General features: G+C 66.4%; 38 protein-coding genes. 18 read left to right on the forward strand and 20 right to left on the reverse strand.

What is annotated here, in order from left to right; translation table 11 throughout:
* Positions 1–661: serine O-acetyltransferase (cysE, locus tag Q0982_RS19970; protein ID WP_299398915.1), on the reverse strand; the 661-nt coding region annotated here is incomplete at its 3' end.
* Between the two features lie 325 nt (positions 662–986).
* On the opposite strand from cysE, the gene Q0982_RS19975 reads away from it, so the two are divergent.
* On the forward strand, positions 987–1,652 hold the full coding sequence (locus tag Q0982_RS19975) for an alpha/beta hydrolase (RefSeq protein WP_299398917.1): 666 nt from the start codon (positions 987–989) through the stop codon (positions 1,650–1,652).
* 61 nt (positions 1,653–1,713) lie between these two features.
* On the opposite strand, the gene Q0982_RS19980 is transcribed toward Q0982_RS19975, so the two are convergent.
* Positions 1,714–2,844 (reverse strand): anhydro-N-acetylmuramic acid kinase, encoded by a 1,131-nt coding sequence (locus Q0982_RS19980; protein ID WP_322097076.1) that lies wholly within the window; start codon positions 2,842–2,844, stop codon positions 1,714–1,716.
* A gap of 196 nt (positions 2,845–3,040) precedes the next feature.
* On the opposite strand from Q0982_RS19980, the gene tyrS reads away from it, so the two are divergent.
* Positions 3,041–4,294 carry a tyrosine--tRNA ligase gene (gene tyrS / locus Q0982_RS19985; protein WP_299398920.1) on the forward strand — a complete coding sequence of 418 codons (1,254 nt, stop codon included), beginning with the start codon at positions 3,041–3,043 and terminating at the stop codon, positions 4,292–4,294.
* 12 nt (positions 4,295–4,306) lie between these two features.
* Here tyrS and Q0982_RS19990 read toward each other — a convergent pair whose 3' ends face one another.
* Positions 4,307–7,723 (reverse strand): DUF3971 domain-containing protein, encoded by a 3,417-nt coding sequence (locus Q0982_RS19990; protein WP_299398922.1) that lies wholly within the window; start codon positions 7,721–7,723, stop codon positions 4,307–4,309.
* Positions 7,724–7,946: 223 nt separating this feature from the next.
* Here Q0982_RS19990 and Q0982_RS19995 point away from each other — a divergent pair, with 223 nt between their 5' ends.
* From Q0982_RS19995 to Q0982_RS20015, 5 genes are all read left to right on the forward strand, one after another.
* Positions 7,947–10,952 (forward strand): bifunctional [glutamine synthetase] adenylyltransferase/[glutamine synthetase]-adenylyl-L-tyrosine phosphorylase, encoded by a 3,006-nt coding sequence (locus Q0982_RS19995; RefSeq protein ID WP_299398925.1) that lies wholly within the window; start codon positions 7,947–7,949, stop codon positions 10,950–10,952.
* Between the two features lie 147 nt (positions 10,953–11,099).
* A complete protein-coding gene (bcp, locus tag Q0982_RS20000) occupies positions 11,100–11,561 on the forward strand; it encodes a thioredoxin-dependent thiol peroxidase (RefSeq protein WP_299398926.1) in 462 nt (153 codons plus the stop codon).
* Between the two features lie 111 nt (positions 11,562–11,672).
* Complete coding sequence (locus tag Q0982_RS20005; protein WP_299398929.1) at positions 11,673–12,470, forward strand: ferritin-like domain-containing protein; 798 nt, start codon at positions 11,673–11,675, stop codon at positions 12,468–12,470.
* A gap of 90 nt (positions 12,471–12,560) precedes the next feature.
* Positions 12,561–13,499, forward strand: a complete 939-nt coding sequence (locus Q0982_RS20010) for a DMT family transporter (RefSeq protein ID WP_299398931.1) — start codon at positions 12,561–12,563, stop codon at positions 13,497–13,499.
* A 40-nt stretch (positions 13,500–13,539) separates the two neighbouring features.
* On the forward strand, positions 13,540–14,412 hold the full coding sequence (locus tag Q0982_RS20015) for a sulfotransferase (protein ID WP_299398933.1): 873 nt from the start codon (positions 13,540–13,542) through the stop codon (positions 14,410–14,412).
* Positions 14,413–14,422: 10 nt separating this feature from the next.
* On the opposite strand, the gene Q0982_RS20020 is transcribed toward Q0982_RS20015, so the two are convergent.
* The 6 genes from Q0982_RS20020 to Q0982_RS20045 form a co-directional block, all read right to left on the reverse strand.
* Positions 14,423–15,178, reverse strand: coding sequence for a hypothetical protein (locus Q0982_RS20020; RefSeq protein WP_299398936.1), 756 nt, complete (start codon positions 15,176–15,178; stop codon positions 14,423–14,425).
* Between the two features lie 26 nt (positions 15,179–15,204).
* Positions 15,205–16,581: a phenylacetate--CoA ligase family protein gene (locus tag Q0982_RS20025; RefSeq protein ID WP_299398938.1), complete on the reverse strand. Its 1,377-nt coding sequence runs from the start codon at positions 16,579–16,581 to the stop codon at positions 15,205–15,207.
* Between the two features lie 47 nt (positions 16,582–16,628).
* Positions 16,629–17,846 (reverse strand): cytochrome P450, encoded by a 1,218-nt coding sequence (locus Q0982_RS20030; RefSeq protein ID WP_299398941.1) that lies wholly within the window; start codon positions 17,844–17,846, stop codon positions 16,629–16,631.
* A 113-nt stretch (positions 17,847–17,959) separates the two neighbouring features.
* Positions 17,960–19,079 (reverse strand): peptide chain release factor 2 gene (gene prfB, locus Q0982_RS20035; RefSeq protein WP_299398944.1). Its coding sequence is split into 2 segments (ribosomal slippage): positions 17,960–19,009 and positions 19,011–19,079, totalling 1,119 coding nucleotides; the frame shifts between segments, so codons are not numbered across the junction.
* Positions 19,080–19,166: 87 nt separating this feature from the next.
* Entirely contained in the window at positions 19,167–21,641 is a 2,475-nt protein-coding gene (locus tag Q0982_RS20040; protein ID WP_322097074.1) for a penicillin-binding protein 1A, read from the reverse strand.
* Between the two features lie 180 nt (positions 21,642–21,821).
* A complete protein-coding gene (locus Q0982_RS20045) occupies positions 21,822–23,093 on the reverse strand; it encodes an N-acetylmuramoyl-L-alanine amidase (RefSeq protein WP_299398948.1) in 1,272 nt (423 codons plus the stop codon).
* Positions 23,094–23,807: 714 nt separating this feature from the next.
* Between Q0982_RS20045 and Q0982_RS20050 the strand changes: the two genes are divergently transcribed.
* Positions 23,808–26,960 carry an Rne/Rng family ribonuclease gene (locus tag Q0982_RS20050; protein WP_299398950.1) on the forward strand — a complete coding sequence of 1,051 codons (3,153 nt, stop codon included), beginning with the start codon at positions 23,808–23,810 and terminating at the stop codon, positions 26,958–26,960.
* Between the two features lie 57 nt (positions 26,961–27,017).
* On the opposite strand, the gene Q0982_RS20055 is transcribed toward Q0982_RS20050, so the two are convergent.
* Together Q0982_RS20055 and Q0982_RS20060 are read right to left on the reverse strand one after the other, a co-directional pair.
* On the reverse strand, positions 27,018–28,178 hold the full coding sequence (locus tag Q0982_RS20055) for a pyridoxal phosphate-dependent aminotransferase (RefSeq protein ID WP_299398952.1): 1,161 nt from the start codon (positions 28,176–28,178) through the stop codon (positions 27,018–27,020).
* Between the two features lie 50 nt (positions 28,179–28,228).
* A complete protein-coding gene (locus tag Q0982_RS20060; protein ID WP_299398954.1) occupies positions 28,229–29,818 on the reverse strand; it encodes a gamma-glutamyltransferase in 1,590 nt (529 codons plus the stop codon).
* An 85-nt stretch (positions 29,819–29,903) separates the two neighbouring features.
* Here Q0982_RS20060 and Q0982_RS20065 point away from each other — a divergent pair, with 85 nt between their 5' ends.
* The 6 genes from Q0982_RS20065 to aat all read left to right on the forward strand — a co-directional run bounded on the left by Q0982_RS20065 (position 29,904) and on the right by aat (position 35,385).
* Positions 29,904–31,262 (forward strand): M48 family metalloprotease, encoded by a 1,359-nt coding sequence (locus Q0982_RS20065; protein WP_299398956.1) that lies wholly within the window; start codon positions 29,904–29,906, stop codon positions 31,260–31,262.
* A 172-nt stretch (positions 31,263–31,434) separates the two neighbouring features.
* A complete protein-coding gene (locus tag Q0982_RS20070; RefSeq protein WP_299398960.1) occupies positions 31,435–32,220 on the forward strand; it encodes a DsbA family protein in 786 nt (261 codons plus the stop codon).
* 122 nt (positions 32,221–32,342) lie between these two features.
* Positions 32,343–32,801: a type II 3-dehydroquinate dehydratase gene (gene aroQ, locus Q0982_RS20075; protein WP_322097075.1), complete on the forward strand. Its 459-nt coding sequence runs from the start codon at positions 32,343–32,345 to the stop codon at positions 32,799–32,801.
* Complete coding sequence (gene accB, locus Q0982_RS20080) at positions 32,801–33,253, forward strand: acetyl-CoA carboxylase biotin carboxyl carrier protein (protein WP_299398962.1); 453 nt, start codon at positions 32,801–32,803, stop codon at positions 33,251–33,253. The genes aroQ and accB overlap by 1 nt, the downstream gene beginning before the upstream one ends.
* A 14-nt stretch (positions 33,254–33,267) precedes the next feature.
* Positions 33,268–34,611 (forward strand): acetyl-CoA carboxylase biotin carboxylase subunit, encoded by a 1,344-nt coding sequence (gene accC, locus Q0982_RS20085; RefSeq protein WP_299398964.1) that lies wholly within the window; start codon positions 33,268–33,270, stop codon positions 34,609–34,611.
* A gap of 123 nt (positions 34,612–34,734) precedes the next feature.
* On the forward strand, positions 34,735–35,385 hold the full coding sequence (aat, locus tag Q0982_RS20090) for a leucyl/phenylalanyl-tRNA--protein transferase (RefSeq protein WP_299398966.1): 651 nt from the start codon (positions 34,735–34,737) through the stop codon (positions 35,383–35,385).
* On the opposite strand, the gene Q0982_RS20095 is transcribed toward aat, so the two are convergent.
* From Q0982_RS20095 to Q0982_RS20115, 5 genes are all read right to left on the reverse strand, one after another.
* Positions 35,319–35,723, reverse strand: a complete 405-nt coding sequence (locus Q0982_RS20095; RefSeq protein ID WP_299398968.1) for a DUF2155 domain-containing protein — start codon at positions 35,721–35,723, stop codon at positions 35,319–35,321. The genes aat and Q0982_RS20095 overlap by 67 nt on opposite strands.
* An 11-nt stretch (positions 35,724–35,734) precedes the next feature.
* On the reverse strand, positions 35,735–35,974 hold the full coding sequence (locus tag Q0982_RS20100) for a hypothetical protein (RefSeq protein ID WP_299398971.1): 240 nt from the start codon (positions 35,972–35,974) through the stop codon (positions 35,735–35,737).
* Positions 35,975–36,046: 72 nt separating this feature from the next.
* A complete protein-coding gene (locus Q0982_RS20105; protein ID WP_299398973.1) occupies positions 36,047–36,820 on the reverse strand; it encodes a trans-aconitate 2-methyltransferase in 774 nt (257 codons plus the stop codon).
* A gap of 80 nt (positions 36,821–36,900) precedes the next feature.
* Positions 36,901–37,377: an outer membrane lipid asymmetry maintenance protein MlaD gene (gene mlaD / locus Q0982_RS20110; protein ID WP_299398975.1), complete on the reverse strand. Its 477-nt coding sequence runs from the start codon at positions 37,375–37,377 to the stop codon at positions 36,901–36,903.
* Between the two features lie 138 nt (positions 37,378–37,515).
* Positions 37,516–37,893 carry an NADH:ubiquinone oxidoreductase subunit NDUFA12 gene (locus Q0982_RS20115; protein WP_299398978.1) on the reverse strand — a complete coding sequence of 126 codons (378 nt, stop codon included), beginning with the start codon at positions 37,891–37,893 and terminating at the stop codon, positions 37,516–37,518.
* Between the two features lie 294 nt (positions 37,894–38,187).
* Here Q0982_RS20115 and Q0982_RS20120 point away from each other — a divergent pair, with 294 nt between their 5' ends.
* Positions 38,188–38,775 (forward strand): GNAT family N-acetyltransferase, encoded by a 588-nt coding sequence (locus Q0982_RS20120; protein ID WP_299398980.1) that lies wholly within the window; start codon positions 38,188–38,190, stop codon positions 38,773–38,775.
* Between the two features lie 37 nt (positions 38,776–38,812).
* Here Q0982_RS20120 and Q0982_RS20125 read toward each other — a convergent pair whose 3' ends face one another.
* The 4 genes from Q0982_RS20125 to Q0982_RS20140 form a co-directional block, all read right to left on the reverse strand.
* On the reverse strand, positions 38,813–41,980 hold the full coding sequence (locus Q0982_RS20125) for an efflux RND transporter permease subunit (protein ID WP_299398983.1): 3,168 nt from the start codon (positions 41,978–41,980) through the stop codon (positions 38,813–38,815).
* 5 nt (positions 41,981–41,985) lie between these two features.
* Entirely contained in the window at positions 41,986–43,113 is a 1,128-nt protein-coding gene (locus Q0982_RS20130; RefSeq protein WP_299398986.1) for an efflux RND transporter periplasmic adaptor subunit, read from the reverse strand.
* 129 nt (positions 43,114–43,242) lie between these two features.
* Complete coding sequence (locus Q0982_RS20135) at positions 43,243–43,668, reverse strand: MarR family winged helix-turn-helix transcriptional regulator (protein WP_299398989.1); 426 nt, start codon at positions 43,666–43,668, stop codon at positions 43,243–43,245.
* A 114-nt stretch (positions 43,669–43,782) separates the two neighbouring features.
* On the reverse strand, positions 43,783–44,787 hold the full coding sequence (locus tag Q0982_RS20140) for a LacI family DNA-binding transcriptional regulator (RefSeq protein WP_299398991.1): 1,005 nt from the start codon (positions 44,785–44,787) through the stop codon (positions 43,783–43,785).
* Between the two features lie 271 nt (positions 44,788–45,058).
* On the opposite strand from Q0982_RS20140, the gene Q0982_RS20145 reads away from it, so the two are divergent.
* The 3 genes from Q0982_RS20145 to Q0982_RS20155 all read left to right on the forward strand — a co-directional run bounded on the left by Q0982_RS20145 (position 45,059) and on the right by Q0982_RS20155 (position 48,174).
* A complete protein-coding gene (locus tag Q0982_RS20145) occupies positions 45,059–46,294 on the forward strand; it encodes an ABC transporter substrate-binding protein (protein WP_299398993.1) in 1,236 nt (411 codons plus the stop codon).
* Between the two features lie 171 nt (positions 46,295–46,465).
* Positions 46,466–47,338, forward strand: coding sequence for a carbohydrate ABC transporter permease (locus Q0982_RS20150; protein WP_299398995.1), 873 nt, complete (start codon positions 46,466–46,468; stop codon positions 47,336–47,338).
* 29 nt (positions 47,339–47,367) lie between these two features.
* Positions 47,368–48,174 carry a carbohydrate ABC transporter permease gene (locus Q0982_RS20155; RefSeq protein WP_299398997.1) on the forward strand — a complete coding sequence of 269 codons (807 nt, stop codon included), beginning with the start codon at positions 47,368–47,370 and terminating at the stop codon, positions 48,172–48,174.
* Positions 48,175–48,220: the final 46 nt, after the last annotated feature.

Consider the following 48,220-nt stretch of genomic DNA (forward strand, 5'->3'; position numbering starts at 1 on the left):
TCACCCTTGCGCGCAGGCTCTGCACCTCGTCCAGCAGCCCGTCGAGGGCACGGGCGACCGGATCGGGAATGTTGCCGGTGGGCGTTCCGTAAGCCACGAAGGGGGCCTTGGCCGGCTCGGGCGCCTTCTGCGTCTGCACCGCCCGTGCGGGAATGCCGACCACGGTGGCACAGTCCGCCACATCTTTGGTGACCACGGCGTTGGCGCCCACCCGGGCGCAGCGGCCGACCGTGATGGGCCCCAGAACCTGCGCCCCCGAACCGACGATCACACCGTCGAGGAGGGTGGGGTGGCGCTTGGTATTGCGCTGGCTGTCGCTGTCCACGCTGGGCGACACGCCGCCCAGGGTTACGCCCTGATAGAGGGTCACGTCCTCGCCGATCTCGGCGGTCTCCCCGACAACGACGCCCATGCCGTGGTCGATGAAGAAGCGGTCGCCGATGGTGGCCCCCGGGTGGATCTCGATGCCGGTCAGGATGCGCCCGACCGCAGAAATCCAGCGGCCGATCAGGTGCCAGCCCCGCCGCCAGCAAGCGCTGGAAAGGCGGTAGAGCATGATGGCCTGGAATCCCGGGTAGCAGAGCACCACCTCAAGGCGCGACCGCGCCGCCGGATCGCGCTGCATCGTCGCGTCGATTTCGGACCTGAGAGACTTGAACATGGCTTTGCCCATCGTGCTATGATCGCGGCCCTTTGCCGCCTCGTGCGGACTGGTGGGCAGATGATGCGCCGATCCGACCAGATGCTGCAACAACCGGGAACATAATAAGCCTGAGTATTTTGGTCAAGTATTGACCCGGAAGGAAATCAACGAATCGCAACGGTTTCTGCATTCTGTTGGGGTTCAGGACGATAAATACCCGATGCGCTAGGAAGGTTATCCGCACGTCCCCCCGGACCCGCCACGACAGCTTTACCGCGACGAGAACGACCGAGCCGCCGTACCCTGCGGCGTGCCGAGTGAGAAGATAGGGAATCAGAGGTCTATGCCTGACGTGATCTTCAACGGGCCGGAAGGCCGTCTTGAAGGACGCTACCACCACAGCAAGCAGCCCAATGCGCCGATCGCGTTGATGCTGCACCCCCACCCCCAGCACGGGGGGACCATGAACAACAAGGTGGTCTACACCCTGTTCCACGCTTATGTGCGTCAAGGCTTCTCGGTTCTGCGCTTCAACTTCCGCGGCGTCGGGCGGTCGCAGGGCAGCTTCGACCGGGGCGAGGGCGAGCTTTCCGATGCGGCATCGGCCCTCGACTGGCTGCAGAGTTACAACCAGAGCGCTGCGGCCTGCTGGATCGCCGGCTTCTCCTTCGGCGCCTGGATCGGCATGCAGCTGCTCATGCGCCGGCCGGAGATCAGCAGCTTCGTCTCTGTCGCCCCGCCGGCCAACATGTACGACTTCAGCTTCCTGGCGCCCTGCCCCTCCTCCGGCCTGATCGTTCAGGGCGACAAGGACGACGTCGTGCCGGAGACTGCGGTTTCCAAGCTGGTGACCAAGCTGTCATCGCAGCGCGGTATCACCATCGACTACCGTGTTGTGCCGGGCGCAGGCCACTACTTCCAGGACGAGATGGAAGTCCTGGAAAGCCACGTCAACGACTACCTCGGCAAAGCCATGGCCGCCGACGAAACCAAGTCGGCCGCCCGTTAGCCGCTCCCTTTTCCTGTCCGGACCCGCCGCCGTCAGGCGGCCCTGTATGGCGCCGCCGCCGTCAGGCGGCGATATGCAGCGCACCGCCGCTGGCCGGTTCGCTGACACCGGTCGTGCCCGGCACCGTCAGCGGCAGACCTTCCAGCGAGCGCAGGGCCAGGTAGGCAAAGGCCTGGGCCTCCAGCACATCGCCCTGCCAGCCCACCGCCTCGACCGGGTCCACGGCGGCCCCAAGCCGCTCCGACAAGGCGGCCATCAGGGTCGGGTTGTGACGCCCGCCACCGGTGATCAGCCAGCGCCCGACCGGCTGCGGAAACCAGTCCCTGGAGGCGGCAATGGATGCGGCGGTAAAGGCCGTCAACGTCGCCGCACCGTCCTTCAGCGACAGCCCCTTTGCCGGCGCCGTCGAGAAATCGTCGCGGTCCAGGGACTTCGGCGGGCGGCGGCCGAAGTAAGGGTTGTCCATGAGCGCAGCCAGAACCGCTTCGTCCGTTCGCCCCGCCCCGGCCAGCGCGCCGTCGCGGTCCAGCGCTTCGCCGAGATGGGCTTCGACCCAGTCGTTGATGAGGGCGTTTCCCGGCCCGGTGTCGAAGGCCAGCACCTGGGCTGCGCTCACCTGGGCCTCGTTTGACGTCCCGTCATCCGCTGCCGGGTTGCCGGCGCCGATCCAGGTGACGTTGCCGACGCCGCCGATGTTCACCACCGCCAGCGGGCGCGGCAATTCTGCCGCCAGGGCGGCCTGATAGAGCGGCGCCAGCGGTGCCCCCTCGCCGCCCAGGGCGACGTCGCGGCTGCGCATGTCGGAGACCACGTCGATGCCGGTTTCCTCCGCCAAAAGGGCCCCGTCCCCGATCTGCCAGGTTCTGCCTTCCTCCGGGCGATGCAGGATGGTGTGGCCGTGAAAGCCGATGACCCGGACGTCCCGCGGCCCAAGCCCGGCCTCGCTCAGCAGCGCCCGCACCGCTTCCGCATGCTTCAGCGTCAGCGCCCGCTCAACCTCCGCCACCGGGCCCTGCCCGCCGAGGACGGAGCGTAGACTGCGGCGCATCCCGGCATCGTAGGGCCAGGACAGGGACGGCCCGCTGGTCACCGCCACCCGGCCATCGCTGCGGATCAGCGCGGCATCGATCCCGTCCAGGGAGGTCCCGCTCATCAGGCCCAGGGCCCAGGGAAGATCGGTGGTGGCAGCCATGTCCTTGGGATCCCCGTCCTTCTGCATCCCCGCAGCTCCGCAATTCAGCTCTGCGCTGCGGGTAAATTGTGAAACCGCCCTGATTGTGTTAAATGCCTGCGCCCGCGGCAAGGCCACGCGGCACTCTAGAGCCGAAACCGTAACGATCCCGATAACGCCAAGACCCTGGTTAGCACCCAAAACTCTGGTTAGCACAATGACGGCGCCCCGTTCCGACTTTCTCCGCGTTCTTCAGGAACGCGGCTTCATCCACCAGTGCACCGATATGGAAGCGCTCGACCAGCGCGCGCTGGAGGGGTCCGTGGCCGCCTATATCGGCTTCGATGCCACCTCCGACAGCCTGCATGTCGGCTCGCTGGTTCAGATCATGATGCTGCGCTGGCTTCAGAAGACCGGCCACCGGCCGATCGTGCTCATGGGGGGCGGCACCACCAAGGTGGGCGACCCTTCTGGCAAGGACGAGTCACGCCAGTTGCTGAGCACTGCGCAGATCGACGCCAACATCGCCGGCATCCGCCGCGCCTTCGAGAACCTGCTGAGCTTCGACGACGGCGCGACCGGGGCGGCCATGGTTAACAATGCGGACTGGCTGGACCGGCTGCAGTACATCGACTTCCTGCGCGACATCGGCCCGCACTTCACGATCAACCGCATGCTCACCTTCGACAGCGTCAAGCTGCGCCTGGATCGCGAGCAGCCGCTGACCTTCCTGGAGTTCAACTACATGATCCTCCAGGCCTACGACTTCCTGGAGCTGAGCCGGCGCCACGACTGCACGCTGCAGATGGGCGGCTCCGACCAGTGGGGCAACATCGTCAACGGCGTGGAGCTGGGACGGCGCATCGACCAGCGCGCGCTCTTCGGGCTGACCACACCGCTGATCACCACGGCCTCGGGCGCCAAGATGGGAAAGACGGCCGCCGGGGCCGTGTGGCTGAACGAAGACCGTCTGTCGCACTACGACTACTGGCAATACTGGCGCAACACCGAGGACGGCGACGTCGGCCGCTTCCTGCGCCTCTTCACCGAATTGCCGCTGAACGAGATTGCACGCCTGGAAGCGCTCGCCGGCTCGGAGATCAACGAAGCCAAGAAGATCCTCGCCGACGCGGCCACCACCCTTTGCCGCGGCGCCGCGGCAGCGGCCGAGGCGGCGGAAACCGCGCGCCAGACCTTCGAGGAAGGGCGCAGTGCGGAAGGCCTGCCCTCCATCGACGTGCCCCAGGGCGAGCTCAGCGACGGCGTGCCGGCCTACGAGCTGCTGCGCCGGGCCGGCCTCGCCAACAGCAATGGCGAAGCGCGGCGCTTGATCAAGGGCGGCGGCGGCCGGCTGAACGACATTCCCATCCGGGACGAGCTGCAGAACGTCAGCCTGGCGGACCGCAACGACGAGGGCGTGATCAAACTCTCGGCGGGCAAGAAGCGGCACGTCCTGCTGCGTGTGATCTGAACCGACGCTCCGCTAGCGGTCGATGCGCTCCGGGACGGCCTGGAAATCGTCGGAGCGCGGCCCCGCGTTGAAGATGTTGCGCAGGAACCCGGGCGTGAGCGCAGAAAGCGGATTGACGCTGACCTCAGGGTCTTCCACACGGCCCTTGACACCATAGACGACGGCAATCAGCCCCTCGCCCTCGCCGCCTGTCAGCAACGGCCCGAGAAGAGGAATATTGCCGATAAAACTGTTCACCGAATAGGCCGGCACGACCGTGCCGGTCAGATCGATGACGTCATTGTCGAAGTCGATCTTGCCTTTCGACGTCAGACCCAGGGCCGGACCGTAGATGCGCATGAGTTCCGTGGTCGCGACGCCATCGTCCAGGATGAACTCGCCGTCCATGCCGTCAAATCCGATGCCGTCGCCGCGCAGAATATCCAGAACGCCGGTGAAGGAGGCGACGGTCAGGAGCTTGGCCAGAGCCGGCGCCTTCACCATCACAAAGTCGCGCGCCACGACCTTGGCGCTGATCGGGTGTGTCGGCGTCGGCCCGGCGCTCGAACCGATGATCCGGATGCTGCCGCCGACGATGGTGTCGGTGATGTTGGTGGCCCTGAGAAGCGCGCCCAGATCGTCGCTGCGGGCCAGAAGGCGCAGACCGTTGCTGGAGGCATCCGGCGCCAGGGAAAACTGAAGATACCGCCGGTCCAGGGTGACGGGCGGCTCTGCCGGATCGGCGCCATCCTGATCCCCGGCCTGCCCCCCGGCCTGCCCCCCGGCCTGCCCCCCGGCCTGCCCCCCGGCCTGCTCACCCGGCGGCTCCTCCGGGGCATCGCGTGGCGACCAGTACTGCTCCGGGATGCTGCCGGAGAGGCGGATGGTCTCCCAGCCTCCGCGGCTGCGCACCAGTTCCAGATTGACCTGCTCCAGGCGGCGATCGTCGAAGAAGTACAAACGCTCCAGGTTCGGGGCACGCACCGAGAGGGGAACGAACTCCGGCGGGCTCTCCGCAGCAGCGTCCTCTGGCACCGGCTCAGCTTCGCCAGCCGCTTGGGGCGCATCGGTCGCGTCGTCCTCTTCGACAAAAGGCTGCACGTCCAGAACGCCGTTCTCCACCTCAACGGCAATGCTGCCGTCCACCTGTTCGAAGACAACGTTTTTCAGGTCCGTGCGGCCGAATGCGAGGCGGTCGAAACGCGCCCAACCAATGCCTTGCCGACCGGGACCGGGCCGCGCCTGACCACGCGCAACCAGATCGCCGGCCTGCAGAACGACGTTGCGAAAGGCGACGGGTCCGCGGTCGTCCAGGGGGATCTCCAGGCGCAGGCTTGCCTCCACTCCGGGATCCTTGCTCCAAGAGATTTCCGACAGCGCCATAGTCGTCTCGGAAAGGTCCGCCGCAACTTCGAGCGTCCACAGCCCCTCTACGGCGGAGACCACTGAGACATTGGCGGACATCGGGCCCACCACGACGTCGCCGATGTCCAGCCCGAAACGCTTGCGCTCTTCATCCAGGATGCGGGGAATCTCGGCTTCCAGCACCGTGCGCACCTGGGGGTCGTCCAGGAAGCTCTCTTTCCAGCGCATACTCACAGGCACGCCGCCGAGCTTCAGCGGGCCCGCGATCTCCATGCCATTGGAATCGAGCTGAAGACTGAGACGGCCATCGGTCATGTCCTCGCCGAGCAAAACGTTGCGCAGCGCGCCGTCCGTGATGCTGGCGTCAACCTGAAGCGCAACATCGTCAAAGGAGAGCGCCTTGGCCAGCGGGAACTGGAAACCCAGGTCGGCCGAGAAGGTGCCGCCGCTGCCCTCCGCCGACATGTCGAGCTTCGAAAGCAGTGCCAGGCGTGGGTGATCGACGATGGCCAGGGCGTCGGCCACAGCGCCCGCTGCCTTGGTCTCGATGGAAAGCCGCTCATAGATTCCGCGCTGCGGATCGGCCTTGCCGAGCTCCGTGATTTCCACGGTGGATTGACCCACGGCAAGCGACAACAGCGAACCGGAAGCGACGGCAAAGCGCAGGCTCTCCGCATCGAAGGTGGCCGTACCCGCGATGCTCTCGATCGGGGGCAGCGGCCGAAGATAGTGAACCGTCAGACCCCGGTATTGCAGATCGCCGTTGAGATTGACCAGATCCGCCGCAGCGAAGTCACCGTCGGGAACCTGGATCTCGACCTTTGCCGTTGCGCTGCTCACCCTGCCGGCGGTCACGTTCTCAGTCACCCAGGGCCGTGCACCCTCGGCCACCGATTCGGGCCAGTAGCGCGGAAGGTCGGCCAGCGGCACATCCTCCAGCTTGGCCTCGGCATCGATAAGCCAGTCGCCGCCGGTTTGCGGCTCGTAATCGAAAACACCCGAGAGCGAGAGGACGGGACCGGCCGCATCCTCGCTGCCCAGGCTCACCCGCGCCTCGTCCAGATCGAAGCGCTGGCTGGCGTCGTCGTAACGCCCGCGCATGGTCAGGTCCCGCACCGGCAGCGGCTCCATCTCGACACCCGGGATCTTCAAAGTGCCGGCCAGGCCCCGGATTTCGAATCCGGTCTGGCCCAGCGTGCCGTCCAGCGAGACCGAGGTCGCAACAGACCCGCTGATGCGCGACGTCACGCCGCCCACCGGCGCCAAGATCGGCATCACGGCCGCCATGGACTCCAGGCTGATGTCCGAGAAGCCCGCCGCGAAGTCGACCACCTGGTCGCGCTTGTCGAACAGGAAGGCGGCATCGAGGGTGGCCGGATCACGATTGCCGACAAACCCCAGCCGAATGTCGCCGGCAAGCCCGACGATATCCCGCCGCAGCGAGATATCCGCCGCCGGCGCTGCCCAGGAGATCCCAAGCAGGTCGTCCCGCACGAAGATCTGGCCGTCGCGAATGCGCACCTCGTTGAGGAAGGAAAGCGGATTGTCCGTGCTGCGGTCCGCCAGGAGTTCTTGGATGATCCCGCCGAGCACCACGGCCTCGTCATTGCCTGCCGACCCGGGGCCGGTGTCAGTGACCAGGTCTCCCACTTCGCCCTGCGTGCCGTCCGGCAGTTCGAGGGTGCCGGCATCGCCGCCGAAGCTGATCCCACCCTCCGCCGACCGCAGCAGGCGGATTCGCGGTGCGATGATTTCAATCTGCCGGGGTGCCACCGTCCCCTGGAGCATGGCGCTGCTGCTCAGTTCGAAGGCCACCTCCGGCAGCGAGGCGATGCGCCGCCCGTCCGGGTCCCGCACGGCAATGTCGGCCGCATGCAGGACAAGATCCCTAGAGCGGTCTTCCCAGACCAGAAAGGTCTCACCGATCTCAATCGTGTTGCCGCCCGCCTCGCTGAACGCGCGCTCGAGGTAAGGGGTGAGAAAGCCTGTCTGGACCGGCCCCTCGGACAACCGCCAGACCGCGACCGCAACGATAAGCACCGCTGCGGCGATGACGCCGCCGCATACCTCGACGCAGAGCCGCATAGTCCGCCCACGGCGCGAAGGCCGCCGCCCGGACCGCGTTCCGGGGTTCTTCCCAGGGTCACTTCCGGAGTCCTTCCCGGGGTCCTTCCCGGAGTCCTTCCCGGGGTCCTGCGCCTTGCTCGCCGCCACGGATTCGGAGCGCCCCACGGACTCGGGCGCCGCTGCCAGCCCTTGACCGGCCGGACCGCTTTCCGCAGTCTGATCGCTTAGCGAGCGTTGTGAGATGGTTAAACTCCCTTATCTGCCAGAGCCATCGGCTCTGCCTGGCGCCCTGCAGCCCTCATTGGGCGAGGCATGGCTCGAGAGATGGCGCGCGCAGATGGAAGCCTCTGCGGATCCCGCCCACCAGGACTTCCTCAGCCAACTTGATGGGGCCCCCGGCGGTGCGCGCCTGCTCGAATCCGTGTTCGCAAACTCGCCATTCCTCAGCCAATGCCTTACCGCTGATATCGGGCTGCTGCCGGATGTTTTAAACCATGGGCCGCATTGGGTCCTCAGGAAAGCGCTAGAAGACCTCAAAAGCAAGGCCGCAGGCTGTGCCGATCAAGCGGAATTGATGGGGATTCTCAGGCGGCAGAGGCGCCGGGTCGCCTTCGCCGTGGCCTATGCCGACATGGCCGGCTTCTGGGACGTCGAAACGGTCACCCAAGCGCTCTCCGACCTCGCCGATACCGCGATCGATGCCGCACTTTGTGGCCTGTTAACCCTCGCCATCCAGCGCGGCGAGCTGGAGGTCGGCGAGCCTGGCCCGGGGGAACGGGGGGAAGCCCTTACCGCCAGCTGCGGCCTGACGGTGCTCGGCATGGGCAAACTCGGCGCCCGGGAACTCAACTACTCCTCCGACATCGACCTGATCGTCATCTTCGATCCCGAGAAAATCGACTACCGCCACAGCCGCGGCGTTCAGCAGGGCATGGTGCGTCTGACCCGCGACCTGCTGCGCGCCCTCGACGAGCGCACCGCCGAGGGCTTCGTGTTCCGCACCGATCTGCGCCTGCGACCGGATCCGGGCGCCATGCCCCTGGCGATCCGCATCAACGCGGCACTGACCTATTACGAGAGCATGGGTCAGAACTGGGAACGCGCTGCGATGATCAAGGCCCGGCCGGTGGCCGGCGATATCGCACTCGGCGAGCGCTTTCTGGCTGAACTGCGCCCCTTTGTCTGGCGCAAACACCTGGATTTCTGGGCCATTCAGGATGTGCATTCGATCAAGCGGCAGATCAACGCCCACAAGGGCGGTTCGGTAATCGCGGTCAACGGCCACAACGTGAAGCTGGGCCGCGGCGGCATTCGCGAAATCGAGTTCTTTGCCCAGACCCAGCAGCTCATCTGGGGCGGGCGGGAGCCCAGCCTGCGGACCCCCCGCACCACGGAGGCTCTGGCAGCGCTGGCAGAGCGCGGACATGTGGATCGGGGGACCGCAGAGGCCCTCTGCGAGGCCTATGGTTTCCTGCGCCGTCTCGAACACCGCCTGCAGATGGTCGAGGATCAGCAGACCCACAGCATCCCCCAGGACGACGAGGCCGTCGACCGGCTGGCGGTCTTTCTCGGGTATCCGGACCCCGGGCTCTTCCGCGACGATCTCCTGGCGCGGCTGCGGCTGGTGGAGGATCACTACGCCCACCTCTTCGAGGAGTCGCCCTCGCTGTCAGGCCCGGGCAACCTGGTCTTCACCGGCGGGGAGGCCGATCCGGAGACCCTGGCGACCCTCAAGAGCCTGGGCTTCGAAGACCCCGGGCGGGTCTGGAGCGTGGTCAGCGGCTGGCACCACGGACGCTACCGGGCAGTCCGCTCGACCCGCAGCCGCCAGCTGCTCACCGAACTGGTGCCGACGGTCCTGGACCTCCTGGCCAAGACCCGCGAACCCGATCAGGCGCTGGTGAAGTTTGACAGCCTCCTGGCCGGCCTGCCGGCCGGGGTGCAGATTTTCTCGCTGCTGAGTAACAATCCTCGGCTTCTGGAACTGGTCGCCGAGGTCATGGGGTCGGCCCCGATGCTGGCCGACCGGTTGGCCCGCCGCCCCTCGCTTCTGGAAGCCGTCCTGGCCGGCGACTTCTTCGACCCGCTGCCCGATGCCGAGACCCTGGACCACGAACTGCGCGAAGCGTTGACCGATGCCCAGGACCTGCAGGACGTGCTGGACCTGACCCGTCGCTGGGCCAACGACCGGCGGTTCCAGGTGGGTGTCCACATTCTCAGGCACAAGGGCACGGTCGACGACAGCGGGCGCGCCCTCAGCGACATCGCCGGCGCGGCGCTGAGGGCGCTCTACCAGCCGGTCATGGACGACCTGGCCCGCAACCACGGCTATCTGTCCGGTTCCAGCCTCGCGGTGATCGCGATGGGCAAGATGGGCGGGCGGGAGATGACCGTCTCCTCCGACCTCGACCTCATTCTGCTCTACGAACTGCCGCCGGAGGACGGCCAGTCGGGCGGGCCCAAACCCCTCGACCCACCGCGCTACTATGCGCGGCTGGCCCAGCGTCTGATCAACGCGGTGACGGCGCAGACCGCCGAGGGCACGCTCTATGAAATCGACATGCGGCTGCGCCCCTCCGGCAATGCGGGACCGATCGCAACTTCGCTGTCCGGCTTCAGGCGCTACTACGCCGAGCAGGCCTGGACCTGGGAGCATATGGCCCTGACGCGGGCCCGCGTGGTGGCGGGACCGGAGGACTTCTGCCAAAAGGTGACGGCGAGCCTGCACCACATCCTGACCCGCCCGCGCGACCCGGACGCGCTGCTGGCCGACGTGGCGGCGATGCGCCGGCGCCTGCACAAGGAACATCCGGCAAAGTCCATCTGGAGCGTCAAGTATGCCGCCGGCGGCCTGATCGACGCCGAGTTCCTGGCCCAGTACCTGCAATTGCGGGAGGCCGCCAAGCATCCGGAGGTATTGGCGACCGCGACCCAGCAGGCCTTTGCCAATCTGGCCGAAACGGGCGTGCTGGACGCCGGGCTCGCCGCGCAACTGATCGAGGCGACCCGCTTTCTGCGCCAGGTTCAGGAGGCCTTGCGCCTGACCGTCGGGCCGGCTTTCGATGCCGACAGCCTTTCCCCGGCCCTGCAGGACGCCCTGGCCGCCAGCGCCGGGATGGACTCCTTCACAGCCCTGCGCGATTGCCTTGTGACGACCCTCTCCTGGTTGCACCAGGTCTTCGTCGAGACCATCGATCATCCCGCCCCCCCGGCCTTGAAAGAGCCGGACAGGGCAATTGTTCCCTGAGAACCAAACCGGCATCGGCCTTTGCACCAGGGGTCTTGACCTAGCGGTTCATCGCACGATCTTTAGGCGCCGAAGATGCAATCGGTCGGACCTGCACTCAGCCAAAACTCAGCCCACACTCAGCCCACACTCAGGAGGATTCTGCGAATGGTCGAAGTCGGAAAGAAGGCGCCAAACTTCAAGATGGCCACGGATGGCGGCGGCAGCGTCGCGCTGAAGGATCTGAAGGACCAGAAGGTGGTGCTCTACTTCTATCCCAAGGACGACACGCCGGGCTGCACCAAGGAGGCCTGCGGTTTTCGCGATGCCTTTCCGGACTTCTCAAAGCTCGATGCCGTCGTTATCGGCGTCTCCAAGGACAGCGTGGCCAAGCACGACAAGTTCAAGGCCAAGCACCATTTGCCCTTCACCCTCGCCTCCGATGAAGACGGCAACGTCTGCGAGGCCTATGGCACCTGGGTCGAGAAGTCCATGTACGGCAAAAAGTACATGGGCATCGAGCGCGCCACCTTCCTGATCGACGAGAAAGGCGTTGTCCGCGGCGAATGGCGCAAGGTCAAAGTGCCGGGCCACGTCGATGCGGTGCTGGAGGCGGCGCAGGCGCTCTGACCACCGGGCTCACGGGCGCCGGAGGATGTTGGCAAGGCCGTTGCCGACGGGCCGGTGTCGAGCTATCGATGGGGCCTATGCCCCTGCCCACCTCAAAGGACGCCTAGCCTGATGAATACGCTGACGGCCCGGGCGGTCGCCGTGCTGACGGATGCGGATCCCGCCGGCAAGGCGGAGCGCGCGCGCACCATGGCGGCGGACTGGGCAGAGGGGCGCATCGGCAGCCTTGGCGACACCCGCCCGCCGGCGCGTCCCGCACGCCCCGAGAGACCGCAGTTGAAGCGCCCCGGCGACATGCCCAAGCGCAAGATCAACCGCGGCACCGCCGGGCGTTTCGCGCTGCTGCACGCCCTTGCCCATATCGAACTGAACGCCATCGACCTGGCCTGCGATATTCTCGCCCGCTTCCCCGAGCAAGGCCTGCCCAATGCCTTCCATGACGACTGGCTGCGGGTGGCGGAGGAGGAAGCGAAGCACTTCCTGCTGCTCGAGGAGCGGCTGGACGAACTGGGCGGCGCGTATGGCGATCTGCCCGCGCACGACGGTCTCTGGCAGGCCGCCGAAGACACCGCCGGCGACCTGCTCGCGCGCCTCGCCGTGGTGCCCCTGGTGCTGGAGGCGCGCGGCCTGGACGTGACCCCTGCCATGATCGCGAAGCTGGAGGCCGTCGACGATCATCGCAGCGCCGGGGTGCTGGACGTCATCTACCGCGACGAAGTCGGCCACGTCGCCATTGGCAAGCGCTGGTTCGACCATCTCTGTCAGCGCGATGGCGTCGATCCCCGCCGGACGTGGCAAGACCTGGTCCGCCGGCACTTCAAGGGCCAGCTTAAGCCGCCCTTCAACGAGGACGCGCGCCAGCAGGCCAACCTGCCGCCCGATTTCTACACCGCACTGGCGGAACTCTAGCACTCCTGGCGCGCCCCCCAATTCTGCATGACAGCCCTGCCGCGGCTGCGTTTGACCGCGAAAGCCGAACCGGCTAGGGCTGGCAGGGTCATGGCAAGCGAAGACAGCAAGGCGCAGCCGGCCCCGCGGCTGCTGGGGCTCAGCGAACGACAGCTGGCCTTTGTCCTGCTGTTCATCGCCCCGGCGCTCTTCGCCTCCAACATGCTGACGGCACGGGCCACCCACGATCTTTTCCCACCCATCGCCCTGGCCTTCTGGCGCTGGACCTGCACCCTGGCGCTGCTGATGCCGTTTACCGCCGCAGCGCTCTGGCAGCATCGCGCCGCCATCCTGCGGGAGTGGCGGGACCTGCTGATCCTCGGCGCGCTCGGCATGGGCGTCTGCGGGGCCTTCGTCTACATCGCCGCCGACACTACGACCGCCACCAACATCGGCCTCATCTATGCTGCCTCCCCGATCCTCATCGTCCTGATCGCGCGCTTCGTCTATGGCGAGCGCGTATCGCCGCTGCAGGCCCTCGGGATTGCGCTCTCGCTGACCGGCGTTCTGGCCATCATCGGCCGCGGCGATCTCAGCGTTCTGGCCAATCTCGAGTTCTCACCCGGCGACCTCTGGACCCTGGCCGCAATGACCGCCTGGGCGGTGTATTCCGTCATGCTGCGCCACCGGCCCTCGGCCCTGCCGCTCATGGCCCGCTTCGCGGCGATCAGCGGCGGCGGTATTCTCATTCTGCTGCCTTTCACGGTCGCCGAAGGTCTCTCCGGCGACCTGCCGCCCCTGACAACCACCAGCTTTCTCATCGTCGCCTTCCTGGCGGTCTTCGCCTCCTTCGGCGCCTATCAGGTCTATGCCCTGGTGCAACGCAGCCTGGGCGCCGGCCCCACCAGCCTGCTGATGTACCTGATCCCGCTCTATAACGGAGTCTTGGCCTTTGTGATCCTGGGCGAGACCCTGCAGCTCTACCATCTGCTCGGAGCGATCCTGGTGCTGCCGGGGATCTATCTGGCGACCCGGAAGGCGGGAACCTAGGGGCCCTTGCCGCCCAGGCGAATCGTGCTATCCAGACGGGGTGAGTGCGGAGCCCTACAGACTTGTCCTTGTCGCAGGCGCCATGCGCAGCGGAACCTCGCTGCTGCAGCACGTGCTTTGCGCCTCCCCCCAGGCCAATCCTTTCGTGCACGGGTGCCGCTATCTGACGAGCCAGATCGCGATCTATGCGCAGTACGCCGGCAGCGATCACCTCTATGTCGAGGACTATCTGGGCGGCCGTGACGGGCTCACCGCCTTCACCAGGGACATCCTCGAGCGCCTGTTGCGGGAAACCCATCGGCGGCTCGATCATCCGGACTGTCTGGTCCTGAAGAACCCGGAACTCTCGACATACTTCCCGCAGGCGGCCGCGCTGTTGCCGTCAGCCCGCTTCGTCGTCTCCGTGCGCGAGCCCAAGGACACCATTGCTTCGATGATCAGCGTCGGCGAGAAGCATCGGCAGAGCGGCGTCAACAGCTTCCTGGCCGGCGTCGGCAGAGATATCGCGAAGCTCAGCGCGTCCTATCGCCAGTTCTACCTGCCGGTCCTGCGGGCGCTGCAGAAGGGCGATGAGGCCCTGAAGGAGCGTGTGCTCTTCGTGGGCTACGAGTCCTTGATCGGCGGCACCGAGCCGATCGTAGAGCGCCTTTCCGCGTTCACCGGACTTTCCTTGCCGGCGGACACAGTGGACGACGGGCAGACCTGGCGCAGCCGCGTGGACCCGGAGAACGACGAAATCTACAGCCATCCGCGCTGGGGCGCCTATGTGACGGCGCTGAGCGGCGGGCCGATCTCCGCCGCCAGTATCGGGCGTTATCGCGAGGTTCTGACGGAGGCCGAGGCCGACCAGATCGACAGTCTCTGCGCCGACATCCGGCGCGCCTTCGGCTACGCGCAGGAAGGATCGCCGTAGCGGCGGTGAGTCAGCCGCTGCTCGGTGAGATCGCCGCTTCGAGGCCGCCTTCGTAGCCCTGGTCGAAGAGACGGGCGGCGAGCGGGTTCTGGTTCTTGCGGCTGAGCTCCGTCAGGCAGATCAGTTCATCGCCATCGACGTAACCGGGGTTCTTTTCCAGGAAGAACCGCACGTCGGGACGGCGGCGGTCCTTCTCCGGAATGTCCGCCCAGTCCGTCTTCAGGTGCCCGCGCGACTCGGCAAAATGCAGAACCCCCGTGGCCGGGTTATAGGTGTCGCCGAACTTGTTGGCGGCAAGTTGATCCATCAGGCCTTTGGCCTCCTCCGGCGTCGACCGGTTGTAGGCCGGATAGAAGACCCGGTAGAACGCCCTGAGATAGCGATAAGTGCGGTGACCTTTGACCAGCAGAAACCAGTAGAGCGGAACCTCCGGCGCCTCTGACTTCAGTGCCCCGGAGAAGTGAATCCAGGTGAACGCCAGGGCCTGCTGGCCCCAATGGTCCTGATGCACGATGGTGTCGCCGGAGTACATGATGCGCACCGGGCTGCCGCGAAAGTCTTCTTCCCAGACCTTGATCGACGAGAAACCCTGCAGGGAGTGGTTCGGATCCCTGAGGATAACGGCGTACTGCTTGTCTGAAAGGTCGCTGAGAAAGAGTTCTTCGCTGGTCCCGCCATAGTAGTGTTCGTAGAGCTTGAACATGTCGGTCCGGGTGGTTTTGCCCAGACAGCTCACGCGCTCGATATGGCCGTTGAGTTCGGTCATCCCTTCACCCTTTTCGGAAGGGCCGTCTAGCCGGCCACCTCTGAAACGAACTCCTCGTACTTTCCGCGGGGACTGAGCGGAATCTCGTCCACATAAGTGAAAGTTACGTTAAAGGGGTGACCCAGGTTTCGCAGAATAAGCGCGCGCATCTGTTCTTCCTGCTCCGGTGTCACCGGTTCGGACACCACCATCAGTTTCTCGATCTCGCTGATGCTGCGCTGAATGAACTGGAAGCGCTGGACGGCGGTGGTAATCGCCTTGTAGTCGCCGTGATCGCCGAGATAAGGAAAGACGGTCGAGCCGTCCGGCAGCGCGAGCCGGTTACGCTGCCGGCCGACCGTCCGTGTGATCACCGGCAAACCGCGGCCGCAGGCACAGGGCGCACCGACTTCCGCATAGTCGCCGAGTTCGTAGCGCACCAGCGGCGTCGCGAAGTTGTGGAGCGGCGTGATCAGCACGCGGCCTACCTCTCCGGGGCCGCAGGCCCTGCCCGACTCGTCCACCACTTCAACCAGAACGTTCTCGGACTGCACGTGATAGACATCGTATTCCGGACACTGGATGGTCAGGTATCCCGCTTCTTCGCTGCTGTAGGAATCCTTCAAAGGAATTCCCCAGGCCTCTCGGACGAGGCGGCGCGTCTGATCGGTCACCGTTTCGCCGACGGTCATGACCTGTTTCAGGCTCGGCAGGCTTATGTCCCGTTCGATGCAGTGCTTGGCCAGCGCCATCAGGTTCGACGGGAAGGAAATGAGATAGTCCGGCGCCTCTTTCCGGAGCCAGGCCACCTGGTCCGGCAGTTCGCTGATGACGTTCAGCAGGGCAGCCGGCCCGGTCGGATAGATCGCGCCGGAGGCCGGCCCCCAGCTGTCGCCGCGGGCGCCGTCCGGCGGCATGGCCACGCCCTTTCGCGTCCAGCGAATGGCCGCAAGCTTGCCGCCGAGATCGCGCCCCTGCCAGAAGTGCTCGCGCATCACGCAGGCGCGCCAAAAGAGGTTGGTGACCTCGGTCCCGTACATGCGCACGGCACGGCCGGTGGAGCCGGAGGTTTCGATCTGATGCGTCTTGCCGTGCGACTTCGGCAGCGCTGTTGTGTTGATGTCCTTGCCGGCCGCCTGCAGTTCGGCGCGCCTGAGGATCGGCAGCCGGTCCAAGGTCTCACGGGTGACCTCGGCGTCGGGATCGACGCCGGCCTCGGCAAAGCGGCGCTGATAGAACGGCACTGTGCGGGCTACATGAGAGAACAACAGGCGAAGCTGCTTTGCCTGAAGGTCAAAGATCTCCTCCGGCGCCAGCCACTGTGTCTGATCGAGCTGGTACAGCAACGACAACAGCAGCGAGGCCATGCGCCCTGGAATGGCCGGGCTGACGATCCCCGGCACCGAGGAACGTGGAATGCTCACCCTCTTTTCCACCATGACACCCTTTTCAACCATGACACCGGGGCCCCTCAGCTCGGCAGCAGCGACAACGGCAGACTCTCCAATCCGCGCACGGATGTGTTCGCCTGCCACCGCGGCCGGTCGGTCTTGACCTCAATGCGCGCCGTCTTCGCCAACAGCCTGGCAATGGCAATCTCGCCTTCCAGCTTCGCCAGCCCGTAGCCAAGGCAGTGGTGCGTGCCCTTACCGAAGGCGAGGCTCGCACCGTTGTTGCGCGCGATGTCGAGCCGGTCCGGCGACGGGTAACGCGCGGGATCCCGGTTGGCGGCGCCGAAGAGGCTGACGACATAGCTGTGTTTCGGAATCGCCTTGCCGCCGATCTCCACATCCTCGGCGGCCCAGCGTCCGATCTTCTGGATCGGGCTCTCGAAACGCAGCAGTTCGTCGACCGCGGGGACGATCAGCCCCGGTTCCTCGACCAGCCGTTCCAGTTCCTGAGGATTGCGGGCCAGCGCGAGAACGCCGTTGCCGATAAGGTTCTTGGTCGTCTCGTGACCGGCCCAAAGCAGGAAGACACAGTTGGCCAGCAGCGCCTCTTCGCTCAGGGCTGCCGCCTCGCCGCCGCTAACGATTTCGGAAAGCAGGTCGCCGCGCGGGCGCCGGCGGCATTCGCCGACCAGTTCGGCCATGTAGGCCGTCAGCGCCTCGGTGGCATCGATGCCGGTTGCCAGCTGCGCGGCCGCGCCCGTATCGAGCGCAGCCGTCAACTGTCCGGAGAGGTCGCGCAGCTTTTCGTAGTCCTCCTCCGGTACCCCGAGAATGCGGGAGACGACCATAACCGGGAAGGGATAGGCGAAATCGCGGATCAGGTCGAAGTCGGCGCCGTCCAGGGCCTCTTCCAGAAGCCAGTCCGCCATGGCTTCGATCTCAGGGCGCATCGCCGCGATCAGCCGCGGCGTAAAGGCATGTCCTACCAGACGGCGGACCCGCGTGTGCGCCGGCGGATCGATAAAGACCATCCACTGGCTGAGCATGCGGTCGATCGGCGTCTGCGCGCGATCGTCTTTCGAGATGGGGTTGGCGCCCTTGGGCGACTCCCGGCAAAACGACCTGCCGGTCAGGACACCCGCCACGTCCGCATGGCGCGACAGATACCAGTCGCCCCAGGGGCTCAGGAAAACGGGATCGTGCTCACGCAGTGCGTGGTAGTGCGGATAAGGGTCGTCAAGGAAGCCCGGGGCATCGAAATCAAGGGCGAAGGCCTCCGCGGTCTCTCTCCGTTCCATCGAGCTCATCCCGCGCCCCCGCTTTCCTTTGCCGTGTCCGACCCTAAGCGCGGAACGCGCCAATGGGCCGCGCCGGGGCGGCCCAGCGGTCCCGCGCCCCGAACAGAGAGCCGTCACGCATCTGCATTGACGCCTCCGCCGATGCGTGAGGCCAAGGAGGCCTCCAGAAACGCATCGATGTCGCCATCGAGCACGGCCTGGGCATTGCCGGTCTCCACCGCCGTGCGCAGGTCCTTCACCATCTGGTAGGGCTGCAGCACGTAGGAGCGGATCTGATGGCCCCAGCCGATGTCGGTCTTGGACTCCGCCTCGGCCTGGGCTTCGGCCTCGCGCCGCTGCAGCTCGTGCTCATAGAGCCGCGCCTTCAGCATCGCCATGGCCTGCGCCCGGTTCTTGTGCTGCGAACGGTCATTCTGGCACTGCACGACGATGCCGGTCGGGATGTGGGTCATGCGCACGGCCGAATCGGTCTTGTTGACGTGCTGGCCGCCGGCGCCGGAGGCGCGGTAGGTATCGACGCGGAGGTCCTTGTCCAGTACCTCGATCTCGATCGAGTCGTCGATGACCGGATAGACCCAGACCGACGCGAAAGAGGTATGGCGCCGGGCCTGCGAGTCGAAAGGCGAAATCCGCACCAACCGATGGACGCCGGATTCGGTCTTCAGCCAGCCGTAGGCATTGGGGCCTTTCACCTGGATCGAGCTGGACTTGATGCCGGCTTCCTCGCCGGGGCTTTCTTCCAGCCAGTCGACCTTGTAGCCGCGGGCCTCCGCCCAGCGGACATACATGCGCAGCAGCATCTGTGCCCAGTCCTGGGCCTCGGTGCCGCCGGCTCCGGCGTTGACCTCCAGGTAGCAGTCGTTGGCGTCGGCCTCGCCGGAAAGCAGGCTGGCCAACTGCATCTTTGCAGCTCGTGTCTGCAGGGCCTCCAGCAGCGACCGGGCCTCATCGACACTGGCCTCGTCGCCCTCTGCCTCACCCAACTCGGCCAGCGTGAGGCCGTCATCGAGATCACTCTCGACAGCGTGGTAGTCCTTCAGAGACTGCTCCAGATGGGTGCGCTCGCGCATGACCTTTTGCGCCCGCTCAGGATCGTTCCAAAGATCGGGGTTTTCCGCCTCGGCATTCAGTTCGTCGAGGCGCAGAGTCGCCGATTCAACGTCAAAGATGCCTCCTCAGCAGGGCCAAGGACTGGCGAATTTCCTCGGCCACCGCTTCAATCTCGGCGCGCATAAACACTCCTTGCCAAATCTCTTGGCGGCACGCAGGCAGACGCCCGGCACCGCGCATCGGGGCGCAGTATTATCCGCTTCTTGTCAGCTAGTACAGCCCGCCGGTACCGCTGGCCGCGGTGCTTCCGGTGCTGGGGTTGTAGCCGCCGTCGAGGACGACCTGGCGGCCGGAAGGCTCGGTGCCCGGCTGGAAGGCTTCCAGGAAGACGCGGCGGTCGCCCGGGCGGGCGAGCTGACCGGTCTCAGCGTTCATCCGCACCAGACGGATGCCCGGGGGAATGCGGAAGGGAATCGCCGGCTGGTCGGCCAGTGCATCGGCCATGAAGGCCTTGAACAGCGGCGCGGCGACGTTGGAGCCCGTGTCCTTGGCGCCCAAGGTGCGCGGCTCGTCGAAGCCGACGAACACACCGACCGCCAGATCGGGGCTGAAGCCCACGAACCAGGTGTCGAAATTGTCGTTGGAGGTGCCCGTCTTGCCCGCCAGCGGGATACCCAGCTCGGCGATGCGCCGCCCGGTGCCGCGCTGGACCACGCCCTGCAGCATGCCCACGACCTGATAGGCGCTGGCTGGGTTTGCGACCTGCTCGCGATCGTCAGGCAACTGCGGCGTCGCCTGGCCGGACCACATCTCCGCCATGCAGACCGCGCACTCGCGCAGGTCATGGCGGTAGATCGTGCGCCCATGGCGGTCCTGAACCCGGTCGATCAGGGTTGGCGAGATGCGCCTGCCGCCGTTGACCAGCATGGCATAGGCGGTGGTGACCTTCATCAGCGAGGTTTCGCCTGCCCCCAGAGACATGGAAAGCATGGGGTCCATGTTGTCCATGATCCCGAAGCGCCGGGCGTAGTCGACGATCTTCTCCATACCGACGGTCTGGGCGAGGCGCACAGTCATCAGGTTGCGCGACTTCTCGATTCCCACGCGCATCGGCGTCGGGCCATAGAACTTCCGCGTATAGTTGGCCGGCTTCCACTTGCCGAGCCCGGCGCCCTGGTCGAGGACGAAGGGTGCGTCGAGGATCAGTGTCGCCGGGGTGAAGCCACTGTCGAGGCCGGCGAGATAGACGAAAGGCTTGAAGGCCGAGCCGGGCTGGCGGCGGGCCTGGACCACGCGGTTGAATTCACTGCGCGCGTAGGAGTAGCCGCCGGCCATCGCCAGCACCCGGCCTGTATGCGGGTCGAGGGCGACGATGCCGCCGTTGACGTCGGGGATCTGGCGGAGGGTAAAGGTGCCCTCGTCGTAGGGCTCACCGTCGCCGTTCTCGGCCACAGGCTCCACCAGCACCACGTCGCCGGCCTTCAGGACGTCGGACGGCTTCTTGGGAGCGACCCCGAATCGCTGGTTCTCCTTCCAGGGGCGGGCCCACTTCAGCTCCGCCATCGGAATGGTGCCTGCCTTGCCGTCGGCCAGGACAACCGTTGCCTGCTCGGCGTCGGTCGCCGTCACGGCGGCAACCTGCCAGCTCTCGTCGATACCGACCGGCTGCGGGACCTCGCCCTGCAGAGCGGCCTGAACGTCGGCCTCCGGCCCGACGTCGATCTGAGCCAGCGGACCGCGCCAGCCATGGCGGCGGTCGTAGGCCATCAGGCCCTCGCGCAACGCGCGGTCTGCGATGGCTTGGAGGCGCGGATCCAGTGTCGTGCGCACCGAGAGACCGCCCTTGTAGAGGTTGTCGTCTCCGTAGAGCCGGGCCAGTTCGCGGCGCACCTCTTCGGCGAAGTAATCCGCCTGGACCGCCTGGGTTGCATCGCGCTTGCGCACCACCAGGGGCTCGGCGCGGGCCGCCTCGGCTTCCGCCGCGTCGATGTTGCCGTCTTCGAGCATCCGCCCGATCACCCAGTTGCGGCGCGCCACCGCAGCGTCGTAGCGCCGCACGGGGTGATAGTTGTTGGGTGCTTTCGGCAGGGCCGCCAGATAGGCCGCCTCGGCAATGGTCAGCTCGTCCAGCGACTTGTTGAAATAGTTGAGCGCCGCGGCGGCCACCCCATAGGATCCCAGGCCCAGATAGATCTCGTTCAGATAGAGTTCCAGGATGGTGTCTTTGGTAAAGGCCTGCTCGATGCGAAAGGCCAGGATCGCTTCCTTGATCTTGCGCTCGTAGGACACCTCGTTGGTCAGCAGGAAGTTCTTGGCCACCTGCTGGGTGATGGTGGAAGCGCCGACTGGCCGGCGGCTGGTGCCGTAGTTGGCGATGTTTGTGACGATGGCGCGCACAACGGAAAGAAAGTCGACGCCCGGGTGGCTGTAGAAGTTCTTGTCCTCGGCCGATAGAAATGAATTCCTAACGCGCAGCGGAATGGCCGACACCGGCACATAGACCCGCTTCTCCGTGGCGTACTCGGCAAGGAGACGCCCGTCTCCGGCGTGCACACGCGTGACCGTCGGCGGCTCATAGTCCGCGAGCTGGCTGTATTCCGGCAGGCCGCGGCCATAGTGGTAGAAGGCATAGAGCACGCCGCCCGCGCCCACGAGGGCGCAGATGATCGCCAGACTTAGAAGTGTTGCCAGTATTCTCACTGTCTTAACCGTATTTGCGTCTTTACCGTCTCGGCATCCCGCCATCGCGCCCAAAGGCACCCGCGGCCGGCGCTCTGCTGCATCGGCCCCGCCGCATACGGCCCGGCGATGCTAGCCGGGCAAGCGTTTATAGACCTTCAACGTCCGGCGGCCGGATCGTTCCGGCCCGCCCAACCCCTTTAAAACCCTTCGCAGGCCGCAGCCTAGGCGGGAAATGTGGCAAGGCTATGATCTGCTGGCGGCGCTCTGCCGCTGAAAATAACCGTCGATCGCTCTGATAATCGATCGGACTATCTTATCGCGGTGGGCCCGGCTGCGCAAAAGCCGCTCTTCCTGGCGGTTGGACATATAGCCGATCTCGAAGAGAACCGACGGGATCGTCGGCGATTTGAGCACCGCAAAGCCCGCGAAACGGTGGGTGTTGCGCAGCAGCTTGGCCTCCTTGCCGACCTCGCCGACCAGATCGTTGGCGAAGCGCTTCGACAGGTTCATGGTCTCCCGCTGGGCCAGGTCGATCAGAATTCCGCGGACGTCGCCGCTCTGGTCGCTCAGATCCACGCCGGCCAGCACGTCCGCGGCGTTCTCCGCCGCCGCGATGGCCGCCGCTTCCTTGTCCGAGGCGGTCTCCGAGAGCGTATAGACCGACGCCCCGCGGATCTTGCCGGAGCGGTGAATGTTGGCATGCAGGGAGATGAAGAGGTCCCCATTCGCCTTCTGGGCCAGGGCGATGCGCTGGCGCAGCTTGAGGAACACGTCCCGATCGCGGGTCATCACCGGGCGATAGCGCCCGGTCGCCGCCAGGGCGGCGTTCAGCGCCCGGCCGTAGTCCAGCGCGATGTTCTTCTCATAAGCGCCGGAGACGCCGATGGCCCCGGGATCGACGCCGCCGTGGCCGGGATCGATCACCACGATGGGGCGCGGATCGTCCCGCTCGGCGCCGCGCGGCTTCAATTCGGGGCGCGGCAGCGGGTTGGTCAGGCCGGCCTGCAGCGGCTGGCGGGACGCCGCCGCCGTGGGGCCGCTGCCGGCAGCGGCAACGCCTGTGGCCGCCTGCCCGGCCGCAGCGAAGTAGGCCGCGCGGCTGACCTGCATGATGTCGACCACCAGGCGATGCGGCTTGCCGTCGGAGGGCGGTATGACGAAAACCTGTTTAAGGTGCGTGGGCTTGGCGACGTCGAGCACCACCCGGCTGGTGCCGGCGGCAAAGAGGCCGAACCGCAGCCCGGTGATGAGGCCCCGTGCCTTGGGCTGACGGCCCTCCGGCACGGTCCAGCGGACCTCCGGCAGGTCGACCACCACGCGGAAAGGGTCGGGGAGCGTAAAGACCCGGTAGGGAAGGTCTTCCGTGAGTTCGAGGACAAAACGGGTGCGTTCCGGGGTTTCGCCGATCCGCGCGGCGACCACCTCCGGCTGGGCCGTGGCCGGAGTCGGGCCGGCGCCCAGCCCCGCAACAACCAACAGGCACAGAAAGACCAGCAGACGGGGCCGAATCTTCAAAACCCTTTCAACATCTAGCAGTTGATGATGTTGGAGCCCCCAGATATATCCGAAGCAACTCCCATCCACCAGCGCAAAGCACCCATTTGCCATCACGGGCCGCTGGCAGCCTGCAGCCAGGCGGCTCCCGCGTTATCGCAACTCGCCGACCTGTCCACAAGGTGGAAGAAATCCGCATCCAATCAACCAGTGATTTCTTGATCCGGTCCCGGGCCTGCCGGCCAAATCGGCGCTGGTGTGCCCTGCTTCGGCCTGATATTATTACGATAGTGGTTCTTTATTGCTTTCCTTGTCTTTCAGAAGAAAGCGGAAAGGCGGCGGTGACCCATAGGGTGACCGCGCCGGCAGAAGAGAACCGCAAACGAGAGCTTCGCGCTTGCCACCGTTTCTTGATTGGCCTTCGGGACCGCCCCTGCTTGGCATTGCCCATGGGCCGGCAACGAACGAAAGCGGACGCGAGGTTTCCCCGGTTTCACGGCCTGGCCTCATCTAAAGAAAGACGACGCCGGTGCCATCGAGGCGGTGACCGCAGCCCTGCTCGCGCAAGGCTTGTGTCCGTTGCGGCCCCGAAAACGAAAGAACGCTCGTTCCTAATGATGGTCCCGACTGCAGACATGTCGACCAAACGAGTTCCCAAGACTATCGCGCCGCGGCAGGTGGGCAGGTATGGCTCCCCGAGACGATCCGCGCTGCGCGTTGCGGAGTTGTTCCTTAATGGCAAAACGTATTCTTATCGATTCCAGCCACCCGGAAGAAACCCGGGTGGTTGTTCTCTCTGGCAACCGTGTTGAAGATTTCGATTTCGAGACATCGTCAAGAAAGCAGCTGAAAGGCAATATCTATCTCGCAAAGATTACCCGAGTAGAACCCTCTCTTCAGGCAGCTTTTGTCGACTATGGCGGCAACCGCCACGGTTTCCTGCCCTTCAGTGAAATCCACCCGGATTACTACCGAATCCCGATCGCCGACCGCGAGGCCTTGCTCGCGGAAGAGGCCGCCCTGCGCAGCGACCCGGCTGACGAGGCCCCCGATGACGTTGAGGCCGATGTTGAGGTCGAGGCTGAAACCGCCGCTTCGGATCATGCCGGCGAGGACGACGCGGGCGCCGACGATGCGGACGAGGCCGCCGAGGCGCCTGCGGAGGCTGCGGCGGAACACGACGACGCGTCGGGCGAAAGCGCTGACCCAGACGCGGAGGGCGCCGAAGACATAGGCGCGACCGCAGGCGAAGATGACGGCGATGCAGTCGGCAGTCTGCCGCTGGCCGCGGGCACCGCAGAGGACGCCGTGCTCCGCAGCGCCGAGGTCGCGGCCGACGAATCTGAAGTCGGGGAAGCGGAAGACGGGGAGTCTGAAGCCGGGGAACCGGAAGACGGCGCTGAAGGCGGCGACGGCAGCCAGGCTGCGGAGAACGGCGAGGCCGAGGCAACCGCCGAAGCCGCGCACGAGGAAGTCGAAGCTGAGCAGAGTGTCGATACCGTCGGCGGCGACGAGGCCGAGGAAGCCGCCCTGCGGCGAGCCAAACTGCTGCGCCGCTACAAGATCCAGGAAGTCATCAAGCGCCGCCAGGTCATCCTAGTGCAGGTGACCAAGGAGGAACGCGGCAACAAGGGTGCCGCCCTCACCACCTATCTCTCCCTGCCGGGCCGCTACTGCGTCTTGATGCCCAATACCAACAAAGGCGGCGGCATCAGCCGTAAGATCAGCAACACCAGTGACCGCCGTCGCCTGAAGCAGATCCTCAGCGATCTGGAGATTCCGGAAGGGATCGCGGTGATCGTGCGCACAGCCGGCAGCCAGCGCACGAAGGTGGAGATTCGCCGCGACTACGAATACCTGCTGCGGCTCTGGGACAGCATTCGTGAGAACACGCTGCAGTCCACGGCGCCGGCGATGATCTACGAAGAAGCCAATCTGATCAAACGCACCATTCGCGACCTCTACAGCCGCGACATGGAAGATGTGCTGGTGGACGGCGACGAGGGCTACAAGGCCGCCAAGGACTTCATGAAGTCGCTGACGCCCAGCCATGCCCGAAAGGTGCAGCAGTACAAAGATCGTGAAGTCCCGCTGTTTCAGCGCTACCGCGTCGAGAGCCAGTTGGATGCGATGCACTCCAACACCGTCCAGCTGCGCTCGGGCGGGTACCTGGTTCTGAACCAGACCGAAGCTCTGGTCGCGATCGACGTCAACTCGGGCCGCGCCACCCGCGAGCGCCACATCGAGGAGACGGCGCTGAAAACCAATCTGGAGGCCGCCGAGGAAATCGGCCGCCAACTGCGCCTGCGCGACCTTGCCGGTCTGATCGTGATCGACTTCATCGACATGGAGGAATCGCGGCGCAACCGCGAGGTCGAACGGCGCCTGAAGGAGTCCCTGCGCAGCGACCGGGCGCGCATCCAGCTCGGGCGCATTTCACCCTTCGGCCTGCTCGAGATGTCGCGCCAACGCCTGCGCCCGAGCCTCTTCGAGAGCTCGACCGAAATCTGCCCGCATTGCGGCGGCACCGGGCGGGTGCGGACCGTCGAGTCCCTGGCACTGCAGGTCCTGCGCCGTCTCGAGGAAGAAGGTCTGAGAGAGAACGACGCGACCATCGTGGTCACCCTTCCCAGCAGGGTTGCGCTCTACATCTTCAATCATAAGCGCAGCCACCTGATGGCCATTGAGCAGCGCCACGACTTCCGCATCACCTTGGAGCCCGACGATCACCTGACCAACGATGCCTTCGTGATCGAGCGCGACGGGGTTGTCGCAGAGCGTCGCCGCTCTGCGCCCGAAGACTCCCGCGGTGCTGAAAGCGACGACGGCGAGCGCAAGCGTGGCCGGCGTCGCAGCCGCCGCCGCCGCAAGGACGAGGATCAGGTCGCTGCCACGCCGGAGCGTGAGGCTGAAGACCTTCCCGAGGCCGAAGGCACGGGCGACGAGGACGCCGCCGAAGACCGCGACGCGGCCGCCGGCGAGCAGGACGGCGAGCGTCAGCGCAAACGCAAGCGGCGCGGCAAGCGCGGCGGCCGTCGGCGCTCGCGCCAGCGCAGCGAAGAGCAGGCAGCCCAGAGCGCCGAAGCCGACGGCGGAGAGGCGGCAGCGGCTGAGGGTGAGGAAGCGGTCGTCCCTGTCGAGGCAGAGACCGTTGAGACAGAGACCCTTGAGGCAGAGACCCTTGAGGCAGAGACCCTTGAGGCAGAGACCGCCGAGGCAGAGCCCGCGCAAAGCGGCCCGCGCGAGACAGCGGTCGAGGAAACCTCCGGCGAGAGTACGGCCGCGGATGAAGCAGCGGCTGAATCGGGGAGCGCAGCAGCCGCCGGCGGGGCGACCGAGGATGAGGCCGCAGAGCCAGCGGAAGCGAAGCCGAAACGCCGGCGCGCAACGCGTCAGCGCCGTGGCACCAAGAAGAGCGCTGCCAAGAGCGAAGCCGGCACCACCGAGGAGGCTGCGGACCCGCAGGCCGCCGAGGAAGAGGCCAAGCCGAAGCGCACCACGCGCCGCCGCAGCACCGCCCGGCCGCGCAGCCAGACGCGCAGCCGCGGCCGGAAGTCCTCGAAAGCGGACGACGAAGCCAAGGGGGCCGGGGACGAAACCGCCCAGGGTGCACCCGAAGAGTCGGCCGAGAGCAGTGAGGTCCCTGCTGCCGATTCAACGGGCATCACCAACGGCCGGTCGGCAGAGACCGCACCGCAGCCCAGCGAACCCGCGGCGGCGGCCAGCGCTCAACAGATCCTGGCCGATGACCCGAAAGTGGTGATCGAGCCCGCAACCCCAACTGCGTCCGATGACGCCGGCAGCGATGTGGTTGAAGAACCGCCGCGGGGCGATGAGGCCCAAAGCGATGCGCCCAAGCGCCGCGGTTGGTGGAATCGGTTCATCTGAAGTGAACGCCTGAAGACGTCTGAAGGGGCCCGCCGCAAACGGCGGGCCCTTTTCCGTTCAGCCGCCGCAGCCGGGCAGCCAGGCCTGCAGCCGGCGGGCCGCCTCGCCCATGTCAGCTTCACGTCCGGCAAAGGAAAACCGTACGAAGTGGTGCCCGCGGTCGGGGTCGAAGTCGACACCCGGCGTCGCCGCGATACCGATCTCGGCCAGCATGCGCCGGCATAACGCCTCGCTGTCGTTGGTAACCGCGGCAACGTCCGCATAGATGTAGAAGGCACCGTCGGCCGGCGCCAGCCTGTCCAGGCCGGCCTTCGGCAGCTCTTCCAGAAGCAGAGCCCTGTTGCGGGCGTAGGCGGCGACATAGCCGTCGAGCTGTTCGCCGCAGTCGAAGGCCGCCTCGCCGGCGATCTGGGACAGGCAGGGCGGCGAGATAAAGAGGTTCTGGGCGAGACACTCGACCGGGCGCAGCAGATCCTCCGGCAGCACCATCCAGCCCAGCCGCCACCCGGTCATCGAAAAGTACTTTGAGAAGCTGTTGATGACGACGGAATCCGCACTCAACGAGAGCGCCGTGACGCCGGGCTGGTCAAAGCAGATGCCGTGGTAGATCTCGTCCGAGATCAGCCGGATGCCGGCAGCCTCACAGTAGTCGACCAAGGCGCGGAGTTCGTTCGGGCCGACCATGGTGCCGGCCGGATTGGAGGGCGAGGCGACAATCAATCCATCGGGCGGCGCCGGGAGCCGATCGAGCAGCTCCGGCGTCGGCTGGAAGCGGTGTTCGGCCTCCGCCGGCAGCAGCACCGGCTCCACGCCGAGCGCCGAGAGGATGTTGCGGTAGGCGGGATAGCCGGGCGCCGCCAGGGCGACCCGGTCGCCCGGATTGAACGCGGCCAGAAAAGACAGCAGAAAGCCGGCCGAGGAGCCCGTGGTGACCATGACCCTGCGCGGGTCGACCTCGCAGCCGTACCACTCTGCGTAATGGCGGGCGATGCGCGCCCTCAGCCCGGGCAGGCCCATGGCATCGGTGTATCCGATGAGGTGGTCGTCCAGAGCGCGCCTGGCAGCGGCCAAGACGCCGTCGGGCGCCGCTGTGCCGGGCTGACCGACCTCCAGGTGCAGGACGTCGCCGCCTGCAGCCTCCCGCTCGTTGGCCGCCCGCATCACGTCCATGACGATGAACGGCGGCACCATGCCGCGTGTGGCAACCTTCAGAGCCATGGCGCTACGCCTGCCCCCGCATCACGCACCCGAAGGACAGGCCCCAGGGCTCACTGCACACGGATGGCAAGCCCGTGTCCGCGGCGGTCGGTGCCCACCACACAGGTGCGGTCGTCGGTGCGCAATCCCGCCGGGCACTTCAGGACGTTGGCGCGCCCGACCTCCGCCTCCGGTTGCAGCGTGTGTCCGCGCTGACGCAGGCCGGCGAGGACCGAGTCCTCAAGATCGGGCTCGTAGAACGTCACATCCGGGCTGGCAACGTTGACGAGCCGCGGCGCTCCCAAGGCATCTTCGACCGGGACCTCCGGCTCGATCCCTTCCAGCATCACGCGGGCCAGGGCAGCCGGTGCCGCAAGCCCACCGCTTGCCGTACCGGCAAGATAGACGTTGCCGTTGAACGGATTCGCAACCATGCCCACGGAAAGGCTGTTGGCGCCCGGTGCCGCCGGCTTGGGCAGCAGAATGCCGGTTCCCGGCACCACGCGGCCGGCGCCGAACAGACCGTTCATCGAGAAGCTGCAGACAACCGCGTTGCTCCAGCGGTCGGCGACCACGAAGCCCGCACTGAAGGGATTCGACACGGTCTGTGGCGCCGTCCCCTCCACCGCCAACCTGTTGTGCTGCTGCCCGCTGTAGCCAGTCAGCAGCCGGGCCAGATGCGCTTCGGACACCAGGCTTTCGGAGGCCTGGGATCCGCCCTCGGATCCGACCTGAGGTCCGCCCGCGCCAAGCCAGGTTCCGCGCAGGGCGAAACTGCGCTGACTGGCCTCGGCCAGCAGGTGGGCCTTTTCCACCGCACTGCGGCCCGAATAGCGCTGCACCTCGGTCAGCATGCCCCACATCTGTGCCGTCGTCAGGCCGCCGTCGTTGGTCGGGAAGTAGGCCACGTTGTCGCCGAAGGGCACCGTCAGCGGCTCTGAGACCGCCGGCAGCATCTGGCGCAGGTCTTCGGTCGTGATGGACACGCCGCTGGCCTGTGCCGCTTCGACGAAGCGCGCGGCATAGGAACCGCCGTAGAGGTAGCCGGCGCCTTGGCGCCGCAGGCCCGAGATCGCACCCGAAAGCTCGGAGAACACCAGGACATCGCCCTCGCCCGCCAAGATCCCGCTGCGATTGGACAGCAGCTGACGCAACGCAGGGTCTGCCGAGACGAAGGCCGCAGCGGCCTGGATATCCCGCGCAAAGGACCGGCTGACGGAATTGCCGATCCGCGACAGACGTTCGGCATCGTTCAACAGCAGGCCCCAGCGGGCCAGCCCATGGCGGGCGTGCATCACCGCCATCGCTCGCGGTCCAGCCATCTGCAGGCCGGCGGGATCCGCCGCATCGGCCAGAAACTCGAAGACCTCGGTCTCCACCGTCCCGTCGTCGCGGATGAACCCGGCATTGTGGACAAGACAGACGCCGCTGCCGGCCAGCCCGACCCGCGACGGCAGGGTCGCGGTCATGGTAAAGTACATGGCAACGGCCGCATCGGCGGCAGACCCGCCGTTGCCCAGGATGTCGCGGCCGATCGTAACAGCCCGCGGCTCGTCGCCGGACACCATGCCGGCAAAGCCCTCGACAGGGGCGATGACGCCCGGTTCCCTGGGCGCCTCGCAGGCGCCAAGCATCGCCAGCGCAAGGCCGGCAAAGCCCAACCGCTTCAGGGCCGCCGGGGACGGCCTGCGTTGAAATGCTCGTAAGAGGTGTTTAGGTATAGTTCCGAAAGGCAAGAATAGACCCGTGCGCAAAACGCCAGTCCCTTTGCTGCTTGTTATCGTTCTCCTGTTCGGCACTCTGTTGCCGCAGGCAACGCAGGCCAGTGACCGCCTCCGGCTGATTCGCGACGCGGAAATCGAAGGTATCATCCGGGCCTATGCGACGCCACTGTTCCAGGCTGCAGGCCTCAGCCCACAGGGGATTAGGCTTTACCTCGTCCAGGACCGCACGCTCAACGCTTTTGTGGCGGGTGGGCTGAATATGTTCATCAACACCGGGTTGTTGATGCAGGCGGAACACCCCGGGCAGGTCATCGGCGTGATTGCCCATGAAACCGGCCACATTTCCGGCGGTCACCTGGCAACACGCGGCACTGCCCTGGCGCAGACCCGCGGCGCCCTGATCGCCACCTACCTGCTGGGTCTCGGCGCCGCCCTGGCCACAGGCGAAAGCGGGGTCGGCGCCGCGGTCCTCTCAGGCGGTCAGGACATCGCCCTTCGGGGCCTCCTGCAGTACACCCGCACCCAGGAAAGTTCGGCCGACCAGGCGGCGGTGACGCTGCTGCAGGCGACCGGTCAGTCGCCGCGGGGCCTGATGGAATTCATGGAGACCCTCAGAGGCCAGGAAGTCCTGCTGACCGACAACCAGGATCCCTACCTCCGCACCCACCCCCTCACCCAGGAACGCATCATCTTCCTGGAGAACGCGGTCCGCCAGTCTCCTTATGCCGACAAGCCGCCGGATCCGGAGCTGGTCGTCATGCACAACCGGATGCGTGCCAAGCTGGTCGGTTTCCTGCAGCCGCTGGGCCAGGTTTTGCGCGCCTACCCCGAAGACGATGTCAGCCTGCCGGCGCGCTACGCCCGGGCGATTGCATACTATCGTATACCAGACATCGAAAAGGCACTCGTGGAGATCGACGGCCTTCTCGGAGAATCTCCGGAGGATCCCTACTTCCGCGAACTCAAGGGACAGATGCTGCTGGAGCACGGCCGCGTGGCCGAGGCGCTGCCCGAGTATCAGGCGGCAGCCAATGCGCTGCCGAACTCGCCGCAAATCAGGCAGGCGCTCGCCAAGGCGCAGATCCAGATGAATGACCGGGACCTCGACCGGGCCGCGCTCGACAACCTGGCAGAGACCCTGCGCCAAGAGCCGAACAACCCCTCAGCCTGGCGGCTGGCCGCGGTGGCCCATGGCCGGCTCGGCGATCAGGGGATGACCGCCCTGGCGCTCGCAGAGGGGGCATTTGCCCGCCGCAAGTACGCCGAGGCACGCGACCGCGCCGAGCACGCCCTCGGTCTGCTTGAGCAGCACTCCGCCTCCTGGCTCAGGGCCCAGGACGTCAAGAACGAGGCCGAGCGCCAGGTGAACCGCAACAATTGAACCCGCGCAAGAAGGGCCGCGACATAGCGGAAAGAACCCGCTGACCATCACGTGATTTGCCAGCGCCGTTGGCAATCCGATATCACAGGAACGCGTTGGATAGCGGCCAACCGGAAACTGCGGCCAACCGGGCAGCGCAGTCAGCCGGCCAGCACCATAAGGATTCGCCGATATGCCTTCTAAGCTATTGATAAAGAAGACTGTCCTGAGCGCCGCCCTGGCAACCTCCACGGCTTTGGCCGTGGCCGCGGGGACCGCCCTTCCAGCCAATGCCGAGGAGCCCGCACCGCTTGAGCCCGCGCAGGCAGAGGCCTTTCGCGAACTGGTCCGCGACTACCTGATCGAGAATCCCGACGTGATCGTCGAAGCTCTGCAGATCTACGAGCAGCGCCAGCAGGCCGCAGAGGCGGAGCGCCAACAGGCTGCCCTGGTCGCCCAGCGCGGCGCCCTGAACGAAGACCCCAGCTCGCCGGTGCTCGGCAACCCTGAAGGCGACGTCACAGTCGTCGAGTTCTTCGACTACCGCTGCCCCTACTGCAAGAGCATCGCAACGGCCATGCGCGATCTGGTGGATGAGGATCCTAACGTCCGCCTGGTCATGAAGGAGTTTCCCATCCTCAGCCAGGAATCGGTGGACGCGGCACGCGCCGCGCTGGCGGCCGGGCGGCAGGGCCTGTACGAGGAGTTCCACTTTGCGCTGATGGAGCGCGGTGGATCGATGAGCGAGCCCGAGGTGATGGCTGTGGCCGAATCGGTCGGACTGGACCTGGAGCGGCTGCGCGCGGACATGCAGGCACCGGAGATCGAAGAGGCCCTGCGCCGGAACTACGCCGTGGGCGATGCCGTCGGCATCACCGGCACGCCGGCTATGGTGATCGGCAACACCGTGGTGCCGGGGATGGTCGGCATCGACCGCCTGCGCGAACTGGTCGCCCAGGCCCGCGCCGAGGCCAGCTAGCCAGCGCCCGAATTCGGCCTTCGGCTCACTGCCGGAGCCCCAAACCGCCCGCGAAGAGGCGATTGCGCGGCCAGCCTTGGCTATGTTAACGCTTCTCAGACATCATCTTTGGGGAAGCATAGGTGGCCAAGGCGCCAAAAGTCCTCGTCCTGAACGGCCCGAACCTGAACATGCTTGGTACGCGCGAACCCGATGTCTACGGGCGGGAAGGCCTGGCGGACATCGAAAAGGCGTGCCTTTCGCACGGCAAAGCGCTGGGCCTTTCGGTCGACTGCCGGCAGTCCAACAGCGAAGGGCAGCTGATCGATTGGATTCAGGGCGCGCGCGAAAGCCATGACGCCCTGGTCTTCAATCCGGCCGGCTATTCGCACAGTTCCATCGCAATCATGGACGCCCTGCTGGCTGCGGCGCTGCCGCTGGTCGAAGTCCATCTCTCCAACATCCACCGCCGTGAGGCCTTCCGCCACCATTCCTATGTTTCGCGCGTCGCAGATGGCGTAATCTGCGGGTTCGGATCCAGGGGATACCTGATGGCGCTCGACGCCCTGGCGCAGCGCCTCAACACACAGCAAGAGACGTAATGGCGAAATTCGAAGTGAATGAGGAGCTGGTCCGCAAGCTCGCGGACCTTCTTCAGGAAACCGGTCTCAACGAGATCGAATACGAGGTCAACAATCACCGCATCCGTGTCGCCAAAGGCGCCGGTGCGGTGAGCTACGCCGCCCCTGCCGCCGCCCCCCTGCCCAGCCCCTGCGCGCCGGCACCGATCGCCAATGCCGGCGGCGGCGACGCCATTCCGGCCGGGGCGGTGACCGCCCCGATGGTGGGAACGGTCTACGTCGCCTCGTCGCCGGGCACGCCGCCTTTCGTCAAGGTCGGTGACAGCGTAAGCGAGGGCCAGACCCTGCTGATCATCGAAGCCATGAAGGTCATGAACCCGCTGGCCGCCCCCCGCGCAGGCACGGTCACCCAGATCCTGATCAGCGACGGCCAGCCAGTGGAGTATGGCGAACCGCTGCTGGTCATCGAATAGGCCGCCGCCCGATCATGTTCGATAAGATCCTGATCGCCAATCGCGGCGAGATCGCGTTGCGGGTTCACCGGGCCTGCCGGGAGATGGGCATCCAGACGGTCGCCGTACACTCGACAGCCGACGCCGACGCCATGCATGTGCGCTTGGCCGACGAAAGCGTCTGCATCGGACCGGCGCCCATCAAGGACAGCTACCTCAACATCCCCGCCATTCTCTCCGCCGCCAACATCACCGGGGCCGAAGCAATCCACCCCGGCGTCGGCTTCCTGTCCGAGAACGCCGACTTCGCCGCCATGGTGGAAGAGCACGACCTCGTGTTCATAGGCCCGACGCCCGACCACATCAGCCTTATGGGCGACAAGGTGGCGGCGAAGAAGGCGGCCGAAGATCTGGGCATACCTGTCGTGCCCGGCTCTGATGGCGCCGTCGATACGGTCGAGGAAGCCCGCACCATTGCCGATCGGATCGGCTATCCGGTTCTGATCAAAGCAACCGCCGGCGGCGGCGGACGCGGCATGAAGGTGGCCCAGAACGCCGGCGAACTGGAAGAGGCCTACGGCCTGGCGCGCAACGAAGCCAAGAACGCCTTCGGCAACGATATTGTCTACATGGAGAAGTACCTGGGCAAGCCGCGCCATATCGAAGTGCAGTTGCTGGCCGACGGACAGGGCGGCTCAATTCACATGGGTGAGCGCGATTGCTCGCTGCAGCGGCGGCACCAGAAGGTTTTGGAAGAGGCCTTGTCCCCGGCGCTGAATGCCGAGGAGCGCTCTGCCATCGGCAACAGGGTCTCGGAAGCGATACGCAACCTCGGCTACCGCGGCGCCGGTACTATCGAGTTCCTTTATGAGAACGGTGAGTTCTACTTTATCGAAATGAACACCCGGATTCAGGTTGAGCATCCGATTTCGGAGGCGATCACCGGCGTCGACCTGGTGCGCGAGCAGATCCGCGTTGCCGCTGGTCTGCCTCTCGATATCAAGCAGAGCGACATCAAGTTTTCCGGGCACGCCATCGAGTGCCGCATCAACGCCGAAAACCCAGACACCTTCATGCCCTCACCCGGCCGAGTCACCGATTATCACGCCCCCGGCGGCCTGGGGGTCAGGGTCGACTCCGGCCTCTACGCTGGCTACCGCATCCCGTCTTCTTATGACAGCCTGATCGCCAAGCTGATCGTCCACGGCCAGACCCGCAACGAGTGCCTGATGCGCCTGCGCCGCGCCCTGGAGGAGTTCGTGATCGAGGGCGTGGATACCTCCATCCCCCTGCATCAACGCCTGATCGGGGCGCAGGATTTCATCAACGGGGACTATGACATCCACTGGCTGGAGAAGTTCGTCGCCGGCACCGCCTGAGCGCCCGGCCTTCTCCAAGCAAAGGCCCGTTGAAAACTGCCGCTGAAATGTCATGGAAATTGAACGCGGGGGCGCCCCGGGCTGATTGATTGCGGCCCGGCGGAGTCGCTATCATCAAGCGTCATGCAGCTGACGCCGGACCTTCTGCTTCGTGCCTATGCCATCGGGATCTTCCCCATGGCGGAGAGCCGTCTGGACCCGGAACTCCACTGGATCGACCCCGACATGCGCGGCATCCTGCCGCTCGACCGGCTGCATGTTCCCCGCAAGCTGCGCGCCAAGCTGCGCCGGGGGATCTTTCAGGTCCGCTGCAACACAGCCTTTCACGACGTCATTCAGGGCTGTGCCGCGCCAGCGGAAAACCGCCCGGATACCTGGATCAACCCGGTCATCGAAAGGCTCTACAGCGAACTGCATGAGATGGGCTTCGCCCACTCCGTGGAGTGCTGGGACGGTGACAGTCTGGTGGGCGGCCTCTACGGCGTGTCCCTGGGCGGCGCTTTCTTCGGGGAAAGCATGTTCAGCCGCGCCACCGATGCCAGCAAGGTGGCCCTCGTCCACCTGGTTCTGCGCTTAAGACGCAGCCGCTTTCAGCTGCTCGACACCCAGTTCAACACACCCCACCTCAGCCGCTTCGGCGTCGTAGAGATCCCGCGCGACGACTACCGCAAGCTGCTGACCCAGGCCGTCTCTACCAAGGCAGAATTCTATTCCGGCTTGATCTCACCCTCGGAGCTGGACTCTTTCTTACAGTCGACGACCCAGACATCGTAGACCGGGTGCTCCAGGGCGGAAACGGCGGGGCTGGAGGCGAACATCCAGCCCGTGAAGAGCGCCACCTCGGGCGAGTCCGGGCGCACGTCGACGATCTCGAGAAAGGCCGCGCTTTCCGGCGGCTCTTCGGGTGGCTTCTTGTCACAGGCCCGCGCAACGATCTGCAGCGACCCGAAGCGCACCGTCTCCCCCAGCGGCGCTTCGAAGGTGGAAATCCGCGCCGTGATCTTGTCGAGACCCTGCAGCACCGCCGAGGCGGCGACGGCCGGGCCCGGAAAGACCGGAAGCATGACGGCAGGAAGCAGGATCAGCGGAAGGGCCTTCAGACGTGCACGCAAGACAGACACTCTCAGGATTTGCGGTCGCGGTAGGGGTTCTCCAGGGAGCCGACCAGATCGGCGAGGACTTCGCGCAGCTGTCCTTCGTCGCAGCCCATCAGAATGCCGTCCTCCAGCGCGTCCTGCGCCATCTCGCGGATCTCCTCCAGGTTCTCGTTCAGAACCTTGATCTTTTCCCGGCACGACAGCGGGGCGCCGTCCGGCTGCAGCCAGACGGGAATCTCGAACTTCTTTGCCTCCGGTGCCGACACGCCCAACACCTCACCAGATTAATCCTGCCAAAGACTTAAGGGCTCCACGCCAGCCGCGCAAGCCGGGGGATTTCATCCCGCCAGCCGGGCCACGAAGCGCAGCCGGACATAGTCCGCCGACCACTGGCCCTCAGAATCGCAGAGGCTGGGGCGCAGCCGCTCGGCCACCTCTGCGATCAGCGCCGGCCCGTCGTCCGCAGGAACCTGCTTCAGGAAAGCCTCGGCGAAGGTCTCCAGCCAGCCGCCGATCTCTCCGGGCAGCGGGGTCGGCCGCGGAATCAGGGCGATGGACCCGACCGCGAAACCGGCCGCTTCCAGCTTGGCCTGATAGGCCTCCGGCGCGGGGAAGTACCAGGGACAGGCTTTCACGGGATCGGCACCGCGCGCCTGCAGGGATGCGAAGAGCGCCCGGGTGATCGTCTCGACGTTGCCCTGGCCACCCATCTCGGCGACAAAGCGGCCGCCAGGCTTCAGAGCCGCCGCGACACCGCGCAGAACGGCATCGGGGTCGAGCATCCAGTGCAGCGCGGCATTGGAAAGCACCGCATCGAATTCGGCCTCGAAGGTCAGAGCCTCGCCGTTCATCACCCGGGCATCGAGACCGCGCGCCTTGGCTGCCGCTACCTGTTCGGGCGAGCTGTCGACACCCACCACCTCCGCGCCGGCCGCAGCGATCTTCGCCGTGAGCGCCCCTTCGCCGCAGCCGAGATCGAGCACCCGCTCACCCCTGGCAGGCTGCAGCAGGTCGAGCAGCGGCGCGCCCAGCTCGGCAACGAAGCCGGCGTTCTTGTTGTAGCGAAGGGGATCCCAATGCTGAGACGCTTGCTGGACCGCTTGCGGGGACACTTCCTGGGCTGCATTCGCGGCTGGATCGCCGCGTTGGCCGGATGTCGGTTTGTCTTCCGGCATCTCGGGCCAAGCCGGCCTTACTGGCCGCCCCCGGAGGACGTGGCCGTCTCGGCAGCGCTGAAGATGAAGCGGCCCAGCAGGTCGACCACGTTGATCGTGCCCTGGGCAAACTGGATCTGCTGGCCGTCGGTCAGGTAGTCCTCGGCGCCTCCGGGCTCCAAGGCCACGTAGTTGCCGCCCAAAAGCCCCTCCGGAATGATCCGGGCCGAGGTGTCGCTCGGCAGCTTGATGGACTCGTCAATGCTGAGGCTGACCTCGGCAAAGTAGGTGTCCGGGTTGAGACGCTGGCTCACCACGCTGCCGACCTTCACGCCGGCCATGCGGACGTCGGTCCCGGAGGTCAGACCGGAGGCATCGTCGAACTCGACCATCAGGGTATAGCCGCCACCTGCACCCCCTTCGATCGAAGTGGTGCGAAAGGCGAAGACGATGAACACCACGGCCACCACCAGAACGACAGCGCCCATCACGGTTTCGATCATATTCCTTCGCATGCTGGTCGTCCTCTATATGCTGGCTCTGTGTGCTGGCTTTTCAATGCTGGTCCGACAACCTGACCCGCCACTGCCGCTACGGCAATGCACGCTTCTTGGGTGGCTGCGACGCGCATCCGCAAACGAGGTGGGCGGACGTCAGTTCGGCGTCCAGGGTTCGTAGTCGCCCGTCGCCTTGTCGCGGCGCCCGCCGCGCAGCGTATGGCCGGGCGGCCGGTACGCCTGCGTCGTGCCGGTCATGTTCGGCTGATGGTCCTTCTGCCAGGCGTGGCGCTTCGGCCCGCCCTCGGGCGGCACTTCGTCGCTCGTATGGTGCAACCAGGCGTGCCACTCGGCGGGCACCCGGCTCGCCTCGACCTCGCCGTCGTAGATCACCCAGCGCTGCTCGCGGCGCAGGGAGTCCTTGTGGGTGCGCCCGCCGCCCTTGGCGCGGTAGTAGCGGTTGCCCTGCGCGTCGCGGCCCACCAGTTCACCGCGCAGCCAGGTGTAAATCCATGTTCCGATGGTTGTGCCCATAGTCGAGGCGCGATCCCTAGCAACATCATCACGATCCGGCCGCCTACCGGCGGGAATCCCGCTGCAGGCGGCCAGACTATGGCACCGAGACCGGGAACAGTCCAGCCCGGGAAGCGCCCCCAGGAGAACCCGGTAAAGCGCGGTTTCTTTGGCTTCTCGGGCGACGCGGGGCCCGATTTGGCTGGTCCCTGGCCCTCCAATCACCTAGAGATGGATCTGCTGTCGTCGCCCACCACCGCCGCAGTTCGCCCAGCGGTTGCCATGAACGGACCGAGGCCATAGGGAACGCCAGCTTTGACAACTCCGCCAAACCGGATTCCCCGCGAACCCGCCCGGCTGCGTGTCGAGGCTGTGACCGCTGCAACCTGGCCGGACATGGAAGCTCTTTTTGAGGGGCGCGGTGGGCCGCACTACTGCTGGTGCATGGTCTGGCGCAGGATGCCGTCCAAGCACCGCCGCGACAAAGGGTGTAAGAAGGCCGCGCTGAAGCAGCGCGTCGAAGACGGCACACCTGTGGGACTGCTGGGCTATCTCGACGAGCGGCCGGTTGCCTGGTGTTCGGTGGGGCCGCGCCCCTCCTTTCGCCGCCTGGCCGAGATTGAGCCGGACCAACTGCGGAAACAACCGGGCAACGTCTGGAGCATCGTCTGCTTTTATGTCCAGCGGGCTTACCGCGGCCAAGGGCTGGCGGCGCAGCTTATCGAGCAAGCGGTGGCCTATGCGCAGGCGCAGGGCGCCGAGATGGTCGAGGCCTACCCGGTGGAGCCCGAAGCGCCAAGTTACCGCTTCATGGGCTTCATACCGCAGTTCGCCCGCGCCGGTTTCACCATGGCCGGCAAGGCCGGTGGCCGCCGCCACATCATGCAGCGGCGCTTGCGGTGAGGCTTTGGTCGAGCGGGCCCGCCGCCGGACCCTCCGGTCACTCCGCGGCGGCGGGGACCGGCGAAGTCTCCCTGCCCAACGATCCGGGCTCCCCGCCCTGCTGCTGCGCAAAACCCCCGCCCGGCCGCATGACCAGGGCGAACATCGGCGGCGTGAAATAGAACGACACCAGCGTCGACAGCAGCACACCACCCGCGATCGCCATGGCAAAGGGTGGCCAAAAGCCGCCGCCGGCCAGGATCAGCGGGATGAAACCGCCGACCGTGGTGATGGTGGTGGAAAGGATGTGGCGCGCCTGGCGGCTGACGACCCGGCGCATGGCGGTGAGATCGCCGCGGACCGCCCCCGGATCGCGCTGCAGAGCGGTCAGGACGATGATGGCGGCGTTCACGGAAACGCCGATGGAGCCGATGGTTCCGATCAGCGCCTGAATGCCGAAGGGGTACTGGAACACGGCCAGGGCCAGCAGGCTGAGCCCCATCGACAGACCGGCAACGGCCGTGGTCACCAGAGACAGCCGGTAGGATCCGAAGGTGAGGAAGATCGCCACCACCGTCAGCGTGACCACCAAGCCTGCGGCGGCGGCAAGGTTCCGGGTGGTTTCGGCCCTGGCATCCGCGTCGCCGCCGACCTCCAGCCGATAGCCTGGGGCAAGGCCCAGGGGGTTCTCGGTCAACAAGGTCTGCGCCTGCTTCAGCACCTCTTCCGGCAGCACGCCGCGGGCGATGAAGCCCTGGACCGTGTTCACCCGCTCACCGTTGCGCCGGGTGATCGGACTGTCGGACGGCAGCAGCACGAGGGCGCCAAGGGCGGTCAGAGGAATGCCGGGGTAGCCGCCGCTGGCGGCGGTCTCCGCGGCGCCCGGCGGGACAATCACCAGGCTGCGCAGCGCCTCCACGCTGCCCCGCGCCCCGTCTGACAGGCGCACGCGCAGCGGCAGTTCTTCGGTCGCTTCGACCAGCGAGCCGCCCAGGGCACCACTGAGACCGGCCTCGAGCTGGCGGGCGACCTCTGCCAGCGAAAGGCCGGCCAGCCGCACCTTGTGCTCGTCGAGCCGGAACACCAGCTTCGGCTCGGCGCCATTGAGGTCGGCCCGGGTGTGGGTGATCTCGGGGATCCGCGCCAGCAGCCCGCGCAGCACCTGGCCGTCTTCGCGCAGGGTTTCCAGATTGGGGCCCACCAGACGCAGTTCGACCGGCGCGTTCACCGGCGGCCCCTGCACCAGTCCGCGGACCAGGACCTGGGCCTGCGGAAACTCCCGGTCGAGAGCGGCCTGGAGCGCGGGAATGAGCCGCTCGGTGGCTTCCGGCGAGACGCTGGTGACGAGAGCCTCGGCAAAGCCGGACACGCCATCGCGGTCGGTCACCATGTTGTAGTAGAAGGCCGGCGCCGACTCGCCGATGACCCAGTGCAGGCTGCGGATCTCCGCTTCTTCCCGCAGCCGCGCGTCCATGCGCAGCGCCAGGGCCTCCGTCTCGGCAATGGCCGCGCCGCCCGGCAGGCTCACCTGAACGTAGAACTGGTCGCGGTCGACGCCCGGGAAGAACTGCGCCGTCAGGGTCGGGAAGGCGGCGAAGCCCATCAGCGGCAGCACCAGGGCGCCCAGGATCGCCAAGCCCTTGTGCCGCAGCGCCAGGTCCAGCGAGCGGTCGAAGAGACGGCCCAGCCGCGGCAAGGTGATGCCGCGCTGCAGGAGACCGCCCCGCGATGCCGACTGCGTGCCCGCCGCCAGAAGGCGTCCGGCCAGTGCCGGCGTCACAGTCAAGGCCAGCAGCAGGGAGACCGACAGCATGATGATGACCGACAGCGCGATGGAGCCGACGAAATCGCCCGCAGGGCCCGGCAGCAGCGCCATGGGCACAAAGGCCAGGACGGTGGTCACCGTCGAGGCCAGCAGCGGAACCGCCAGCCGGTCGACGGACTCCGCCACCGCCCGCAACGCCGGCAGCCCGGCTGCGATGCGGCGCTTGATCTGATCGGACATGACGATGGCGGCATCCACCAGCAATCCGAGCGCGACGATGAGCCCGGTCACCGACATCTGTTGGATCGGCAGGCCGAGCCATTGCATCACGGTCACCGACATCAAGGTCGCGAGCGGGATCACCGCTGCGACAACGCTGGCCGCCCGCCAGCCAAGCGACACGAAGAGCACGAGCACCACCAGCGACACGCCGATGGCGAGATTGACCCCCAGATCGGCGAAGCGCTGCTGGGTGTAGCGGCTCTGGTCGAAGATCAGCCGGTGCTCCAGGCCGCCGGGCAGTCCAGCCTCAAAGTCCGCAATGACCGCCTTGGCGGCAGCCGTCCAGGCATCCACCTGGCGGTCGTTTTCCATCCGTGCGGCCACCAGCACTGCAGGGCGGCCATCGGCGTAGGCGATCTCGCGTGGCGGGTCGGCAAAGGCGCGCTCAATGGCAGCGACATCGCTCAGCCGCAGGGTGGTGCCAACAGCATCGCTGCGCAGCGGAATGTCACGGATGCGCTGCAGGGTTTCGATCTCGCCTTCGGTCTCGACCAGCAGGTCGTAGCGTTCGCCGCGCAACTGGCCGGAGCGCACCTTGGCGTCGGCCTGGGCCACGGCGGCGGACACGTCGTCGAAGCTGAGGCCCAGGCCCGCCAGACGCCGTGCGTCCACGGTGACCCGCACCTCCTCCTCCCTTTCGCCGAAGAGGCGCACGTGCTTGGTGTCGGAAATCTGGCGCAGCCGGTCCTGCAGGAGTTCGGCATAGCGCCGCTGGATCGCGGAGTTCGGGGCCAGGTCGCCGCGCATGACGATGGCGCTGATCGTCGTGTAGGCCGAGGTCCGGTCGGTATCCAGTTCCGGTTCCGGCACCCCGGCGGGAAAGCTGCGCGCGGCCTCGCTCAAGGCGTCGCGGATCTCCGCCCAGACCTGCTCGATGGTCTCCTCGCCGATGTACAGCGAGAGCTCCACCGAGATCACGGAGACACCGGTCCGCGAGGTGGAGCGGATTTCGTCGATCTCCGGAATCTCGCGCAGTTCCTCCTCGATCTTTTCGGTCACCAGGGACTCGACCCGTGACGGCTCGGCGCCCGGATAGGGCGTGACGACCGTGGCGAAGAGGTTGGTGATGGTCGGGTCCTCCTGGCGGCCGATGCTGGTGGCGGCGGAGGCCGCCAGAGCGAGGATGACCCCGAGGACCAGGAACAGCAGGCGGGTATTGCGGAACAGCAGGGTCTTCATCGCGGTCATCCCTCGCCGGCGGCAAGGGAAACCTGCTGCCCCGGAACCACCCGGTTGCGGCCGCTGGCAACGACGCGGTCGCCGGCCCGCAGGGTGCCGCGCACGAAGACACGGTCGCCGGCCGTGTGCAGCAGCTCGACCGCTTCCTGGCCGATGCGGAAGGTGCCGTCGTTATCCGGCTGCAGGGTCAGAACCGACCACAGGCCGCGTTCACCCTCCGTCAGTGCGGAGATCGGCAGCCAGAACCCCTCTGCTGCAACCAAACGGGACAGATGCAGCTCAACCGTGTCGCCGAAGTCCACCTCCGGCTCTCCCAGCACGTCGAAGAGGATACCGATCGTGCGGGTCGCCGTGGTGAGGTCCGGCCGGATGGCGGCGATGCGGGCCTGCAGGGCCCGGCCGTTTGCGGAGAGGCCGATCACCGCCCCCGGGCTCAGCGCGGCCGCCGCCTCCGGCGACACACCGATGCGGGCTTGCGGGCGCCCGGTCTCGAGAATATCGACGACCGGCGTGCCGGCGTCCACGACACTGCCGTTGTCAATGAACCGCGCCCCGATGCGGCCGCCAAAGGGGGCCCGCACCACCGATTTGTCGAGGTCGACATCGATGCGGCGAATGGCGGCATCGAGCGCCGCCAACTCGCCCTCCAGGGCCACCGCCCCCAGGCGCGCTTCGTCGAGGCGCTGCTCGGAGGCGTGACCCCGGTCGCGCAGTACGCGCTGGCGCCCTTCGGTGAGACGGGCCAGCTCTAGCGAGGCAATCACCTGCTGGCGCTGACCGAGCAGACGGTCGCGTTCCGCCTCGAGGATCGCCGTGTCCAAGGTGGCGACGACAGCGCCGGTATCCACCGCCTCGCCCTCCTCCACCGTAACGGCCGTCACCAGCCCCGAGCGCTCGAAGGCGATACGCGCCCGCTGTGCGGGCTCCAGGCGGCCGACAAAGCGCTCGGCAACCGCGTAGCCCTGCTCGGCTTCCAGAACCAGACTCGCCACCGGAATGGGTGCGAAGCTGTGGGCGCCTTCGGCTTTCGACTGTGCCGCGCGCAGATGCAGAAGGGCCGCGCCGCCAGCGAGGATGGCCAGAAAGCCCGCCGCGACCAGCGCAATGAAAAAGGTGCGTAGCAACCGGTTCATATCCGCTTCCCTTTTGGCCTTGGCTTCGCGAGCCCGCTTCTTTGTATTCTGCGTTTTACGTGGAATTACACGTAAACGGATCACGGAAGCGCTGTCGATTTCGGTCCATAGAAGGCAGATTTCCTGGGATCACTCCGCGAGGCGGTCGAGGGCGCGGCGCAGGTCCGGCCAGTCCACCTCCGCAAGGCGTTCGTGCGAGACCTTCTGGGCCGTCTGCCAGAGGGGCACCGCCTTCTTCAAAAGGGCCTGCCCCTGCGGGGTCAGCTTCAGACGCCGCACGCGCGCATCCTTTTCGTCCGCGACGGAGGTCACGAGGCCCCGCCTTTCCAGCGGCCGCAGGTCCTTGGTCAGCGTGGTCCGGTCCATGCCGAGCCCGGCGGCAAGGGCGCCCAGCGGTGCGGGCCGCTCCCGCTTCAAGGCAGCCAGGATCGTAAACTGCCCCGCCTTGAGCGCCACGGGCCTGAGCGCATCCTCGTAGCGCTTGGAGATCTTGCGGGCGACGCGCCGCATCGTCTGGCAGACACAGGCCGCCTCGAAGTCCGCTGCTGCGATCATGGGGATTTCCTTTCCAGATCCAGATAGGTGCAATTCCACATAATGTCAAGCTGGATAACGGCTGCGCCGATCATCGCGCCCGTTGCCTGCGGTGCGCAAAAACCTCGGAAAACCCTAGGGCTGGACGCCCTCGCGGGTCGAGGCGCGCACGACCAGATGGGTCGGGATGCGGCGGATCTCGCTGGGGCGCCGCGGTTGTTCCAGGCGCAGATCGAGAAGCGCGATGATCTGTGCCACCACGGCGTTGACGGGATAGTCGAGGGTGGTGAGTTGGAAGCTGCGGCGGGCGCTGTCCGGCAGGTTGTTGAAGCCGATGATCGCCACGTCCCCCGGCACGCCGAGCCCCAGGGCACGGCTGGCCTCGAGGGCGGCAATGGCGATGCGGTCGTTGCTGCAAAAGATGCCGTCCGGCCGCGGTGTGCGCGACAGCAAGGTGGTGGCCGCGGCGAAGGCGGCGGCATCGTCGCGCCCCGTCACGCTCTGCTGCACAATGCTGTGCCCCGCAGTGCGGGCGGCCGTCTGAAAGCCGTTGCGGCGTTCCCGGTCGGAGAAGGTGGCGCCGCCCTGGCCGAGAAAGGCCAGCTGCCGACAGCCGGTGCGCAGCAGCAGTTGGGCCGCCTGCCGCCCACCGTCGTGATTGTCGGCCAGCACACAGTCCACGCCCGGCGCCTCCAGCACCCGCCCGGCCAGAATGACCGGAAGCCCAGCGCGCACGCAGCGCTCCGAATGGGCCAGCGACATGGTGCCCGCGGAAACGACGACCGCGTCGGACTGGTAATCCAGGGCCTGCAGCATCCCCTCCTCGCCGGGGGCGCCGACAGCGGCGGGGGACAGCATCAGCCGGGTACCGCGCTCGGCCAGGGCCTCGGCCAGGCAGTCCATGAAGCGGGCATCGAAGGGATCGGTCATGCGCCCCATGACCAGGGTGACCAGGTTGGTGCGGTTGCGCACCAGGCCGCGGGCCAGCAGCGAGGGGCGGTAGCCGAGGAGGTCGGCGGCGGCCAGAACCTTCTCGCGGGTCTTCAGGGAAGCGCTGGCCCCTTCGGTGAACACCCGGGACACGGCGGAGGCGGAAACCCCGGCTTCCCGGGCAACGTCTTTGATCGTGACTCGGCGCATCGGGAGAGACTATCGGAAACACAAGGCCTGCTTGCAAACGTTTTCTCACTCCCGCAGGACAGGCGAAATGCTTCATACAAAGTTCATTTGAGAGGAAACGATAGAAAGCGTAGAGTCTCGTTTCGCAAACGTTTGCAAAAACGCAGAAGGGCCATATTTGCGCTGCGCTGCAGCGGACGTGACGCTCGCACGAGCCCGAAGGGACGCCGCAACGCCTCCGCACCACACCCGTAAGGGCCCGTAAGGGAATGCAACAGAGGGAGAATCCGCGATGAAACGACTTGCAACGGCGATGCTGGCCGGGGCCGTCCTGTTCAGCACTGCCTCAACCCAGGCCGAGACGCTCGTCATCGCCGGCCGCGACGGCAGCTACGGAGAGGCCTTGAAGCTGGCCGTCGAGATGTACGAGGCAAAAAACCCGGGGCTTGAGACCGAAAGGCTGGAACTGCCCGGCGGTGGCCTCCTGGAAAAAGTCACCATCGCCATGCGCGAGAAGGCCGGCGCCTACGATGTGATCATGCTCGACGACCCCTGGGCGGTGGAGTTCATGGCCAACGGCTGGCTGGCCGATCTCGACAAGCTCGGCGGCGGCGTCGACGAGGACTTCGTGAAGCCGGCCCGCGACGTCTCGCGGTATCCCGTCGGCAGCGGGCCCTTCTATGCAGTGCCCTTCGTCGGCAACGTCGAGCTCTTCGCCTACCGCAAGGACCTTTTCGAGAAGCATGGTCTCGAGCGTCCGCAAAGCTGGACCGACGTGCTGGAGGCCGCACGGACGATCAACAAGGCCGAGGACGGCGTCTCCGGTGCCGTGTTCCGCGGCAAGAAGGCCAACCCCATCGTCACCGGCTTCCTGCCCATCCTCTGGGCCCACGGCGCCCGCGTGGTCGGCACCGACGGCAAGGCGCATCTGGACAGCGACGCCGCGCTGGAGGCACTGGAGCTCTTCCTGGCCCTCAGGGACTACGCCCCCAAGGGCATCGAGACCTACAACTCGACGGAGGTGCGCGACGCCCTGATGCAGGGGACCACCGCCATGACCATCGAGCTCTGGCCCTCCTGGGCGCCCTCGCTCGACGATCCGGCGAAGTCCAAGGTTCCCGGCAAGATCGAGATCATGGCCGCGCCGGGCCAGGTCCAGGGGCCGGCGCCGATGCTGGGGTCCTGGCTGCTGGCGGTGCCGGCGGGCGCCAAGAACCCTGAGCGCGCCCGCGACTTCATCGACTTCCTCACCTCGCCGGAGATGCAGAAGACCCTGGCCTTGGAAGTTGGCATCCCGCCGACCCGCGCCAGCGTCTACAAGGACGCCGAGGTGATCGACCGCTACCGCTGGTACCCGGCCCAGGTCGAGGCCCTGCAGAACGCCCAGCCACGCCCGCGCATCACCCAGTGGAGCCGGGTCGAGGCCATTCTGGGCGACTACCTGCAGCTCGCCCTGATCGGCGAGATGACACCCGAAGATGCCCTGGAGGAAGCCAACGGCAAGATCGCCCGCGCGCTCACGCGTTAGGCTTCCGGCCTTACGGGGAGAGGTGGGGCACACTCCCTCTCCCCGTTCTTCTTGCGCCGGTCCTTCTTGTGCTGGCCTTCCTGCGCCCGCATTCTCGGCGTTGCGGGTCCCTCCCGCTTCGACGGTAGCCAGAAGCAGCACGCACGGGAAAGAGCCGGAAGGCGACAGAACATGCCAGGCCCCCGCTACACTTCTCTCCTGCTACTGGCGCCGGCCATCGCGCTCTTCGCGCTGCTGACCCTCTATCCGCTCGGCCGCGGACTCCTGCTGTCCTTCTTCGTCACCGACTATGGCCTCGAAGGCGCGCTCTTCGTCGGCAGCGAGAACTACCGGGAACTCCTGGGCGACCGCTTCTTCCGCCGCGCGACCTGGAACACCGTCGTCTTCACGCTGCTGGCCACCGTCAGCGAGGTCGGCCTCGGGCTGATGCTGGCCCTAATGATGAACCGCAGTTTTCCCGGCCGGCGCTTCGTCATCCCGGCCCTGGTGGCGCCCTTCGTGCTCTCGACCATGGTGGTGACCGCCATCTGGAGCGCATGGTTCCACTATGACTTCGGCTTCCTGAACAACCTTCTGCGCGCCGCTGCCCTGCCGCCGGTGGAATGGCTCTCCGACCCCGACCTGGCGATGCTCTCGCTGGTGCTGGTCGACCTCTGGCAGACCGCGCCCTTTGCCTTTCTGATCCTGCTGGCCGGCCTGCAGGCCGTGCCGCCGGAGGTCTACGAGGCGGCACGCATCGACGGCGCCTCGCCGCGCCAGATCCTGCTCACCATCACCCTGCCGCTGCTGACGCCGCACATCCTGCTGGCGGCGCTGCTGCGCTGCATAGACAGCTTCAAGATTTTCGACAAGGTCTACGCGCTGACCGGCGGCGGACCCGGCAACGCGACGGAAACCCTTTCGATGTATGTCTACCGGCTCGGCTTCCGCTTTTTCGATGTCGGGCTCGCCTCGGCCGCCGCCGTCATCATGGTGGTGATCGCCGGCCTGCTGGCGGCCATCTACGTCCTCAAGATCATCGGCGGCCAATCTCATGTCGGGTGAGGCTCATGTCGGGTGAGTCACGACGCGGCGTGGGCGCCCGCACCGTCACCGCCTACGCGGTGACCGCCATCGTCCTCTTGCCGGTGCTCTGGATGGCCGGCACCTCTGTGAAGCCGCCGATCGAGTTCGTCTCCGCCTCCGTCGACCTGATCCCCAACGCGGTCACGCTGGAGCACTACCGCGCGCTGATGGAGGACGACGTCTTCGGCAAGATCGCCAACAGCCTGATCGTCACCTTCGGGGCCACGGCTCTGGCGCTGCTGGCCGGGTTCCCGGCCGCCTACGCGCTCGCGCGCCTGAAGATGCCGCGGCGCCTGGACGTCGCCTTCCTGGTCTTCGTTCTGCTCATCAAGCTGGCCCCGCCCATCGTACTGGCGATTCCGCTCTACCAGGTGCTGCGCTCGCTGGGGCTGCTCGACACCCTGGCCGGCCTGGTGCTGGTCTATCAGGTCTATGCCCTGCCCTTTGCGATCTGGATGCTGCTGGGCTTCGTGCGCGACGTCCCCCTGAGTTACGAGGAAGCGGCGCGGATCGACGGTGCCTCGCTGATCCAGCGACTGGCCACCATCGTCGTGCCGGTCATGGCGCCGGGCCTGGCCGCGACCGCGGTCTTCGTGATGATCCTCAGCTGGAACGAGTTCGCCTACGCCCTCTTGTTCATCCAGACGCCCTCGAAGTTCACCCTGCCCACCTACATCGCCACCCTGATCACCGAGGACGAGACCTTCTGGGGGCGCCTCGCCGCCATCGGCTTCCTCGCCTCTCTGCCGATTCTGGCGATGGTCGGCCTGGTGCAGAAATGGCTGACCATGGGTTTTGCCGGCGGCCTGAAATAGACGCAGGGGCAGTCCCGAAACAGCCGCATGGACAGCCGGGGGCCGG

The sequence above is a fragment of the Pelagibius sp. genome (assembly GCF_028281305.1).
Lineage (GTDB): Bacteria > Pseudomonadota > Alphaproteobacteria > Kiloniellales > Kiloniellaceae > Pelagibius.

Bases quoted from the DNA above. Each gene is read 5' to 3' on its own strand.
- tyrS (WP_299398920.1), top strand. From the start codon at position 3,041: ATGACGGCGCCCCGTTCCGACTTTCTCCGCGTTCTTCAGGAACGCGGC.
- Q0982_RS20135 (WP_299398989.1), bottom strand. From the start codon at position 43,668: ATGATCGCAGCAGCGGACTTCGAGGCGGCCTGTGTCTGCCAGACGATG.
- mlaD (WP_299398975.1), bottom strand. From the start codon at position 37,377: ATGCGAAGGAATATGATCGAAACCGTGATGGGCGCTGTCGTTCTGGTG.
- Q0982_RS20145 (WP_299398993.1), top strand. From the start codon at position 45,059: ATGAAACGACTTGCAACGGCGATGCTGGCCGGGGCCGTCCTGTTCAGC.
- Q0982_RS20140 (WP_299398991.1), bottom strand. From the start codon at position 44,787: ATGCGCCGAGTCACGATCAAAGACGTTGCCCGGGAAGCCGGGGTTTCC.
- Q0982_RS20005 (WP_299398929.1), top strand. From the start codon at position 11,673: ATGAATACGCTGACGGCCCGGGCGGTCGCCGTGCTGACGGATGCGGAT.
- Q0982_RS20020 (WP_299398936.1), bottom strand. From the start codon at position 15,178: ATGACCGAACTCAACGGCCATATCGAGCGCGTGAGCTGTCTGGGCAAA.
- accC (WP_299398964.1), top strand. From the start codon at position 33,268: ATGTTCGATAAGATCCTGATCGCCAATCGCGGCGAGATCGCGTTGCGG.
- Q0982_RS20050 (WP_299398950.1), top strand. From the start codon at position 23,808: ATGGCAAAACGTATTCTTATCGATTCCAGCCACCCGGAAGAAACCCGG.
- Q0982_RS20150 (WP_299398995.1), top strand. From the start codon at position 46,466: ATGCCAGGCCCCCGCTACACTTCTCTCCTGCTACTGGCGCCGGCCATC.
- Q0982_RS19975 (WP_299398917.1), top strand. From the start codon at position 987: ATGCCTGACGTGATCTTCAACGGGCCGGAAGGCCGTCTTGAAGGACGC.
- Q0982_RS19980 (WP_322097076.1), bottom strand. From the start codon at position 2,844: ATGGCTGCCACCACCGATCTTCCCTGGGCCCTGGGCCTGATGAGCGGG.
- Q0982_RS20125 (WP_299398983.1), bottom strand. From the start codon at position 41,980: ATGAAGACCCTGCTGTTCCGCAATACCCGCCTGCTGTTCCTGGTCCTC.
- bcp (WP_299398926.1), top strand. From the start codon at position 11,100: ATGGTCGAAGTCGGAAAGAAGGCGCCAAACTTCAAGATGGCCACGGAT.
- Q0982_RS20010 (WP_299398931.1), top strand. From the start codon at position 12,561: ATGGCAAGCGAAGACAGCAAGGCGCAGCCGGCCCCGCGGCTGCTGGGG.
- Q0982_RS20055 (WP_299398952.1), bottom strand. From the start codon at position 28,178: ATGGCTCTGAAGGTTGCCACACGCGGCATGGTGCCGCCGTTCATCGTC.
- accB (WP_299398962.1), top strand. From the start codon at position 32,801: ATGGCGAAATTCGAAGTGAATGAGGAGCTGGTCCGCAAGCTCGCGGAC.
- Q0982_RS20130 (WP_299398986.1), bottom strand. From the start codon at position 43,113: ATGAACCGGTTGCTACGCACCTTTTTCATTGCGCTGGTCGCGGCGGGC.
- Q0982_RS20070 (WP_299398960.1), top strand. From the start codon at position 31,435: ATGCCTTCTAAGCTATTGATAAAGAAGACTGTCCTGAGCGCCGCCCTG.
- Q0982_RS20115 (WP_299398978.1), bottom strand. From the start codon at position 37,893: ATGGGCACAACCATCGGAACATGGATTTACACCTGGCTGCGCGGTGAA.
- Q0982_RS20040 (WP_322097074.1), bottom strand. From the start codon at position 21,641: ATGGCGGGATGCCGAGACGGTAAAGACGCAAATACGGTTAAGACAGTG.
- Q0982_RS19990 (WP_299398922.1), bottom strand. From the start codon at position 7,723: ATGCGGCTCTGCGTCGAGGTATGCGGCGGCGTCATCGCCGCAGCGGTG.
- Q0982_RS19995 (WP_299398925.1), top strand. From the start codon at position 7,947: ATGGTTAAACTCCCTTATCTGCCAGAGCCATCGGCTCTGCCTGGCGCC.
- Q0982_RS20030 (WP_299398941.1), bottom strand. From the start codon at position 17,846: ATGGAACGGAGAGAGACCGCGGAGGCCTTCGCCCTTGATTTCGATGCC.
- aat (WP_299398966.1), top strand. From the start codon at position 34,735: ATGCAGCTGACGCCGGACCTTCTGCTTCGTGCCTATGCCATCGGGATC.